This window comes from Absiella sp. AM29-15 (assembly GCF_003434225.1).
GTDB classification, from domain to species: domain Bacteria; phylum Bacillota_I; class Bacilli_A; order Erysipelotrichales; family Erysipelotrichaceae; genus Hoskinsella; species Hoskinsella hominis.
The window spans coordinates 1-57,671 of the sequence record NZ_QVFL01000019.1 but is presented as its reverse complement, the minus strand read 5'-3'; the positions used below and the strand labels follow the sequence as shown (position 1 = coordinate 57,671).

General features: G+C 35.0%; 53 protein-coding genes and 2 tRNA genes (1 of these 55 running past the window's edge). 12 read left to right on the top strand and 43 right to left on the bottom strand.

The window, feature by feature from the left end; all coding sequences use genetic code 11:
- A protein-coding gene (locus DW761_RS17170) for a TldD/PmbA family protein (protein ID WP_117518883.1) crosses the window boundary here: on the bottom strand, window positions 1–710 show its 5' portion. The gene continues 691 nt to the left of window position 1, outside the view; only the first 710 of its 1,401 coding nucleotides appear in the window; the start codon lies at window positions 708–710; the stop codon falls past the left edge of the window.
- Between the two features lie 245 nt (window positions 711–955).
- Between DW761_RS17170 and DW761_RS17165 the strand changes: the two genes are divergently transcribed.
- Window positions 956–1,180 (top strand): hypothetical protein, encoded by a 225-nt coding sequence (locus DW761_RS17165; protein WP_117518882.1) that lies wholly within the window; start codon window positions 956–958, stop codon window positions 1,178–1,180.
- An 87-nt stretch (window positions 1,181–1,267) separates the two neighbouring features.
- Here the strand turns inward: DW761_RS17165 and DW761_RS17160 are convergent, their stop codons facing one another.
- From DW761_RS17160 to priA, 5 genes are all read right to left on the bottom strand, one after another.
- The gene (locus DW761_RS17160) at window positions 1,268–1,954 is read right to left on the bottom strand and encodes a hypothetical protein (RefSeq protein ID WP_117518881.1); all 687 of its coding nucleotides are present in this window, start codon (window positions 1,952–1,954) and stop codon (window positions 1,268–1,270) included.
- Between the two features lie 142 nt (window positions 1,955–2,096).
- On the bottom strand, window positions 2,097–2,486 hold the full coding sequence (locus tag DW761_RS17155) for a hypothetical protein (protein WP_117518880.1): 390 nt from the start codon (window positions 2,484–2,486) through the stop codon (window positions 2,097–2,099).
- A gap of 2 nt (window positions 2,487–2,488) precedes the next feature.
- The gene (gene rsmB / locus DW761_RS17150) at window positions 2,489–3,730 is read right to left on the bottom strand and encodes a 16S rRNA (cytosine(967)-C(5))-methyltransferase RsmB (RefSeq protein ID WP_117518879.1); all 1,242 of its coding nucleotides are present in this window, start codon (window positions 3,728–3,730) and stop codon (window positions 2,489–2,491) included.
- Window positions 3,727–4,503: a phosphatase PAP2 family protein gene (locus DW761_RS17145; protein ID WP_117518878.1), complete on the bottom strand. Its 777-nt coding sequence runs from the start codon at window positions 4,501–4,503 to the stop codon at window positions 3,727–3,729. The genes rsmB and DW761_RS17145 overlap by 4 nt, the downstream gene beginning before the upstream one ends.
- Window positions 4,504–4,506: 3 nt before the next feature.
- Window positions 4,507–6,675 (bottom strand): replication restart helicase PriA, encoded by a 2,169-nt coding sequence (priA, locus tag DW761_RS17140; protein ID WP_117518877.1) that lies wholly within the window; start codon window positions 6,673–6,675, stop codon window positions 4,507–4,509.
- Window positions 6,676–6,789: 114 nt separating this feature from the next.
- Here priA and DW761_RS17135 point away from each other — a divergent pair, with 114 nt between their 5' ends.
- Window positions 6,790–7,572 (top strand): DUF975 family protein, encoded by a 783-nt coding sequence (locus tag DW761_RS17135; protein WP_117518876.1) that lies wholly within the window; start codon window positions 6,790–6,792, stop codon window positions 7,570–7,572.
- A 27-nt stretch (window positions 7,573–7,599) separates the two neighbouring features.
- Here DW761_RS17135 and DW761_RS17130 read toward each other — a convergent pair whose 3' ends face one another.
- The 9 genes from DW761_RS17130 to DW761_RS17090 form a co-directional block, all read right to left on the bottom strand.
- Window positions 7,600–8,823, bottom strand: a complete 1,224-nt coding sequence (locus DW761_RS17130) for an AAA family ATPase (RefSeq protein WP_158553840.1) — start codon at window positions 8,821–8,823, stop codon at window positions 7,600–7,602.
- Window positions 8,824–8,936: 113 nt separating this feature from the next.
- The gene (locus tag DW761_RS17125; RefSeq protein WP_117453888.1) at window positions 8,937–9,140 is read right to left on the bottom strand and encodes a cation transporter; all 204 of its coding nucleotides are present in this window, start codon (window positions 9,138–9,140) and stop codon (window positions 8,937–8,939) included.
- Between the two features lie 46 nt (window positions 9,141–9,186).
- Window positions 9,187–9,462, bottom strand: coding sequence for a DUF1905 domain-containing protein (locus DW761_RS17120; RefSeq protein WP_117518874.1), 276 nt, complete (start codon window positions 9,460–9,462; stop codon window positions 9,187–9,189).
- Between the two features lie 8 nt (window positions 9,463–9,470).
- Window positions 9,471–10,376 carry a phosphocholine cytidylyltransferase family protein gene (locus DW761_RS17115; RefSeq protein WP_117518873.1) on the bottom strand — a complete coding sequence of 302 codons (906 nt, stop codon included), beginning with the start codon at window positions 10,374–10,376 and terminating at the stop codon, window positions 9,471–9,473.
- 76 nt (window positions 10,377–10,452) lie between these two features.
- Complete coding sequence (locus DW761_RS17110) at window positions 10,453–11,526, bottom strand: DNA alkylation repair protein (RefSeq protein ID WP_233513123.1); 1,074 nt, start codon at window positions 11,524–11,526, stop codon at window positions 10,453–10,455.
- Between the two features lie 27 nt (window positions 11,527–11,553).
- Window positions 11,554–11,883 carry a hypothetical protein gene (locus DW761_RS17105; protein ID WP_199485657.1) on the bottom strand — a complete coding sequence of 110 codons (330 nt, stop codon included), beginning with the start codon at window positions 11,881–11,883 and terminating at the stop codon, window positions 11,554–11,556.
- Between the two features lie 225 nt (window positions 11,884–12,108).
- The gene (locus DW761_RS17100; RefSeq protein WP_233513122.1) at window positions 12,109–12,663 is read right to left on the bottom strand and encodes a permease; all 555 of its coding nucleotides are present in this window, start codon (window positions 12,661–12,663) and stop codon (window positions 12,109–12,111) included.
- On the bottom strand, window positions 12,636–13,124 hold the full coding sequence (locus DW761_RS17095; RefSeq protein ID WP_117518869.1) for a permease: 489 nt from the start codon (window positions 13,122–13,124) through the stop codon (window positions 12,636–12,638). The genes DW761_RS17100 and DW761_RS17095 overlap by 28 nt, the downstream gene beginning before the upstream one ends.
- A 4-nt stretch (window positions 13,125–13,128) precedes the next feature.
- A complete protein-coding gene (locus DW761_RS17090; protein WP_117518868.1) occupies window positions 13,129–13,656 on the bottom strand; it encodes an ECF transporter S component in 528 nt (175 codons plus the stop codon).
- Between the two features lie 96 nt (window positions 13,657–13,752).
- Between DW761_RS17090 and DW761_RS17085 the strand changes: the two genes are divergently transcribed.
- Window positions 13,753–14,415 (top strand): Crp/Fnr family transcriptional regulator, encoded by a 663-nt coding sequence (locus DW761_RS17085; protein WP_117518867.1) that lies wholly within the window; start codon window positions 13,753–13,755, stop codon window positions 14,413–14,415.
- Here DW761_RS17085 and DW761_RS17080 read toward each other — a convergent pair whose 3' ends face one another.
- The 7 genes from DW761_RS17080 to DW761_RS17045 all read right to left on the bottom strand — a co-directional run bounded on the left by DW761_RS17080 (window position 14,416) and on the right by DW761_RS17045 (window position 19,796).
- Window positions 14,416–14,727 (bottom strand): hypothetical protein, encoded by a 312-nt coding sequence (locus tag DW761_RS17080; protein ID WP_117518866.1) that lies wholly within the window; start codon window positions 14,725–14,727, stop codon window positions 14,416–14,418.
- A gap of 17 nt (window positions 14,728–14,744) precedes the next feature.
- On the bottom strand, window positions 14,745–15,218 hold the full coding sequence (locus DW761_RS17075) for a hypothetical protein (protein WP_199485655.1): 474 nt from the start codon (window positions 15,216–15,218) through the stop codon (window positions 14,745–14,747).
- A gap of 18 nt (window positions 15,219–15,236) precedes the next feature.
- Complete coding sequence (locus DW761_RS21520; protein WP_233511837.1) at window positions 15,237–15,944, bottom strand: hypothetical protein; 708 nt, start codon at window positions 15,942–15,944, stop codon at window positions 15,237–15,239.
- A 56-nt stretch (window positions 15,945–16,000) separates the two neighbouring features.
- A complete protein-coding gene (locus DW761_RS17060; protein WP_117518902.1) occupies window positions 16,001–16,360 on the bottom strand; it encodes a hypothetical protein in 360 nt (119 codons plus the stop codon).
- 112 nt (window positions 16,361–16,472) lie between these two features.
- Entirely contained in the window at window positions 16,473–18,056 is a 1,584-nt protein-coding gene (locus DW761_RS17055) for an ABC transporter permease subunit (protein ID WP_117518865.1), read from the bottom strand.
- Window positions 18,046–18,831: an ABC transporter ATP-binding protein gene (locus tag DW761_RS17050; RefSeq protein ID WP_117518864.1), complete on the bottom strand. Its 786-nt coding sequence runs from the start codon at window positions 18,829–18,831 to the stop codon at window positions 18,046–18,048. The genes DW761_RS17055 and DW761_RS17050 overlap by 11 nt, the downstream gene beginning before the upstream one ends.
- Window positions 18,819–19,796 (bottom strand): extracellular solute-binding protein, encoded by a 978-nt coding sequence (locus tag DW761_RS17045; protein ID WP_117518863.1) that lies wholly within the window; start codon window positions 19,794–19,796, stop codon window positions 18,819–18,821. The genes DW761_RS17050 and DW761_RS17045 overlap by 13 nt, the downstream gene beginning before the upstream one ends.
- A gap of 189 nt (window positions 19,797–19,985) precedes the next feature.
- On the opposite strand from DW761_RS17045, the gene DW761_RS17040 reads away from it, so the two are divergent.
- A complete protein-coding gene (locus DW761_RS17040; RefSeq protein WP_117518862.1) occupies window positions 19,986–20,528 on the top strand; it encodes a hypothetical protein in 543 nt (180 codons plus the stop codon).
- Here the strand turns inward: DW761_RS17040 and DW761_RS17035 are convergent.
- Window positions 20,517–21,230 (bottom strand): NTP transferase domain-containing protein, encoded by a 714-nt coding sequence (locus DW761_RS17035; RefSeq protein ID WP_117453875.1) that lies wholly within the window; start codon window positions 21,228–21,230, stop codon window positions 20,517–20,519. The genes DW761_RS17040 and DW761_RS17035 overlap by 12 nt on opposite strands.
- The gene (locus DW761_RS17030) at window positions 21,227–22,285 is read right to left on the bottom strand and encodes a pyridoxal-phosphate-dependent aminotransferase family protein (protein ID WP_117518861.1); all 1,059 of its coding nucleotides are present in this window, start codon (window positions 22,283–22,285) and stop codon (window positions 21,227–21,229) included. Before DW761_RS17030 ends, DW761_RS17035 begins: the two co-directional genes overlap by 4 nt.
- 261 nt (window positions 22,286–22,546) lie before the next feature.
- Here DW761_RS17030 and DW761_RS17025 point away from each other — a divergent pair.
- Both DW761_RS17025 and DW761_RS17020 read left to right on the top strand, forming a co-directional pair.
- Window positions 22,547–22,620: transfer RNA gene (locus DW761_RS17025), tRNA-Cys, on the top strand.
- 7 nt (window positions 22,621–22,627) lie between these two features.
- Window positions 22,628–22,715 (top strand) — tRNA-Leu (locus DW761_RS17020).
- Window positions 22,716–22,831: 116 nt separating this feature from the next.
- On the opposite strand, the gene DW761_RS17015 is transcribed toward DW761_RS17020, so the two are convergent.
- Window positions 22,832–28,672, bottom strand: coding sequence for an endo-alpha-N-acetylgalactosaminidase family protein (locus DW761_RS17015; protein WP_199485654.1), 5,841 nt, complete (start codon window positions 28,670–28,672; stop codon window positions 22,832–22,834).
- 563 nt (window positions 28,673–29,235) lie between these two features.
- On the opposite strand from DW761_RS17015, the gene DW761_RS17010 reads away from it, so the two are divergent.
- Complete coding sequence (locus DW761_RS17010) at window positions 29,236–29,805, top strand: DUF6434 domain-containing protein (RefSeq protein ID WP_117518860.1); 570 nt, start codon at window positions 29,236–29,238, stop codon at window positions 29,803–29,805.
- A 36-nt stretch (window positions 29,806–29,841) separates the two neighbouring features.
- On the opposite strand, the gene DW761_RS17005 is transcribed toward DW761_RS17010, so the two are convergent.
- The 5 genes from DW761_RS17005 to DW761_RS16985 all read right to left on the bottom strand — a co-directional run bounded on the left by DW761_RS17005 (window position 29,842) and on the right by DW761_RS16985 (window position 37,032).
- Window positions 29,842–30,819 carry a carbohydrate kinase family protein gene (locus tag DW761_RS17005; RefSeq protein WP_199485653.1) on the bottom strand — a complete coding sequence of 326 codons (978 nt, stop codon included), beginning with the start codon at window positions 30,817–30,819 and terminating at the stop codon, window positions 29,842–29,844.
- Between the two features lie 10 nt (window positions 30,820–30,829).
- The gene (locus DW761_RS17000; RefSeq protein WP_233513121.1) at window positions 30,830–32,311 is read right to left on the bottom strand and encodes a glycoside hydrolase family 32 protein; all 1,482 of its coding nucleotides are present in this window, start codon (window positions 32,309–32,311) and stop codon (window positions 30,830–30,832) included.
- Window positions 32,280–34,223 carry a sucrose-specific PTS transporter subunit IIBC gene (locus DW761_RS16995; RefSeq protein WP_117518858.1) on the bottom strand — a complete coding sequence of 648 codons (1,944 nt, stop codon included), beginning with the start codon at window positions 34,221–34,223 and terminating at the stop codon, window positions 32,280–32,282. The genes DW761_RS17000 and DW761_RS16995 overlap by 32 nt, the downstream gene beginning before the upstream one ends.
- Before the next feature lie 241 nt (window positions 34,224–34,464).
- Window positions 34,465–36,024, bottom strand: coding sequence for a GGDEF domain-containing protein (locus DW761_RS16990; protein ID WP_117453863.1), 1,560 nt, complete (start codon window positions 36,022–36,024; stop codon window positions 34,465–34,467).
- Between the two features lie 18 nt (window positions 36,025–36,042).
- Window positions 36,043–37,032, bottom strand: coding sequence for a LacI family DNA-binding transcriptional regulator (locus tag DW761_RS16985; protein ID WP_117518857.1), 990 nt, complete (start codon window positions 37,030–37,032; stop codon window positions 36,043–36,045).
- Between the two features lie 121 nt (window positions 37,033–37,153).
- On the opposite strand from DW761_RS16985, the gene DW761_RS16980 reads away from it, so the two are divergent.
- Both DW761_RS16980 and DW761_RS16975 read left to right on the top strand, forming a co-directional pair.
- The gene (locus tag DW761_RS16980) at window positions 37,154–37,639 is read left to right on the top strand and encodes a GNAT family N-acetyltransferase (protein WP_158553839.1); all 486 of its coding nucleotides are present in this window, start codon (window positions 37,154–37,156) and stop codon (window positions 37,637–37,639) included.
- A 118-nt stretch (window positions 37,640–37,757) separates the two neighbouring features.
- A complete protein-coding gene (locus tag DW761_RS16975; RefSeq protein WP_117518855.1) occupies window positions 37,758–38,852 on the top strand; it encodes a DUF2974 domain-containing protein in 1,095 nt (364 codons plus the stop codon).
- A 169-nt stretch (window positions 38,853–39,021) separates the two neighbouring features.
- On the opposite strand, the gene DW761_RS16970 is transcribed toward DW761_RS16975, so the two are convergent.
- The 3 genes from DW761_RS16970 to DW761_RS16960 form a co-directional block, all read right to left on the bottom strand.
- Window positions 39,022–39,576, bottom strand: coding sequence for a hypothetical protein (locus tag DW761_RS16970; protein ID WP_117518854.1), 555 nt, complete (start codon window positions 39,574–39,576; stop codon window positions 39,022–39,024).
- A 158-nt stretch (window positions 39,577–39,734) separates the two neighbouring features.
- Window positions 39,735–40,553 carry a CPBP family intramembrane glutamic endopeptidase gene (locus DW761_RS16965; protein WP_117453856.1) on the bottom strand — a complete coding sequence of 273 codons (819 nt, stop codon included), beginning with the start codon at window positions 40,551–40,553 and terminating at the stop codon, window positions 39,735–39,737.
- A gap of 280 nt (window positions 40,554–40,833) precedes the next feature.
- Window positions 40,834–41,898, bottom strand: coding sequence for a metallophosphoesterase (locus DW761_RS16960; RefSeq protein ID WP_117453855.1), 1,065 nt, complete (start codon window positions 41,896–41,898; stop codon window positions 40,834–40,836).
- A gap of 232 nt (window positions 41,899–42,130) precedes the next feature.
- On the opposite strand from DW761_RS16960, the gene DW761_RS16955 reads away from it, so the two are divergent.
- Together DW761_RS16955 and DW761_RS16950 are read left to right on the top strand one after the other, a co-directional pair.
- Window positions 42,131–43,270: an anaerobic ribonucleoside-triphosphate reductase activating protein gene (locus tag DW761_RS16955; RefSeq protein ID WP_117453854.1), complete on the top strand. Its 1,140-nt coding sequence runs from the start codon at window positions 42,131–42,133 to the stop codon at window positions 43,268–43,270.
- A 14-nt stretch (window positions 43,271–43,284) separates the two neighbouring features.
- A complete protein-coding gene (locus DW761_RS16950) occupies window positions 43,285–45,660 on the top strand; it encodes a ribonucleoside triphosphate reductase (protein ID WP_117453853.1) in 2,376 nt (791 codons plus the stop codon).
- Window positions 45,661–45,714: 54 nt separating this feature from the next.
- On the opposite strand, the gene DW761_RS16945 is transcribed toward DW761_RS16950, so the two are convergent.
- The 9 genes from DW761_RS16945 to DW761_RS16905 all read right to left on the bottom strand — a co-directional run bounded on the left by DW761_RS16945 (window position 45,715) and on the right by DW761_RS16905 (window position 56,723).
- Window positions 45,715–46,353, bottom strand: a complete 639-nt coding sequence (locus DW761_RS16945; RefSeq protein WP_117518853.1) for a Crp/Fnr family transcriptional regulator — start codon at window positions 46,351–46,353, stop codon at window positions 45,715–45,717.
- Between the two features lie 21 nt (window positions 46,354–46,374).
- Window positions 46,375–48,186: an aryl-sulfate sulfotransferase gene (locus DW761_RS16940; RefSeq protein WP_117518852.1), complete on the bottom strand. Its 1,812-nt coding sequence runs from the start codon at window positions 48,184–48,186 to the stop codon at window positions 46,375–46,377.
- Between the two features lie 21 nt (window positions 48,187–48,207).
- Window positions 48,208–49,377 carry an NAD(P)/FAD-dependent oxidoreductase gene (locus tag DW761_RS16935; protein ID WP_117453850.1) on the bottom strand — a complete coding sequence of 390 codons (1,170 nt, stop codon included), beginning with the start codon at window positions 49,375–49,377 and terminating at the stop codon, window positions 48,208–48,210.
- Window positions 49,378–49,380: 3 nt separating this feature from the next.
- Complete coding sequence (locus tag DW761_RS16930) at window positions 49,381–50,841, bottom strand: hypothetical protein (RefSeq protein WP_117453849.1); 1,461 nt, start codon at window positions 50,839–50,841, stop codon at window positions 49,381–49,383.
- 106 nt (window positions 50,842–50,947) lie between these two features.
- Window positions 50,948–51,625 carry a sporulation protein YunB gene (gene yunB, locus DW761_RS16925; protein WP_117518851.1) on the bottom strand — a complete coding sequence of 226 codons (678 nt, stop codon included), beginning with the start codon at window positions 51,623–51,625 and terminating at the stop codon, window positions 50,948–50,950.
- 70 nt (window positions 51,626–51,695) lie between these two features.
- Complete coding sequence (locus DW761_RS16920) at window positions 51,696–52,370, bottom strand: potassium channel family protein (protein WP_117453847.1); 675 nt, start codon at window positions 52,368–52,370, stop codon at window positions 51,696–51,698.
- A gap of 18 nt (window positions 52,371–52,388) precedes the next feature.
- Window positions 52,389–53,792 carry a TrkH family potassium uptake protein gene (locus DW761_RS16915; RefSeq protein ID WP_233509448.1) on the bottom strand — a complete coding sequence of 468 codons (1,404 nt, stop codon included), beginning with the start codon at window positions 53,790–53,792 and terminating at the stop codon, window positions 52,389–52,391.
- A 322-nt stretch (window positions 53,793–54,114) separates the two neighbouring features.
- Window positions 54,115–54,717 carry a hypothetical protein gene (locus tag DW761_RS16910; RefSeq protein WP_147323331.1) on the bottom strand — a complete coding sequence of 201 codons (603 nt, stop codon included), beginning with the start codon at window positions 54,715–54,717 and terminating at the stop codon, window positions 54,115–54,117.
- Window positions 54,714–56,723 (bottom strand): hypothetical protein, encoded by a 2,010-nt coding sequence (locus DW761_RS16905; protein ID WP_117518849.1) that lies wholly within the window; start codon window positions 56,721–56,723, stop codon window positions 54,714–54,716. The genes DW761_RS16910 and DW761_RS16905 overlap by 4 nt, the downstream gene beginning before the upstream one ends.
- A 175-nt stretch (window positions 56,724–56,898) precedes the next feature.
- Here DW761_RS16905 and DW761_RS16900 point away from each other — a divergent pair, with 175 nt between their 5' ends.
- Window positions 56,899–57,207, top strand: coding sequence for a hypothetical protein (locus tag DW761_RS16900; RefSeq protein WP_117453844.1), 309 nt, complete (start codon window positions 56,899–56,901; stop codon window positions 57,205–57,207).
- 143 nt (window positions 57,208–57,350) lie between these two features.
- Here DW761_RS16900 and DW761_RS16895 read toward each other — a convergent pair.
- On the bottom strand, window positions 57,351–57,671 hold a 321-nt coding region (locus DW761_RS16895; RefSeq protein ID WP_199485652.1), incomplete at its 5' end, for a PD-(D/E)XK nuclease domain-containing protein.

Here is a 57,671-nt window from a genome sequence, read left to right as displayed (position 1 = left end):
AAGCCATTATCAATAATAACCGGCATCACACCACTTGGACAATCATCTGCATACAGCATCGTCTTGGCAATTCGTGCTGCCTCTGTACCAATTTCTTTTGGCTGATGTGTTTCATAGAATTCCATTCCTTCATGACCACCTGGTGCACAACTTCCTGTTTCTACTAATTCACCATCCTCTGCAATTGCATTCACTGCCATTCTTGTATGAACACGACAGTCTTTGATATAACGCCCTTGGGAATTAGATATTGCGACATGCTGCTCCTTATCTAAATAAGTAACCATAACCTTTTTAATAACTGAATCATATGCCATTGCTGCATCATTTGCTTCCTTCATCAGTGCAATTTTTGTTTCTGCATTTACACTTTTTGGATAAACCTTGATTGGATGTGCATTTTCATATTCCACTTCCTCTAATGGTTTTACATCAATGATCCTTTCTCCATGAATAGCACCTGCCAAATTACTTGCTGTTTTCATCAGATTTTCTTCACTTGTATCGTTGGTATATGCATAAAATGATTCTACATCATGATAGATACGCAGCCCAATACCGTATCGAATACCACTATTTGCACTTTCTACCACTCCATTCAGCATTGAATAAGAGGTATTGTAGTTTGTTTCTTCAAAGATTTCTGCAAAATCCCCACCTGTTTTCAATGCTTCCTGCAAAACTTTCTCTAACAGAGATTTTTCTAACATAAATTTTCACCTCGCTATGAAACATTATACTATGATTTATAGCAGGACACAACCAGCAAACTCTGTGCTTTTCACAAAATCTTGACAGCGTTTCCAATTATACCCTAAACTATATTTCCAATCTCATTCCTCAAAAAATCTATTTATAATAAAGATAAAAGCAGGATGATAACCATGGCAAAAATCATTTGAAAGTTCATCATGGTATTGTTTTGTTTAGTGATTTCATCAGAAAGGAGATAATCATGGCAAAATCTGGTAAACTATTCATTTTCGTTATTTTTTTCTTATTTCTATGCTGTGGATGCAAGGCAGATCTTTATACATTGATCATTTATGAGCAAGAACCTGTCAAGAATACATTACAGAATCAAAAAGTAAAAGAATTTGATCAATTCATGACCACAATTATGGATCACAGTGAAAAAGCCAACATCAACAAAGATAATCTACCAAAAAGCAATCCGTAATTCAAAGGCGATTTTTGAGGTTGAGAAAGGCAAATCTTAAATCTCCTTCATATTTAAAAAGACGAATGTTTCACATTCGTCTTTATCTTATTCATCACTTGGTGTTGTATTTTCTGTTGTTGGCACAATATATTGTACCGTGATATCTTTTTTGCCTTCATTTCCACTGCTGTCTTTAACTTTTAACGTATAAGTAACTGTTTCATTTTTATCAGATAATGCTTTTGGCCATCCTGTAATTTGATCAGATGCAATGACACCATCCACATCATCTTCTGCAGTAGCGTTCACAAAAGTAATCAGCTCTTCTAAGGTACTTGTTGGTTCTAATGTAAATACTACCTGTGCATTTGCCACTGTAATAACGGGTGCTGTTGTATCTTTCACAACGATAGGGATATCAATACTGTCATTTTTATAAGTAAGTTTTGCTGTATATTCTCCAGCTTTTGTCATATCCACATGAGAGAAATCTATTTCAATCTCCTTCATGATATCATCACTTGCTTCCACATAAGTAGAAACCTTTTCACTCAGTTTTTTATTTAAGCCAACCACAAAGGTAGATTTCTTTAATTTAATACCTTTGATATCAGATTCTTTTGGTTCTTCTTTCTTTGATGTTGTTGTCGTTTCTGCACTTTCTGGAACCTTAAATGGTTCTTTTTTATTATCGATCAAGGTCTTTTTCGCAAATCCTAATGCCACAATCAATAAAATAACGATGATGCCGCCAATTAGGACAACTTTTTCTGCTTTACTAAACTTTAACATAAAATCTCCTTCCCTGAAATTTTCACGCTACTTTATTATAGCATATACAAATAGAAAAAATAATCAAAAATATGCCGATTCTAACGGTATTTTTCACTTTTTTTATATTTGTTCCAAAAAGGTTTACAATTGGATACGCCTTTTATGCATAGATGCCTAATGTTACACCATTTGCGATAATACTGCCACTTTCCAACACACGAATCTTGACCATATTTTCCTGTTTCACACTAGCTACATCTTCCACAACAATGAATTCATCTTCTTCTTTTCCACAAAGCCAGTCTTCTTTTCTAATATCAGCTGCTTGTTTCCAGCCTGTTGCTGTTAATATCATCTGTTCATTTGATACTACAAGGGCTTCTCCATCTTCCAGTGTGATTTTCACACCATCTAAACATTCTTTTTTTACTTCTGAAATTGTCACATATGTATTTTCATAACCACGTAATCGATCTATTTCCTGAATTTTATCCGCAACTGCGGGAAACCCCATCATCATGCTTACCTGTGTATCTTTTCCAAATGCCATAATTATTTTCTCCTAAGCTTTGCCATAAAAAAGCCATCGCTTTGATATTCAAATGGGAATATCGTTTTCTGTTCTTCTAAAATAAAATCTTCATGTGTGGATAGAAATGCTTCTATCTGTTTTTCATTTTCTTTTTTATTCAGGGTACAAGTAGAATACACCAGAACACCATCTTGTTTTACCTTTTCACATGCACAGTTTAAAATCTTTTGTTGTAAAGGAATCAGGGTATCCATATCACTGCTTTCCATATGATATTTGATATCACTCTTATTTGCCAAAACGCCATAACCACTGCATGGAACATCACATAAAACACGATCAAAAGTACCTTCTATGTTTTCTAAAGTGGTCGCATCCATAACGACTGCCTTCATACAGGTAATACCCAGACGTTTCGCTCCTTCTTCTATCAAATGCACACGGTGTTCATGAATATCACCACATAAAATTTCTCCTTCATCCTGCATCAGTTGTGCAATATGTGTTGCTTTTGTACCTGGTGCACTGCAGGTATCTAATACACGCATGCCTGGTTTTGGATCTAACAAATAAGCAACCATCTGACTTGCTTCATCCTGAATAGACACAAAACCTTCTTTAAAATAGGAGGTAGCTGCCAGATGACTACCATGATAAATCAAAGCATCTTCACTAACATTTCCCGCCTGAAACAAAGGTTCTTTTTCAAGCAGCTCCTGTTTGCTTATTTTTAATGTATTGACACGTGCAGTTACTGGCTTGATTTCCAGATTACTAAAACAGATTTTTTCAGCGATATCATATCCATATTGTTTGATCCACATATTCACAAGCCATGTTGGATGGCTGGTTTTAATTGCCAGCACTTCTTCTTTTTTTCCTATCACTTCTTTTACTTTCTGCTTGTCTACTTTATGCAGCACTGCATTTACTAGATTTGCATATCGCCCATTGATCTTCTTAGCGATATCTACTGCATCGTTGATGATAGCATAAGATGGTACTTTATCCATGAAAATCATCTGATACACACTCATATCTAGCAACAATGCGATTTCTTCATGATCCATTTTCTTCACGAAGTCTGTCCATTGATAACGACAATAACGATAATTCTGCAGGGTACCATAAACAATTTGTGTAATAAAGCCTTTATCTTTTTCCTGGGCAAATTCTAATTTTTTCTGTAAAACCAGGTTGCTGTAGCCTTTTTGTATACATATTTCTTTTAATATATTAAAGCTGATCATTCGTGCTTTCATAAACTCCTCCTCATATGAAACTGATAACGATAAATCAAATAACAGCTATAGGTTATCATAAAACCTGCGGCTGTATCACTTAAAAAATGGGCGCCCATCATCATACGTGTGACTGGCATAAAGATAATGCATGCGGTTATCACAATATAACGAAATGGGGATACTTTCTGTAAGGGGTGTGTCTTCCATTGAAGGAAACATAAAATAGATGTAAATGCTGTCGTATGTCCACTTGGGAAGGAATGATTGCCATATAATCCACAAGGTTTATACCAGACACAAAATTGTGCAGCATCTTGCATATCCCGATAACGTATTCTTCCCCAGATATTTTTTATGATAAAGGTCACAAGAATTGCGCTCAATAATACGCAGGTATAAAACATAAAGAACCGAAAATGCTGTTTTATGGTATATTCTGAAAATTTCATCACCACATAATTTACAAGAGCTGTGATAAGCACTGCTGCCAACATACATATACACCATACCATCATATCAATATGTACATAATAATGGATGAAATCCTGAATCATATATAAGGAAGCCACCCATCCAAGCAACAGATAGATGCGATTATGATAGATTCGCTTGCACATGCACATCGTAATGACAATCATGAGCTGTACAGGAAGCAATAAAAAACGTTCAAACAAGATACCAATCAGATTTCCTTTATCATAAAAGAAATCTGTAATTTGATAATCATAGAAGGCGCTAATTATCAAAGCAATCAGCACTAATATATAAGGAATCCATTCTTTTTTCTTCATAAGCTACTCCAATATGATCGGTGCCAGATCAATTTCCAGTCTGGCTTTTTGTTTGGATGCGATATGTCGATCATATACATCTTTTACCATTCTGCTTAACTGACGCTGATCTTTACCTTTTAATAAAATCCGTGTTCGTTCTTCATCTTTTATTTTGTGTAAACCTGCCGGTCCTAATACTTTAAATCCTTCTTTTTTCATCAGGTATTCCATCGCATAGGATACACTTTGTGATACCGCTGCTTCTTGTTTATGTTGAAACACCATGGATACCAAATAGGTATAAGGTGGATAATTTGCCATATGACGATACTTCATTTCTCTTTGGAAAAAGTACTGGTATTGATGATTGGCAGCCGCAAGTATCGCATAATGATGAATGTCATATGCCTGGATAATGACTTCTCCTCGTTTATCTCCTCGACCACTTCTTCCACTTGCCTGTTCCAGTAAATCATAGGTTAATTCTGCACTTCGATAATCACTTCTGGCAAGCATGGCATCTCCATTTACGATACCTACCAATGTTACATCTTCAAAATCAAGACCTTTCGCAATCATCTGTGTTCCAAGTAGTATATCTGCCTCATGATTGGCAAATGCCTGTAAGATATCTTCATGGGCATTCTTTTTTCCTGTTGTATCAGCGTCCATACGCAATATTTTTGCCTGTGGAAATTTTACCTGTACCAGCTCTTCTAGTTTTTGTGTACCCATGCCCAGATATCGCCATGTGGAAGAACCACAGCTTGGACAATGTGTTGGTACCGGCATTTGATAGCCACAGGTATGACATTTTAACTGCTTATCCTGTTTATGATAAGACATCGCCACATCACAATGAGGACATTGTATCACATGTCCACAAGAGATACATCTTAAAATAGGTGTATACCCACGACGATTTAATAATAGAATTATCTGTTCTTTTCGTTGTAAACGCTCATAAATTGCATCCAGCATGGTATTGCTTAAAGTCGCATCTTCCCCGTTTTTAATTGCCTGACGCATTTCCACAAGTTTTACCTCAGGAAAGCTTTCATTAATACGCTGTGGCATTTCCACCAAATGATATACCTTTTTTAATGCTCTTGCGTAGGATTCCAAACAAGGTGTTGCACTTGCTAAAACAACCTTTGCATCATGATATTTTCCACGTTCAATCGCAATATCACGACTATGATAGCGTGGCATACGATCCTGTTTATAGCTGGTATCATGTTCCTCATCCATAATAATTAAACCTAAATCATCAAACGGCATAAAGACTGCACTTCGCGTACCTACAACGATTTGTACCTTGTGATGTTTTACCAGCTGATATTGTTCATATTTTTCCTGTGCATTTAAGCCACTATGATAAATTGCCAGTGCATTACCAAAACGTCGTTTTACTCGATTTACCATCAACGGTGTCAATGCTATTTCAGGGACCAGAAATACCACCTGTTTTCCCTGTTTGATTGTATCTGATGCAAGCTGTAGAAACACTTCAGTTTTACCACTGCCAGTCGCCCCATGTAATAAAAAAACTTCATGATGCTTACTTTTTCGTATTTCATGCAATGCCTGTATCTGTTGCGTACTTAATGTAAATTCACTTTCTTGTACTTGTATTTCATTAACAAATGCACTTGCTTCTTTTTCAATGATTTTAGCACATCCCAGCGCGATTAGTTTTTTACCCGGTGTTTTATATTTCTGATAGAATGCAGCTCTAGGCATCGATTTAACGGCTTTTAAATCTTCCAACGCTGTTTTCTGTTTGATCGTTAAATTATTTATATCTTTTACATATTGTACAAAAGCTTCCATTTTAATTGTACCATGCGTACTTTTCGGTTTTAGCTTTGCGGGCAGCATACACTGAATACAGCTGATTTTAGGCGCAACATAGGTATCAGCCATCCAATCCGCTAGCGTAAATAATTCCTCATTGATAAGTGGCTCTTCATCAATGACGCTATCGATAGACTTGATCTCAAAACCATAGCTTTTCTTTTCTTCTTCACTTATTTCTTTCACTTCACTCACAAACCCGATAATATGTGTTCTTCCAAAAGGAACCTCTACACGTACACCACGCTGTAAATCAAAACCATCACATGCGTAGGTAAAAGTATGATCTAAATGATAGATAGGATGTTCCACAAATACATGTGCAATTTTCATATAAAAAGGCTCCTTTCTCATGCATGTTTTATTATACCATATCATATCCTTTAAGTTTTCATTTATTTCCTGCTTTTTTTAAAGTATAATAAAGAAAGAAAGGGAGGAATTATTATGTGGAATCGTCAAGAATTAAAACAACAGGCAAAACAAATCATGAAACGTTCTTATTGGAAAATGTTCTTGGTTAGTCTGGTTGCCACTATATTGATGGGTATATTATCACGTGTAGATAATCATGGAGGATTTCATTTCACACAGAACATTCAAACTTATAACGATGGGTTCTATAATGTGAATGAGGTAACACATGAAGGTGTATCTTTTGTTTCAGGAATCTTAGGAGGAATCTTTCCATTTAATATTGCCATGAATTTATCCATCATCAGTATCATATCGATTATCGTTGTAATTGCATCCATACTATACAACATCTTCATTTCAAATCCGATTGAATGTGGTGAATGTCATTTCTATATTGAGAATACCGATCATGAAGATACTGATTTTATGACATTGTTTTCCGCCTTTAAACAAGGATATATGAATATCGCGAAAATCTTAGTCATTCGTGATATCAAAATCTTCTTGTGGTCATTATTATTTGTCATACCCGGCGTTATTAAATCCTATCAATATCGCATGTTGCCATATATTCTGGCAGAGAATCCAGATATCACTACACAAGATGCATTTGATCGAAGCAAGCAGTTAACAGATGGTCAGAAACTGGATATCTTTGTTTTAGATTTATCCTTTATTGGATGGTATTTTCTAGGTAGTATTTTATTTGGCATTGGCTTGTATTTTGTATATCCATATTTCAAATCAACAAATGCATTATTATATTTGTACTTAAGCGATCAATATCGAGAAAATTCTTATTACCGCTATTAAAAAGGAAACCGCAAGATTTCCTTTTTTTTAAAACATATCCATATCCTCTTCAAAATTCTTAAAATATCCTACAAAAATATTTTGCATTGCCTTACATGGTATCTTTAAAGAAATCCCACTGCCTTCTTTTTCACTAATAGTTAAAAATCCTAGATAAAACATCAGGGAACAAAAATCATCCAAAGAAAAATGTGAATCCATCATAAATTCTTCACTCATAAAAATAGAAGGCTGTTCTCCATTCACAAGACGCTGGATACATTGATTTCTTTGATAATCCTTTGAAATCTGTAAGAGGCGATGTAATTCTTGATATTCCTTGACAATTGATTTTTCCAGTTCTTCACTTGATTCAGAATCATGATAATGCGTTTCATCAAGATATCGCAAAATTAATTCTGGAGGATATAAATGATGTTTTCCATCTTTTGAAAACAAATATCCATCAAATTTTTCTTTGATATGATCCATGAAAGTATGCTGAGGCTGTACACTGCTCATACATTGTAAGATTTCATTTTCATTGAGTCCCATCATTTCGTGAAAATCAGAATATAGCGAAATATTTACGCCAATTTGATTATCCAAGCTCATGGTATCTAATATAATAGGCGTGACGCCTGTCACCATCACTCTTTGTATAATGCCCTTTTCTTTTCCTATTTTTAAGGTTTCATAAAATTTACGAATGAATCCATTCTTTCCTATCATATTCTGAAAATCATGGAAATGAGTTGACATCAATTCATCAGAAAAATGATCACATTCATCCACCATAATATATAATGGACAATCAATGAACTGTGTCACTACATCAAGAAAATCAGACAAAATCGCATAGGGATTTTGATCAATATCTAAATCTATCGATGCCTTTATCTTTCGCATAAACTTCTCACAAGTATTTTTGATTTCTTCACAATACGCTTTTTTCAATTCTTTACAATCTTTCATATCCAGTTTTGAAAAATCAAATGTTAATACATGATATTTATTTTTTTCTCTAGTTGGATGATCATGGATATATGTATCATAGAAAAGCTGATTAAAATCCTGTTCATATGATATATCGTAATAATAAGAGAGCATGGATAAAAACAATGATTTCCCAAAATGTTTTGGCCGTAAAAACTGAACAAAGCGATCTTCGCAATGCTCAAGTTTTTCTATAAACATGGTCTTATCTATATATAAGCAATGCTCAGTTCTGACATCCTTGTAATCCGAAATCCCAATCGGTAATTTTTTCATGACAGTTCCCCATTTCCCTATGTTCTTATTTCTATAATTATATCGCATATACATCTTATGTGGAATTAATATGACAATATTTTGATATATAAATTCATATAAAAAATACGATGTTATTTCACATCGTATCCTATTTCTTCGATTGCCTCTTTAATTTGATCTTCGCTTACTTTACTAGAATCAAAGATTACTGTCGCATTGTTTTCCTGTGCATTTGCTTTACATTCACTAACACCATCCAATGCGGTTACTGCATTGTTGACACGTTTTTCACAATTGCCACACATCATGCCTTCTACCATAAATACTTTTTCCATTATGATCACCTCGATTTCTATTATAACGCAAACCTTGATTGTTTGCTTAAGATTTGCTTCTTTCTTTAATCGTCACATGAATTTTGTCGCCTGGCTGTTTTTGTATTACCTGTCGAATATCCTTTCGAATACCGATGATATGGTTCACTGTTTTCATTTTTACCAGACTTCCATCATAAGGATAGCCATCAAATGTCGCATGCACCATTACTCTGCCTTTGCCAAATTCCGTTTTTACATCATATGGAAACTCAATATACGCTCCATCTATGCCTTCTACTTTTTGAATAATTGCGTCAAACTCATATGTTTTATTGTTCATTTTTTCTCCTATACGTTATAGATTGGATCAATCTGTTTCAGCTCTTTAAAGGTATCAATCTCTACAATATCTTCTTTATGTACCGGTTTTACCATGACTTTATGATGATCTAAACATTCCCTTAAAGCAACTTCATCCCAATATTTTTCTTTTCCTCCCGGCATGCGGAAAACTTTATCAATATCTTCAGACATCTTTTTCCCATCTTCTTTATTCCAGTAAGATATACCAACCATTTGATGACAATCCTGTCCACCAACTGCCAGCTTGCTGATATAACCTTTCTTGGTATAGAAGCACCAATCATCTGTGACATCCATTTTAATACCACAGTAATTGGTAGTATACTCATATTTACGGATGATATCCGGATTAAACAGTAATAAATCACTTTCTAAAACATAAGCATTTTCCATCATATCCTTAATCAGATATGCACTAGAAATGTTGTTTGTTTCATTATATAGTGGATTTTCAATAAATTTAATCTTTGGATATTTATGTAATAATACGTCAAACTGTTCTCCTAAATATCCACGTACGATCGTGATATCCTCAATACCAGCCGCAATGACTGCATCTAACAGCGTTTCGATAATACGTTTTCCATGTACCAAAACCAATGGCTTTGGTGTATTTAGTGTAATTGGCACCATTCTTGAGCCAAATCCAGCTGCTAAGAAAATTGCTTTTTTTACACGATATGGTTCCAGCCATTCATATCCTTTTAAAGTCACATCATAAATAGAACCATCTGCCTTGATTAATTCCATCTCTGTTAATTCTGCCAGTGTTTTATTAATAACACCCAAAGATAAGTCCAATTGTTTACTTAAATGACGCTGTGTTAATTTATGATCCTGATGACGTTCGATATATACAAGTGTTTCAAATTGATTTAATGTTAAATTCATAGTTTGTTCTCCTCTTTTATTACATGCCATTTTATTATAGCATATTTTTTCAATATCTTCGTTCCTAACGAAGGATTTATGTTTTTATCACATCAAAGGCAAGGCTTTGACATGCTGTACCATTGATGATCAATGTGAGGGTATGCTTACCTGTATAATGCTTTCTTACACTTGTATCCTTGAAGGATTGTTTTCTTACATAAGATAACTGTTTACCAGCTTTCAGGCTTACTTCTGATAACTTGAATATCTTTTGATTTGTTTTTCCATTTGCCTTTATGTAATCAATACCATATTCTATCCTTATTTTTATATCCTGATCTGATACAATATCAAACATAAAAACTAATTCTTCTCCAATCGCTATCGTATCCTTTTCCAAATGAAATTCTTTTATATGCACTTGATCGAATGCCTGATATCCAAAAAGCTGCATAATCTCTAGATTACCTTTTTTCAATAGACTTCGACAACCATGTTTGATGATCCAATCCGTTCTTTCATCTTTTCCAATCCATGTTTTCATCAGATCAATCACAAGTTGTGGATGCGTTTTCGATATATCATTTAAATTATTAGCGACACTTTTTCTTACATACAATGCATCATCTTTTTTTAATGCTTCTGATATAGGTAAGATTGGTGATGGATCTTTCTTAAACTGTGGAATGGATTGACCCCAAGGAAGCATTGGACGACATCCCTCACTAGCAAGCCTTCTGACATGTTCACTTTCATGTGTTGTCCACACTAACATTTGCTTCATCATCCGCTTTTCATCTTTTAAAATAAATGCTCTTACCGCAAATTCCGACGACCAGTATTGGGTATTTCGCTCTAACACTTTGATAGATATATCCCAATCATCTAAGCCAAATACTTCCACAAAATCAGGAAAGAAAATCGCAAAAGAATAACCAGAAACCGCTTTTTCAAGGATATCTATCGCCATTTGATAGTTCGATGGCAGGCATTTTCCTAAACTTATACTTATCTTACGACATCTGGCTTTTAATTCTAATGTTTCCCATTCTTCATCAAAAACTAGTTTCAAAAATCTTTCTACTTGAAAATCTTCATCATAGGAATGCAGGGTATACGCAAATTTGCGCATGGTTTCTTCTTGAAACATATTCTTTAGTGGTTCCATCATGGTTCTCCTTTCCACAGTTTCTATTTACTGTGAAACAATGAATTCCTCCAAATAACTTATAACTTCCTCTATATTCTCAAACATCTGGTATTTGGGGAATCCTTTTTCATTTTGCTTTGTATATGTTAAATGCACAATACAAAACATATCCACACCTTCCATTTGCATTACATATAATACATCATCATTTGCATCACATTTCGCTAACGCATAGATGTCTTTCCCAAATAAGAAATGATCTTTTTGAATTTCTTTTTTTAATTCTGCATCAAATGAATTTTCAATTGGAAGAATATGCCAATTGAAATCCTCCCCATATTTCTGAATCAAACCATCAAATATTTTTTCATACATAATATTTCACCATATCCTATCATCCACATTGCAATATCAACTTTATTTTATCAAAGTTTTTATTCATCAAATCATGTTTTCAATATTGCAGTATGTTTTTCTTTTTCAAATGCACGCATACACTATCTCCTCATATATATCATTCATAAACTCATTATGACATCTTTCTTATGAATGCACAAGAAAAAAAAGTGTTCTACATGAACACCTGATATCATCTAAAACTTACAATTCCTCTATCCTTGTATACATTTCTTTTTTGTCTTTTTCCGTTAAAAGGAACTCTGTAAAGAATGCTATCGCTATGACGACAATGATATTCAATAACAATCGAATTAGTGTAAATTTCATTCCTAATGAAGATATCTCAAACAACAATAATGGAATACGAATAGTTGTACTTGAGCATATAAAGAGAATAACATTGGATATCCTGCTTCCTTTTTTAAGTAAAACGCCTGTGACAGGCAACAACGCATATAAAGGAACTGCTGTCACCATTCCCAATAATAATGAAGTGATCATCCCTAATAAACCAGATTGTTTTCCCATTATTTTTACCATTGTTTCCTGTTTAATCCAAATATCCATAAGGCCTATACATATAAAAACAGGAACAATCATAAATATAAAATTCAGAAAATTTTTACCTGTAAAATATAATATCGTATATTCTTTTTGTGGCTGATAAATCCATATACCAATATTGATAATCACTAATAGAATAAGCATCCCATACTTCTTTAAAAATTTCATGATAAACATAGCCCCATAATCCATGCGGTTAGAAAAGCAAACAAAAAGGATAATGTATTTCTAAGTATCGCTGTTTTTCTACCCAGATATTTGATTTCCATAGGCAAGCTTACGATTCCTACCATCGTTAACGTGGAAATAAACACTGCGATTTGCATGATACCTGCCCCATTTTGTAATAATTGGGCAGTGATTGGAAATGCCACCAATACAGGAACTAAAGTAATCGCTCCTAATAATGCAGCCATAAGCATCCCCATAAAACCACTTTCTGACCCAATGATAGAGCGTATCGTTTCTGTAGTAATCATCGCCAGCAGTAAGCCAACCACAAGTATGATGGATATAAACTGTGGAAGTACCTTCATGAACATTTTCCATGCTTTATGTATGGCTTGTTTTGTTTTTTTACGATCCTTTTGAAAAGATATCACAAGTAACATGGCACTTATCACATACATCAAAATCACAAATATCGTATTCATATCATCAATCGCCCCCCATCTTTGCTTTTTTCAATCTTGGATATACTATAAGCGCTAGAATACCGCCAAGTAATGCCGTTATCAATTGAGATATAGAAAACATATTGGAAATGATAGATGCTTGTTTTTCAGGTAGTTGTAATAGCACAGGAACCGCAAATTTTACTATACTGATATATAAAACCAGATATTTTGCAAGTGCCCCACTAAGTAATGCATACATGTCATGTTTTTTCTGATTTCCTAGGAAATACCAAATCAAAACCAATATAAGATTTCCCAACGCAATCAATGGAATTAAACTGATGAGTGGGCCAATGCCAAAAAATTTAGCTGCCACAGGAGAAAGCATCGCCACACATACACCTGATGACAATCCACAAACCATTACGGATATAATCAATAACATATTAACGATGGAACCTGTAATGAGGGGATTTCCTAAAGGCGTAGTGGCTGCCTGTAATACGATCAGTAAAGCTATAAAAACAGCTGTATTGCTAATCCAAAGAACACGATTGTTTGATTTCATAATTCTCACCTTATCCTTGCTTTTTATGTATCTACTATACTATAATTTAGCCAAATCTCTTGTTGCGTACGCAACAAATGAAAGGCAAGGTGGCATATGAAAGACTATCTACATGATTTATCCAAGATGAAATTGTTCTCAGGTATGAAAACAAATGAAATAGAAAAACTGCTTGATTGCCTTGAAGCCAAACTTGTTCATTATGCAAGTGGTGAATTTATAATAGAAGAAGGCGACAATATCCATACATTTGGTATTATGTTATCGGGGCATGCACGTTCCATTAAATGGGATTCCTCTGATCGCATCATTATTTTAACATTGCTTGAAAAAGGTAGTGAAATTGGTATTATGCTTGCTGCACAACCTGAAAAAGAAAGTCCTGTATATGTTCAGGCACAAGAGGATGTCATAGTTTTACAGATTTCCTATGATTTGATGTTCACAAATCCTGTGAAAGTCTGTTTAAAATATGAAACATTCCTACGAAACTATATTGCGATCGTCGCAGAAAAAGGCATTCTTTTACATGAGCGCATTACTTGTCTTACAAAAACAACCGTTCGTGAAAAGATTTTAACTTATTTGCATGATATATCACATAAACAAAAAAGTTCTGTCATCCAACTGCCACTCAATAGAAACGCACTATCTGAATATCTTAATATTGAACGCAGTGCACTTTCAAGAGAATTATCCAATATGAAAAAAGATGGTCTGATCGACTATCATTTGAACACATTCAAATTAATGAAATGATCATCCTTTCCATGTAATATGATCTATAAAATCTTTTTCGTAACAATCCAGCTCATCTATATTTTGAAATGTGATACCCGATCTTTGAAACATAACATCATAATCATAATTTCCACCTTCAAAATCAACCCAGTAATATCCATTGCTTTCATATAAAACAATATTTCCCAAGCCTTGATCCGAATGCATTTTAATCCAATATTGATGTCCAAATTCACTTAATCCAGCTTTATCCACTTGTATTCCTAGTGTATCCCATTTTGCTTTTTTACTAAGAAACCATGTCTGGAATTGTTGAAACACTTCATCCATAAAAATCCCTCACTCCTTTACCTTTGGTTATACTTAACAAGATCTTCACTTAATGGAAAATACGCTTTAAAGTTTTCCACCAATGCTTGTTGATCACTTATAAACAATGTCAAACAACTATCCCAGCAGACAATCTCTATACATGCTAATGGATGCTGGATAGAAACAGGATTCTTCCAAAAACCTCTATAGCCATCGGCATATGGATGTGGATATTTTAAAACTTCTGATAGTGGGATACTTTTATCAAAACCAGATAGGACTGCCCAATCCCATTGCCAATCATCTTCTTGAACGATTTTAGTTAATTCATCTCCTGATATCCAACAGTAATGTTTCTGATCATAAAGTGCTTCGATTTTCGAAGGAACATGATCCACATCGCTAATTAGCCAGTTATACGCACATTGTTTTTGATGGATTGCTTCAAATACTTTACTCATTCTTGTATAATAACGCTCACCTTTCTCATTAATTGCACCATATATCATAATCGTACCTCCCATCACCTACACCCTGATAAATCCATCACGCCATTTTAATTCCCCAATTTTCCATCTGGATACTGCCCATTCTGTTCGCTTATTCACCATTTTCATTTTTTCTAATTCTTGATTTGCTTTATCTTCTGTGAGAAAAAAAGAACTTTCTATGATATCTATCTCATCTAGATTATCATTCGTATTCCAGCCTTGTATGATCCAAACTGTATCTGGCTTATGATCAATACAATCAGATATTTCTTTGTATTCAATACGATATGTACAAGGATAGTCACAGAATCCCTGAACATTCGCAAGATAATATTTAGCTGTTTCTATCGCTTGTTTTTCCATTTCAAATACACCGATATCAAATTCTTCTTTATAATCATCATAAGATAATTCTGAATCTGTCATGATCAATCGATATAGCCAATATGGAAACGTATATCCATCTTCTGGTTCTCCAATCGGATAACCTAATACGGCTGTGGATTTATCCTTAAATAACTGTAGCCATGTGTCCCATTCTGATTGAGGCATTTCTGCATATAATTGTAAACCACTGGGTTCTAAAGAACCTTCAATGATTTTTCCACCATCTCCATACCACTTTGGGCATCCATTTTCAAAACCAGTCCAACCTGGCATTTGCGTAAAGATTTCTTTTACTTTTACCCATAATTCCTGTGGTATTGTATAGTGAATATTTAAGTTAACGCAAAAAGTTTCCATATTTTTCTCCTCACATAGATTTCTTACTTAGTTACCCGACTCATTAATATCAGGAATTATTCATCGTTTGCTTCAAAATCTTCATAGTATGCGATAAAAGAAGCGATGATATCCTTTCTTGAACGAACATACTCCCCTTCTATACCACCATTTTTTAAGCTGTCAATCCATTCTATATCAATCATACAGCCAACATCCATATGGATATTGTATTTGGCTTTTTCAATAAGATCAATATCACTTTGATCTCCTATACAATATAAATAACCGCACAACACACGAATATATTCTGAACTGCCTTCTTGATAATGAGTAATCTCTTTTTCTATCAAGGCGCGTATTTCTTCTTTAGGTATTCTGTCAAAATCAAATCCATATGTACGTAAAAGTACTTGTGTCCTTTGTTCATTATTCATATAAACACCACTTTCCATCTATCATCTTCATTATACTATTTCCTGTACCATTTAAATATAAAAAATATAAAAAAGTGTCCATCCTTAATACTAGGACAGACACTAGATGAAATTACATTTCTTTTGGCAGTACATATCGTTTTACTAAATAGATACCAAGTTTTAATAAGATATTAACAGCCAATATCGCAATAGAGATAAAAGCAGTTGCTTCAATCAATGATTGAGAGTCAAATTGTGGAATCAATAAGGATAATGGCATGGTTTTGAAGTTAGATAAGAAGCTGACTGCGGATATTGTTACCATACTGTTCACAAACATATAAGAGAACATTTCCACAATGGTTGCTTTCGTACAAGGGATATATACATCCTTTAACATATTTAGTTTAGATATTCCTAAAGTAATGGAAACATCTTCAAGATTTGAATTAAACTGCTGTAAAGAATTATATGCCATCAAGTATGGTGAAGCAAAGAAGTGCGTCATATTGACCAATACCAAGATTGCAATGCCACCATATAGGATGCTTCCTTTGAAAAACAAGACATAACTTAAACCAAGTACAACACCTGGTATTGCTAAAGATACCATAGATATCAAATGTAATGCCATGGTAGAAAAACTGTTTTTACTGCGAGCTGTGATAAACGCTGTAAAATAAGTAACACAGATACCAATCAGACTTGTAAATAAGGCAATCGCCAAAGAGTTTAACAGATACATCCGCACACCTAAATCAAATGCCTGCTTGATATTATCTAATGAGAAACTCATATCACTTGGATAATGCTTCACAAATGATAAAAACGCAAAAGTCAATATAGGTAAAGAAATCATAATCACAACGGCAATACATACGATATATGCAATGCGATCACGTCTTTTGTTTTCCTGAATCACAAAGGCTTTTGTGACAGTAGATGAATTGCCTTTGTTTTCATTTTTCATATCCATGATGAATGCGATAAATGCAGGAATCAATAAGATGATACCAATGATTGCACCTTTACTGAAATCTAACAGACCAATAACTTCACGATACATATATACAGGTAAAGTCATAGATTTTCCACCAACAACCAAAGGAACGCCATAGTCTGTAAAAATCATTGTAAAGGTCGCAAAGATTACAGAAATCAATGGTCCCTTGATATTAGGCAGCGTAATGGTCATAAACTGTTGACGTTTGGATAATCCCAAAACCGTGGCTACTTCATATGTTGTGTAATCTTCATAAGCAAAGATATCTGTCAACATTAGGAATGCTGCCGGGAATGAATACAGGATACTTCCCAGAATGATTCCGTTATATCCATATAAATACATATTCACATGAAATAAATTGGTCAAAATACCATTATCTCCAAATAATAGTACCAATCCCATACCATGAGAAATACTTGGAATCAGCATTGGCAATGTAAATGCCAACGTAAATACAGAACGATAGCGAATCTTGGTACGATTCATAAACCATGCCAGCATGAGCGCTAAAGATACTGATAATATGGTGGCGATACTTGTACATACAAATGAATTTATCAGCATTGGCACAAACTGTGGTGATGCGATAATTTTACTGATATCCGCAACATCAATGTTGATGAGCAATGCCACAAGCGGACAAAGCACAGATACGATCAGAAATACCGCAATCAGCAGCTTAGCTCCACGAAATCCTCTATTCTTCATAGACTTTCTTCCCTGTGCATACACAAAGACTTGCCAGCTTGCTGTCTAAATGCGCAATCACAAAATCTTTAATATACTGATTTGCTGGATGTTCATATATATTTCTTGGGGTATCAATCTGTTCAATATTTCCTTCACTCATAACCATAATACGATCAGATAAATAAAATGCTTCTTCTTGTTCATGGGTAATAAAAATCATGGTAGAATTAAATTTTTTCTGAATTTCTTTTAATTCTTTTTTCATAACTTCACGCATACTAACATCTAATGCAGAAATTGGTTCATCTAATAACACGATTTTAGGATTCAATGCCAATGTTCTTGCGATGGCTACACGCTGTTGTTGTCCACCAGATAACTGATTAGGACGCTTATTGATCTGATCATGCATACCAATGGCTTCTAATGTAGATAGTGCAATCTTTCTACTTTCTTTTTTCGTCTGTTCATGTAGTTTTAAAGCATATTCTACATTTTCAAGTACTGTCATATTCGGGAATAATGCATAGTTTTGAAAGATGATTCCCATCCCTCGTTCATCTGGTTTTAAATGTGAAATATCTTCCCCATCCATTAAAATCGTTCCACTTGTCTGTGTTTCAAGTCCAATCAGAATACGCAGTAAGGTTGTTTTTCCACAACCACTTGGACCCAGCACACTTAGAAACTCTCCTTCTTTTACATCAAAGGAAATCGTTTTTAATATATCTTTGTTGTCGAATTTTTTATATAGATCTTTTACAATCAATTTTGATTTATTTAATACTTCCACAAGTCCAGCAACCTTTCTTTTTCATTGATATCTTCGATTCCATGCATATCCGCATATGGAATTTCATCAGGATAATTTGGTATCGTGATCTTTTGATTTTTCAATATAATTTCTGGTGAGAAATGTTCTTTATCATATACCAGGAAATCATTGATGATAAAATCAAATACTTTGTTTACATCCTCCTTATCTGCACTATGTTTCATTAAAGCAGTTCCGGTCAGAGAATAAGGAGAACCTTCTGGTGGATAGATGATTTCAAATGGAGAGCCTTCATTGATTTGTTTCACAGCCTGAAATGTCAGTCCCAAACCAATACCGACTTCTCCCTGAATCAATAGTTTAATTGGTCCACTGCCAGATTCTGTGAATTGTTTTACATAATATTCCAGCTGATCAATATAATCCAATGCTTTTTCTTCTCCCATGGTATTCACCAGACTCTTATAGAAGAAGTATCCGGTACCACTAGATTTTGGATCTGGCATAGCGATCAGATTATAATATTCCTGTTTCAATAAATCCTGATACGTATGTGGAATCGGCAGATTATGTTTTTTCATAACATCTGTATTGATGATAAACGCTCCCGCCTGACGTTCCCATGTAACGTATTTATTTCCATGATCTTCTGGACGCAATCCATCTAAATAATCTAACGTGCTTCTGCCTTTGATATCTGCCAGCTGATCTTTGATTTTTTCCATATAGCTGCTTTCTAATCCAACAATGATATCCGCATCACTTTGATCTTTCTCCACAGATATCTTTGCGGCAGATTTTGCTGTAGGCACATACATAACCATGACATGCAAATCCGGAAATTTTTCATTCAATTGCTTCTGTAATTCTTCTCCACGAAACTGTTCCATAGAAGAATATATAATGATGGCATTTCCCTCTGAGCGTATCCCAACAAGTAATGCTATTGCCGCAACTATCAGTCCTATGACGATTTTCTTCATAGACTCACCCTCACAATCTTGTTCACTTGTTTTCCATTATAGCATTACTTGTGAACAAATAAAACCACTAATTTGATTTTTTTACTTACATTTTTGAAATATATATCCAAAATATGAACAAGTTTTATATTTTTGTATAAGAACATGAACACGCGTTATACTAAAAGCGATTAAGAAAAGGAGAAGCATATGAAAAAATATTGTATGATTATTTTATGTTGTCTGATGTTATTTCTGACACCCGTTCATGCCCGTATGAAAAAAGATTTGATTTATATCACTAGTAAGGATCTTCCTTATATATACTTGATTGAAAAGGCTAATTCTAACCACCTGAATGTTTTTATTCTTCCTTCCAACCTTTATTTGAATACATCCTTGAAACAAAGTGATGTTGCCTCTGCTCGTAAATTAATAGAAGAAACTTTCCACCTGTCTACCTCAAAATACGTTTCTATTGATATGGATGCGATCGATCAAGACTTTCATATCAAGAAGAAAGATTATAACTTATCCATCATGGATGGCATTACTGCTTATTTTATGGACGCAAAAAAAGAAATCACCATATCTGATATCCTGAATTATCAGCGTTATATCGATAGTGATCTCTCTTTTTCAGATGATTATGAATTTTATAAAATGTTCTCGCATAAAGTAACGATTGATTATATTTATCTTCCTTATATGCAAGTTGATGGTATTAGTATTCCTTTGACCTTAGATATCTAAAGGATGTTTCTTTACATATGACAAAATACTTTCATAATCTTGTAAAACATCAATTTCGCTCCAATAATGACCTGCGATATCCTGAACATAAATATCACGTTCGCAAATCATAGAATATAATGTATTTTCCCACCAAAGCTGGTAATCCCCATCATGTACCAGCTTTTTTAAACGCTCATTCACCACTGGCAGCAGTTCTTTTCTAACCTTTGCTAATCCAACATATTCACTATCTCGCTCATCCTCGTGTAATTCTTTTCCATATGCCTGTAGACATTCATTTTCACATCGAAAGAAATAATCACCGCTTAACTTTCTAGAGCTGTCTGCCAATAAAACCACATCTCTTGTTTCCTGAATGAGTATATCCAGAATATCCTGTTGCCAGAACACATCCGCATTGGCAAGAATGAGATCTTCTCCCTTCAAAAGTTCTTCTCGTGCAAACCATAAAGACGCAATACTGTTTGTGACTTTATAAAATGGATTTTCATAAAAAGTAACTGGATAATCCTTTAAAGCTTCTTTGATGAGATATCCTTTAAATCCAAGACAAATGACAACATCTATATGATTTTTCAACAGTAATTCTACGGTATGTTTGATCAGTGGACCATTTCCAATATTCAGTAAACTCTTTGGTTCATTGGTTTTTGTGGATATTCTGGTGCCCATACCCGCTGCCATTAAGATTGCCTTCATGCAAGTGCCTCCTTTAGATATCGTAGTAAGATATCATAATCTTCTAAACAAAGATTTCCTAAATGCCCGATACGAAGCATTTTATGTTTTAATTCTCCACCATTTGGCGTTACATAGATATTTGCCTTATCTTTTAGATATTGATAAACTTCTTCCGCATTATGATCTGGCAATATGATAGGCGTCAAGGTATGACTGAGTGGATATTTAGGAATATTCACAGGAAGTGCTTGGACTTGTTCTCGAAAATACATTGCTTTTTTCTTTGTTTCCAATATCACTTGATCCACACCACATATATTTATTTGATGAATCCGTTGAGCCAGTTCCAATAATATGCCAACCGCAGGTGTATTGGGTGTCTGCCCGCGTTTCATATTTTCCACATGTGTTTTGATACTAAGATACATACATGTATCATCTTTGGGTTCTATCATTTTTTCATAAAATGTATCTGTGAATGCAAGCATAGAAATTCCAGGGCTACATGCCAGAGCTTTTTGTGAAGATAGTATGGCACAGTCAATACCATAACACTCCATATCAAAAGGATCACTTAAGAAGGAAGATATCGCATCTACGATGAAGTATAGCCCATGTTTCTTCGCAAAAGCACTTAAGACATCTATAGGATATAACTGCCCTGTACTGGTTTCATGTATATTCACAAGCAGAGCATCATATTGTGTACCATCTATGTTTTTCAACATATCTTCAGAAAACGCTTGAGGAAATGGTACTTTGATTTCATCATATGGAATATGATAACACGCACAAAGCTTCACAAAGCGATCCCCAAAGGAGCCTCCATTGATGATCAATACTTTATGATGTGATTGAAAGCAGCATGCCACTACACTTTCCATTGCAGCACTGCCACTGCCTGTCAAAAAGACAACCTTTCCCTGTTTCAGATGCAAAAGCATTTTTAACTCTTTTTCCATTTGTAACATCATATCTGAAAATTCTTGATCTCTAAAATATGGCAATTGTTTTGATGCAATATCTAAGGTTTCATCAAACATTTGAACTGGTCCAACCGTAAAAAGTTTCATAATAATCTCCTTTTTGTTCATTTTTAGTCATTATATACCTGTTTTTGATACAATTCAACTATTATTTTTATAATTTAATGTTCATTATTATAAAATTAAAAATAATTTTTGAACGATATATACACACATCAAAAAAATTTTTGCAAAAAAAATAAAAAAAATTTAAAAAATAGCTTGCATTTTTTTCAAAATGTAATATAATATCAGAGCAACAAGTTAGTGAGGACACTTGCTGGTGATGTTGGAATTAGTACTCTATATGGTTCCGTAGCCAAGTGGTAAGGCAATAGACTGCAACTCTGTGATCATCGGTTCAAGTCCGATCGGAACCTCCAAAAATGTGGGGTCGTGGCGAAATAGGCAGACGCAACGGACTTAAAATCCGTTGGGAGTTAATCCCGTGTGGGTTCAAGTCCCACCGTCCCCACCATTGACAAATGAAAGTCTTTGAAAAAAGACTTTTTTTGTATGTTCTCTTGAACCCAAACAAAGGCATTCCCAATACATAAGGAATGCCTTTTACTTTATCGATTCATCTTTCTAATATTATTTCTTTTCTGCTTTTCTTTTTCTATTCACCATGATAACGATAGCACCACCTGATAATATTGCAAGTGTAAACAACATACCAGCTTGAGTATGATCTCCTGTTTCTACATTTTCTGTTTTGTTTCCAGAAGTACCATTTGTACCGTTTTGACCATTTGTGCCGTTTTGTCCATTCTGTCCATTTGCACCATTTTGTCCATTAGATCCATTCTGACCATTATTATCTGGTTTTTTATTTACTGTCACAAGTTGACGAATTGCCTGATCAAGTTTTGTATATGCTTCATCAATTTCTTTTTGTGTTGCATCTTTTTGATCCATAATCGTCTGTGCGTTTTCAATGGCATTTGCCAGAGCCTTCCAGCTTTCTGCTGTATATGCATTCTTATCTTTGGCGATTGCTTCATTTAATTTTTCAATAAGGGCATCTTTATCAACAGAAACTTCTTCTTTCATGGATAACTTATTCATTGCATCTTGTAATGTTTTTAATGCTTCATCTACTTCAACCTGGGTAGCATCTTCATTGTTTAATACAGCTTGTGCTGCAGCAAGTGCTTTTTCAAATGTTTCTACACTTTCTTTTGTATAAATAGAAGTGTCTAATACTTTTGCGTCCAGGATTGCTAAATGTAATGCTGTTTTATTTTCAGCTTTTAATGTTAAGGAAGCTATTGCATCCTGTAAATTTGCAAGTGCTAAATCTACATCATATTGTGTAGCATCTTTATCATCTAATACTGCATTTGCTTTTTCAAGTTTCTTCATCACATTTGCATAGCTTTCAGATGTATAAATATCTTTATTTAAATCTTTTGCGATTGTAACTTCTTTTTCAAGTGAAGCCTTGATTACAGTTACTTCTTCAGGTGCGATTTCTCTTGGTGTTGTTAAACAAAGTTCTGCCGCAGAAGCAAATTGATTTGGTTGACCTCCACCAGATGATTCTACCTTCAAACGTACACTGGTTACATTTTTGATTGCATCAAATGAGAACTTCTGCCATCCTTCTTTTGTTTCAAATACACCAGATTTTTCCACAACATTCTTTGTGCCATCTTCTTGTGTAATGATTAATTTAAAGTCTTTGATTGCGCCGTTGCCAGTTCCACCAGGTCTTGCCATATAGCGTAATCCATCAATTGTTGTTGGTTCTTTAAAGTCAAACTGCATCCATGCATTATCCAGATTTGTTTCACCCCAATTGGTATGCCAGTAAGTACTTGGATCATTATCACTTGCGTATTCTTTTGGTCCTTCACTGCCTTGATCTGGCTGTTCACTACCAACACTCACCTCATATGCATTTGTGTCAATATCATAAGCATCTGTGAATTCATTTCCAGGTGCACTTTGCATATAATTGTCTAATGCACGAAGCATCATATATGCTTTCGCATAATCTTCTTCTGTCACAACGTCTTTATTTAACAGTACTTTTGCCTGTGTTAATGTTGTTTGATAAATCTTCCATGCTTCATTGCTGAAATCTTTTTGTTGATATTTATGTTCAACTTCATCAAGCTTATTTTGTGCTTCTTCTTTGGTAAACGTTTCTTTTACTTTTTCTACGCTCAGATTATCCAGAATAAAGTCTTTATATCCACCGAAATTCTCTTCTGCACTAGAGCTTACATTTTGTGTATCTGCTGCTTTATCAGTAGAATAGATACCAAACCATGAAGTTCCATCTAATGCTCCTGTTAATTCAAATTCATAAGTAGAAGTTGTTCCTAATGCTTTCTTTAATGGCTGTAAATCAATATTTCCAGTGCCAAATTCTCCATGACCGATTGCGACAGCATATGTACCATCACTACCTGCCTGATAATCAAAGCTAATCTTATAGGTAACACCTGGTTCAAAACGTACGTTTTGTGGAATTGTCTGATAAATCAAAGTATTATATTCAGATAACCCATTGATTTTTACAGACCAGTTGCCATCTAATACATCATCAATCTTCTTTACATCCCAGCCAGCTTGTGTATATGGTGCATTTTTTTCAGATAAGTGAATATGATTGTCCTCTACATTTTCACTACCGCCAATTACAAATGGATAAATACCCTGTGCGTTGTTTTCAAAATCATTTGTAAAGGATACAAGTTTTCCATTTTCATCTACTTTAATATTCTTTGAAGAATTTTCTACGACACGAATATCATCAAAATATGTATCGCCTTCACTGCCTGCATGTTGAAGTGTCAATTCTACCTTACTGCCATCTTTTGGTGCTGTAAAGAATACATACATGTTCTGGAAATAGCTGTTTCCATCAACAGTTGAAGAATTCGTATTATGCGTATATGCTTTTACATAGTTTTTCGCAATACTTTCTTCTGTATAGTTGCTGGTTAGTACTTTGCCGTTTGCGGTAATCGTTGCACTTGCTTTTCCTGCGCTACGATTATCTACACCAACATATAATGCGTAATCTTTGCCAGGTTCTAAATCTGTTAATGTCTGTGTAGTAGAAACTTCACCAGATAGCTTTAGCATTGGATTGCTGTGCTGGCTTTTTGCGATTGTTGCTTCTCCATCACCTGCAATCTTCCAGTTTTCTTTCAAACTTTCTAAGCCACCATTGAAGCTAGCATCTACGATATGCATGCCTTCACTCCACTTCACATTGATTTGGCTTTCTTCACCTTTACATACAACATAAGGTGTCTGTGCTTGGGCTTCAAGTGTAATTTTGCCATCAATGACATCAACTTGTTTTTCTTCCTGTTTACCTTGATCAGTTAATTTATAAACTGTTACATTGCTTAAAGATTTCCAGTTTTCTGGTAATTCCCAGCTTGTTGTACCGCCTTTGGTATTCCAGTGATATAGTTTTTCATTATTGCTTTCCACAAATTCACCGCTTTGTGCATCCCATAGCCATGGTAATAAATAGCTTTCATTTCCACTATTCTGATTTCTACCATCACCTGGTGTTACACTTCCCTGTGCTACAACTTTACCATTGAATGTCATAGTACGATAACGATAATCTGCACTGCTTTGATCATTTGATTTTCTAGCTAATACAAGTGTATTTCCTTTATCATCCTGTAAGGTGATTTGTTCATTCCCATTATTGATATTCTGATCTTGTACGGATGTATGATCTAATGGATTATTCACCCAGCTGGATACTTTAAAGTGCTGGATAAATTTTGTGGATAAATCATGGGTATATAGATTTTTGATATATGCATCATAATCATTTCTTCCCTGCCATCCTTCAAAATCTTTCATATTGTAGCCACCAAGAAGTGGAGCATTTGCGGCACCGCCATAACTTGGGAAATCGCCAACCCAGCTATCCTTTTGATGGTTTCTTAAGAAACGCATTACCTGAGAGTTTTCACCTTTTGATGTAGAATCACCATATGTTAAATCGGCAGCCCAGTGCTGGAATGTAGAATCATATTCATTTCCTGATCCCCATTCAGTTGTCATACGCCATCCATTATCATTGATCATTTTTGACATCTTACGTGTTTCCCATGAATCTTCAACATCACCTGATGTCAGGTTTCCCCATACATCCAGATAGATAAAGTCCATGTTATCGCCGACTTTTGATTTAAGATCCGCAAAACGTTTTTCTCTTGAACCACTTGCTAAATCGTAAATACCATCAATACCGATACCCTGATCTAACCAGTTCCAGCCATATCTTAAACTGCCATCGCTCTTTCTTCTTACTAGATTTTCATTAAAGGCTTTTGCTTCCGGATACATTTCTGAAGCATTCACATGAACACCAAAACGTGCACCATATGCTTTTCCTTTTTCCATCAGGGTGTTCATATCTTGAGCACCACCTATACGTTTTCCAATATCGCCATAATCAGGATGTCCAGAATCATGTCCTTCATTACCATAACCTTTTAATAAGACAGACTGTCCTAATCCATCAGTATGTAAAGCAACACGTTTTACATTATCCAATGTTGTAAGGAATGGGTTTTGTGCCTGTCCACCAAAGTTCATCGCAATACGCCATGCCACAAGTTCTGGTACTTCTTCACTCTTGTATGGATTATTCATGATTTCTCTGAATGCAATGGCACCATCCTGCCAGTTTACTTTTTGATCATTATTTGAATCACCAGTAATGGTAATTGCCATCTTTGGCATTTCTGTTTCATTTACCTGATAATTGTTTCCTTTAGAATCAGATACAACACGATGATAATACCAAGGTGCACTAGCTAGTCCCAATGATTTATATGTGCCTTCATCACTTGTTGTTGCTAAGATTCTTGTATTCTGACTGCCACCATATACTGGTGCTGCCACAGCACGGCCTTCATGTTCTGAATTACTCCACATGCCAGCACTTAATTCATTATTTGATATGAATGCATACATATAATCACGATTTTTGATATCCTCCATATCACTTGTGATATTAAAGTTTTCATCTCCCGTTTTATTAGTATTACTAGACATAACTGCGCCAGTAAAGTTTGCGCCCTCCTGATTGCTGCGCATAGATACTAAGCTGTGATTTGGAATTGCGATTGTTTGTATAGGATAATCTGCTTCACTTAAATTGTTTTGAATATCTGTGATTTCAAAGAATAATTTATTAGCTTCTACACGTATTTTTGCGCTCACAACTGCATCGATATGTTTTTCTTCATTTTTTACATTCATTGTATATGTAGCGGAAACATCACCTTTTACCAGCGTAACATCTTTATCTGATAATGCCACATCCACACCATTGATTGTAACAGTATTGATTCTTTGTGTCTGTCCATACATCACTTTATCCTTCATGGATCCTGAAGTCATGGTATATTTACGAACAGCTGGGAAGTTTTCATACAATTCTACAGCCATATCTCCAGTTTCTAACTGGAATGTTTTAGCGGCTACTTCTTTTGCGACCTGAATAGGGGCGCTGAATGTATAATTTTCATCTTTGATTTCAATTGTTCTGATTTCTTTCTGATAATCTTCTTTAGTGACAACCACATCATATTTTCCATTGATAAATTTATCTTCAAATACAAATTCACCATTTTCGTTGGTTGTTTGTTTTTCTTTACCAATTGTAACACTTGCATTTTCAATTGGCTGATTATCTTCATCTACAACTTTTCCTGAAATCGCATAAGTATTAATCACTACACTTTGTCCAGTATATTCCATATTCTGCATATAGATATCACTTACGTCATTGCCAAAAGAACCAGCTTTGATTCCAATTTTCCCTGACAAGTCCATGTCAGAATAATCTACTGCTTCAGGAAATACTTCATTGTTATTTACAATTAAATTCACTTTTTTATCAGCTGTCCATTCCATTTTCACAGTAACTTCTTCACCTTTATTAGGTGCAGCAACACGTCCACCTGTATACCAGGCGCCATCGCCATCTTTATATTTTTGCCAGAACCATCCACCAGCATCATACCCTAAGAATAAGCCATTGCCTGGATCTTTGTATCCAAGATAAAAACCAAAACGAGTACTTCCTGCATCACTGCCAGCTTTTAACTTTGTGCTAAAATAGCCTGGTTTTGAAAAATCAAAAGTTTCCCCATTTACAAATACAGCTGGATAACCATTTTTATTGCCTGCATCGTTTCCATTCTTTTCAGATGAAACCATGTGCAGCCAACCATCATTTATTTCACATGTTTCTCCACCTTTTTGAGTCGCCTCATCAATTTTCCAATTTGCGTAAATCCCGTCTTTTTCCTCCGCAGTCAGATTTCCCTGCGCTTTTGTTTCCTGTAAACCTTCTGCCATAATGTTGACCAATGAATTTGGCACAACAGATGTCATGGTAACACCCAGCGAAACAATCACTTTCATTCCTTTTTTCACTACGAAATATCCTCCTTGTTTCTTAACTTATGAAAAACATGGATATCATAAGTTCACTACGTTCATAATTTTCATGTTTCTCATGCATACGTTTCGTACGCCAACCATGATACATTGAAAGCGCTTAATCTGTACATATTGATTATTGCTTTCGTTTTTATACATATTGTTATAAAAGTTGCGTCATACACATAGCAAGATATATAAAAAATAAATAAACATTTCACTAAAACCGCAATATATGTGATATTTTATTTTACTTTCTTTTCTTCGATGATAATTAGCATATAAGCCTTTAATATAGACTTAACCAATTCATTATCATAGTGAAGCAAACACATAAAAAAACGATGATATATCATCATCGCAAGATATAAATAATTTTACTTTAGATATCTAAAAAACAGTAATATATAAAATATATTAATAATACAAGATACTATAAAATATTCACAATATTTATAAAACCATTTAAAGGACTTTTTTATTTTTTTTGATAAATATGACACAGGGTGTCAGTAAAACTATGATATCGTAAAGTCAAAAGAAAGGATAACTTACCTATGAAACGTCCAAAACTAACAAAAGATATGGATAGCACTGTATTTTTAAACTATTATTACCTAAAAGATGAGCTGGTTGCTTTTTGTCGTAGTCAAAAGCTATCCATATCAGGAAATAAAACAGAACTAACAAATCGCATTGTATACTATCTTCATACTGGAAAAAATCTATCTTCACAAAGTGAGAAAAAAAGGAAAACATCAAATGACCCCATCTCCTTGGATACCCTAATTGAAACAGATTTTGTTTGTTCACAGAAACACAGAACATTTTTTAAACGATATATTCCCTCATTTTCTTTCTATGTACCTTTTCAAAAATGGTTAAAAATAAATGCCGGTAAAACGTATCAAGAAGCTATTCTTGCTTATGATGCGATTCTCTATGATAAGAAACATCATAAAAGCAAGATTGATTCCCAATTTGAATATAACACCTATATCCGCGATTTCTTTGCGAATCAAAATGATAAAACATTAAAAGATGCTATCACATGTTGGAACTATAAGAAATCATTACCTGGACATCACCGCTATGAAGCTGATGATTTAAAGGCTTTAAATGATTAAAAAACTGCACTTTACATGCAGTTTTTTCATTGAATATTATTGATTGATAACTTCATTCTTGAAGGCTGTTAATTCTTCCATGGTTGCCATGGCATCAATTGCGCCTTCTTTCGTTGTGGTATGTGCAGCGTAGAGATTCGCAAACATTAAGAAACTTTCTAACTGATTGGCAGATACTTTTGTTAAATCCATACAGTCATTGGCTAACAGTTGATATAAGAATGCCCCAATAAAGGAATCTCCGGCCCCTGTTGTATCAAATACATTGACCTTATATCCACCAGCCATTACCTTAGATCCATCTTTACGATACATTGCGGCACCATCTTTTCCCATTGTATAAATTAAGTACTGACAACGATCCTTAAAGAAGAAATCCAAAGCATCTTCTATGTTGGTATAGCCACTGATAAATTCTAATTCCTCATCAGATATCTTGATGATATCCGCATATGGCAGAAATTCTAATATAGCGTTTCTACAGTTTTCTTCACTGTCCCAAAGATTCAAACGAACATTTGGATCAAAGCTTACCAGTACATTCTGGGATAATGCCATATTGATTAATTTTTTATGACTTTCCTTCATTGGGCTTTCCACAAGATCCACACTACAGAAATGCAAGATTCCACAATCTTTTAATGCATCTTCTTTCACATCTTCCGGCTTTAAGTTCTTATCTGCACAATCTCTACGATAGAATAAGAAATCACGATTACCATCAGATGCAAGCGATACAAAGGCAAGTGCTGTATCCGCATCATTTGTATGCATGATATCACTTGTATCTAATCCAACATTCTGAAATACCTCCATAATATGATCACCAAAGGCATCATTACCAAGCTGTGTTATAAATTTTGCTTTTCCACCAAGTCTGGCGACACTTGCGGCTACATTTGCCGGTGCACCACCAGCTACCCTTTTAAAACGTACGACGTCTTTTAAACGCTGGCCTTTTTTTTCAGGAATAAAATCAATCAATGCTTCTCCGATTGCACATAACTTTTTCATCTTCATACCCTCATTTCGTTTCGATTTGAATTTTGCCTAATTCATAGAAATGTACATTTCCATCCATGGCAGTTTCCATAAAGCGGATCTGATTATCCTCATGTGTGGTATAAACACGGGAAGTAAAGACAATTGCTCCATCATTCACAAAGATTTCAAGTGAAGATGTATCTGCATATACCAATATATTTTTGATATCCTCCACTTCCACATATCGTTTATCTCTGCCATATCCACAGGCATCAAATGATAAACATAACAGGTGTTTTTCTATATCGTAGGATAAACAGGCTCCTTTTCTTAATTGTAGCACAAAGTTATCCTGCTTCTCAATATCGATTGCCATTTCATAGCAATCAGCTAATAATTCTAAATCATTAAATGCTTTTACAGTAGATGTATAAGAAGAAGTGCGTAACTGATGCAGTTCTTCAACTGGTGTTTGATAGATTACACCAGTTTTGCTTGTAAGTACACGTGGCAGTGTTAAGGCATGCTGCCAGCCGTTTTCTGTTGTTGGATTGGTATAATCAATATCTGGTAAACCCATCCAGCCAATCAGTATTCTTCTCCCTTTTTCATCCTCAAAACTTTGAGGCGCATAGAAATCAAATCCATAATCTAATTCACAGAAATCTTTCATGGTATATGTTTCATTATCAAAATCAACATGCATTGGAAAATATCCACACTGATATACATTTTGATAATGATAGCCCTTTTGTGACAGTCCCTGTGGACAGGTGATCATAAACTGTTCTCCATCTAAATCAAATAAATCCGGACATTCCCACATATAACCAAAATTTTCTTTTTCAAAACGCATTTTATAAGACCAGTCTTTTAAATTACTGCTTTCAAATACAAGGACGCATCCATGAGATGTAAGATCTCTTGCGCCTAATACCATATAATATGTATCCTTTTGTTTATAGATTTTAGGATCACGTACATGGCAGCTCATATCTTGAGGATAATCGCTGTTTGTCATCAGCCATTCTTTATCTGATAAATGAATGCCATCTTTACTTTCCACATGAATCAGATTCTGTTCTCTTCCTGCATTTATAAAATCATAATCCTGATCCATTAATTTTACATTACCGGTATAAAAATAGTGAATGGTATCATCTTCGATGAAAGCAGAGCCGGAATAGACTCCACGTTCATCACATCTGCTGTCTGGAAATAGAACTGGCTCTTCCTGTTTAAAGTGCAACAGATCTTTGCTTGTCATATGTCCCCAAAGCTTTGTTTTTCCTTCCACATCAAAGGGGGAGTATTGATAATAGATATGATAGATACCATGATATTGGCATAAACCATTAGGATCATTTACCCATCCACTGTCTGGCATGATATGATAACCCAGATGCCATGGATCATTTGCGACCTTATTTCTTAATGCTTCATGTTGTTTATATAACGCTTCATATTCAGCTTTATTCATTGCTAAATCTTTATTTAACAATTCTGAATGCTTCCTCTCCATGTTCTACATTTCCTTTCGCATTAATTTCTATATGCTGCCCTTCGCTTAGATTAGTCACAACCACTGGTGTTTCTACAGAGAAACCTTCATTCTTTACTGCTTCAATATCAAAGGATAACATCAATGTACCTTTTGTAATTTCACTACCTTGTTCTACATAAGTTGTAAAATGTTTACCATCTAATTGTACAGTATCAATACCACAGTGAATCAATAGAGATACACCAGATGTTGTTGTAATACCGATTGCATGTTTTGTTGGGAATACGAATTCTACTTTACAATCTTCAGGTGCGTATACTTTTCCATCTTTTGGTGTCACAACAATACCATTACCCATGGTTTTCTGAGCAAATACAGGATCACTGCTTTCACTCACTGGTTTTACATCACCATCTAATGGTAAAGCAACACTTACATTTTCCATAGATACTTCTTTTACTTCTTCTTTTGTTTCTTCTTCAGGCAAGCTGATCTGTTCATTTGTTCCTGCGATTGCTGCCTGTTTTGCGGCATCACGTTTTCCTAATACCAATGTTAATACAAATGCAATGACCATAGAAATAATCAAACCGATGGCAAAATCTAACCAGTGACTTGGATGTACGGAAATAAAGCCTGGAATACCAGCAGCACCTAATGCAATTGCCAACGTTTTTGTAAATGCAATCCATGCACTACCGCATGCACTACCGATACATGCTGCGATAAATGGATAACGAAGTTTTAAGTTTACACCGAACATAGCAGGTTCTGTAATACCTAATAATGCAGAGATACCAGATGCAGAACATAATGATTTAATTTTTTCGTTCTTAGTAATCAATAATACGGCAAGTACTGCAGCACCCTGTGCAACATTACTCATAGATGCTGTTACGAAGATAAAGCTTCCACCAGTTGTAGCAGCGTCAGCAATCAACTGTGTTTCTATTGCGATAAAGCTGTGGTGCATACCTGTAATAACGATAGGTGCATAGAAGCCACCAAAGATGGCACCACCAACAAAGCCCAATGTATTATATACCCATGTAATACCAGCAGAGATTCCATCACCTAAACTACGCATTGCAGGACCTACAAATAAGAATGTTAAGAAGCCTGTGATAATAATAGCAAGTAATGGTGTTGTTAAGTTATCTAACCAGCTTGGTGTAATCTTGTGTAATTTCTTTTCAATTGTAGCTAAAATCCAAGATACCAATAATACTGGAAGTACTGTTCCCTGATAACCAATTGCCGGAATACTTAATCCAAACAGATCCCATACAGGCGCTGTAAATTCAGGTTTACCTAAGTTATAAGCATTTAACAGATCAGGATGAACCATGATCATACCCATAGCAGCACCTAGGAATGGATTCCCTCCAAATTTCTTTGTAGCACTAAATCCAATCAATACTGGCAAGAATGTAAATGGTGCATTAGAGAATGTATTTAACATAGTAGCTAATCCACTAAATTGAGGATACATCTGAATCAAAGATGTTTCTCCGCCATTAAAGAATGGAGCACTTAATACATTGTATAATCCCATCAATAAACCACCGGCAACAATTGCTGGAATAATTGGTACGAAAATATCACTTAACAGTTTTACAGCACGCTGTACATAGTGTCCGCTTTGTTTTGGTTCTTCTTTCGCTGGACCCTCCTGTCCACTGTTTCCAAGTACGTTGTTAACTTCATCGCATACCTGATTTACAGTTCCTGCGCCAATAATGATTTGATACTGTCCATTAGTTGAGAATGTTCCCTTTACAATATCCATAGCATCTAAAGCTTTTTCATCGACTTTAGATTCATCCTGTAATACGAAACGTAGACGAGTAGCACAGTGTGCAACAGAGTTGATGTTAGATTTCCCTCCAACCGCTTGAACGATTGCTTTGGCATCATTTGTGTAATTCATAAGAAATTCCTCCTTTTTTCTTTGTGGTACCGGTTCCTTACAATTAGAGTATAAAGCGGTTACAGTCATTTGTCAATACTTTGTTTAAAATATTTTAATAAAAGGTTTATTCGTTATGATATACATTGTGGTATCGGTATTACAAATTGTTTCATATTTGTTTAAAACATAAAAAAAACTGATGGTATGCATCAGCCATACTTTATCCAGTGCTTCTCTATAATAATCATAAAAAGCATCCTTAAGATGCTTTCTTTCTTGCTTTCTTTACTTTATACAACTGATAATCTGCTTCTTTCAATAAGGCTTCAACATCCTTTTGTGGCGTAGCCTGATAGGCATGCCCATAAGAAACGCTGAGAATATCTTCGATTGGAGAAGCGTGGTGTGCAATTTGTTTACCTCTGAAATCTGTTTTGACATGATTCAAGAAGTCTAGTACAGTATCTTCACTTACATTGATAAAGATTACCACAAATTCATCTCCACCATAGCGAAATGGCAAGATATCTTCTTGCGCATATCGAATCAAAGTCTTGCCAAATTCAATCAGTGCCTGATCTCCCATCTGATGACCATAGCGATCATTATATTCTTTAAAATAATCGATATCCAACATCGCAAATGCTAAAGATTTTGCTTTTTGCACTCTTTCATTCTTTAACATATGATTGAAACTTCGTCGATTGGCAGTACTTGTTAAATCATCGATATTCATCATATATTCTAACTGTTCGTTTTCTTTCTTTAGATCATTTTGTTTTTCCTTTGCACGATGTAATTCAATTTTCGTATATAAACCTGCACTGTATGTTGCCTGCTCCATATCTTCTATCGCCATGGTGATATGATAAAAACGCTCATAGGCCTCAATCAGTTCATCATGCAAATCAAATATTTTACAATACTTGATCATCAGCTTATGTATTTCCCTTAATGCCTTTACATCCTCATCTTCATTTACTTCTAAGAGAATTTCCAGACATCTTGCAGCATAGTCTTTATTTTTCAATACAAGGAAATCCATACAGATATTTATAAAAAGTTGATATACCAGCAACAGATCTTCCATTTCTTTTTCCATTTCAAATAAAGCATCACTTTTCTGATAGAATATATCCAACTGATGATCAGAAAGCGCACCAACAGCTTCACTGTATAAACGCATAAACTGCATACCTGGTGTGTAATACTGTTGATCAATTTCATCAAATGCTTTTAAATAATTATGTAGATCATCTATGCGATGACTTCGATGACAACAATGGCACAGATTGGTTAATGCGACTGCTTTGGAATATCCATTCTTATCACTGCCTTTTAAAACAGCGTAACTCTTTTTATAATAATGCAGCGCTTTTTCAAAATCTTTCTTTCCTTCAAAACAATCCGCAATATTATTATAGGCGGCTGCCATAAATGCTATATTTTGTTGTTCCTCTGCCATCGTTAAAGATTTCAGATAGTCATCCATTGCGCTAAATTCATCATTGATAGAACAATAAAACATTCCCAGGTAATTATATATTCTGACAAGCAGGTCCTGATAATTCATCGTTTCACCCAAGGTTTTGGCACGATTCAGATATAAGATACAGGAATCATTATTACGCATTGCCAGATAATAATCGCCTAAAAAGGTATAAGAAAACGCCAGCGCATAGCTGTCATTTTCTAATTTGGCTTTCTCTGTCAAGGTATAGCATAACTCCTTTTCAAGTTTTAAATCATACATGCGCACCTTTAGAATCATTTGCTCGATTTCTTCTATGCTTTTTTGTTCATATTGTACATCTGCCATGTTATCCCCCCTATCCTTTTACATTTCTTTAATACTATCTCCCTGTAATAGCTCATAACCAACAATTTGTACCTTTGGTACAGGTTCTTCTTTTAAAAGCTTACTCATGGTTTCTGCTGCGATATAACCGGCTGTATCACTGTCATAACGTATTGTGGTAAGTTTTGGTGTTAATAATGAACTGATTTCATATCCACCAAATCCCACTAGTGATATATCTTCGGGTATTCGTAAACCTTTTTCCTGTATTGCTTTATATGCGCCAAATGCCAGACGATCTGTCGCCGCAATGATCATATCTGGAATGCGTTTCATCAATAATTTTTTTACTTTTTCATATGCAACATCAAAACTGAAATCTGCATGCAGCAATTCTATCTTTGTGACACCTTTATGCTTTAATCCATCTAAAATGCCCTTTTTTCTTTCTACACCAACTGCCTGATCACTTTCCATCACACCGATATACACAATATCTCGATGCCCTTTTTCTGCTGCTAATTCACCAACTTTAATCCCAGCATGATAATCATCATATAGAATAGAGATACCATCTTTAAATTTTTGTCCAACAAACACAACAGGCAGATCCATTTTTTTCACTAGCGCACAATGTGCTTCACTTACCTGTGTCGCAATCAAAATGATACCATCTACATTCATACGCCATAGACTTTCCATATATTTCAGTTCCAGCTTTTCATCATGATCCGTATTGATCACCAGGGACATATAATTTTCTTTGCGTAGATAATCGTCAATTGCCATCATTGTACGGGAAGTAACTGTTGAATCAAGACATGGTGCTATCACACCGATGATACGGCTTTGTTTCGCTTTTAAACTTTGCGCAAAAGCATTAGGTTCATAATTATATTTTTCAATAATGCTTTTTATTTTTTCTCTTGTTTCATCCTTTACATATCCGCCGTTAAAATAACGGGAAACGGTGCTTTTTGTAACACCGCTCATATCAGCGATATCCTGCATCGTCATTTTTTTCTTCATACTAAAACCATCCTTCTCACGTAAGTTCATTATAAGACAACTCTGCAACTTTTACAAACCTATTTTTGTAGCATATCCTACAAAATCGTGTTACACTATGAATCATATGGAGGTCATATCTATGTATACTTTTGAATTTCTTAAAGAACATGAATTATCTAATGTTATTAATATTATCAGCCAGCGTATTCAATGGATGGATGAAAAAGGCATGAAACAGTGGAATCAGGGAGATTATCTGTCTTTTTATTCTTCAGACTATTTCTTGAAGCATCTTCAGAAGCAAGAAATACTGGGTATGAAAGAGGATGGACAAATTATTGGCATCGTTGGCTTTTTTCATGATGATGAGCGCTGGGATCATGATGATGCCTATATGTATTTACATCATCTTGCGACTTTACCATCTTATCATGGTGTCGGTGCCTTATTTGTGAAAGCTTGTGAAGATATCGCAAAGCAGATGGGAAAAAGAGGTATACGCTTAGATTGTCAGAAAGGTAATGATGCTATTCATCGCTTTTATGATGATATGGGATATATTAGCAAAGGTGAATTCACCTCGGGTGAATATATCGGTATTCGTAAAGAAAAATTATTAAGATAATTAAATTTTTTTATACTGCATCAGTTCACTGATGCTTTTTTCATATCGAAGACTATGTGTTTTTTCTTGCTTTTCCTTATAGAAACACTTATCATAAAAGAAATGAGGTGGAAAACATATGGAAAATATTCATACTTATATCAAATGGCGCGGGGATCTGCCATTTTCTAAAGCCCCTTTGAATGAAGCAGATAATCTTGCTTTCTGCTGTTTATCCTATATACGCTTTCAAGGTGTTTTTGCATTAACGCATAAAAAATCAATAACGATCAGGGAAGCATATGAAAAATTTATGACATTAGAAAATCAGGTGTATCGAACAGAAGATGATTTGGTTTTATTTGAGTTAATGGCACATAGTGTTCGTTACCAAAATGTAAAAATACATGCCTATGTTGATCATATTGATGAACAACTGCAAAAGCAGTTCTCTGCATTGACTTTACAATTCTATGGACCACATTGCTATGTGGCATTTCGAGGTACGGATAATACATTAGTTGGATGGAAAGAAGATTTCAATATGACCTTTATGGAAACTGTTCCCAGTCAAAAAGAAGCTGTGGAATATTTAAATATGGTCGCTAGTAAACATAAAGGTAAGCTTTATATCGGCGGTCATAGTAAGGGTGGAAATCTTGCGGTATTTGCCAGTGCATTCTGTGAGCCTGAGATACAGGAGCGTATCGTTTCGGTTTATAATAATGATGGTCCAGGTTTTAGTGAACAAGTGCTCAAAAGTGATGGATATCGTCATATGAAAGAACGTGTACAAACATATGTGCCACAATCCAGCATAGTGGGTATGTTGTTGAATCATGAAGAAATGATTCATGTTGTAAAAAGTACACAGATTTCTTTGTGGCAGCATGATCCCTACTCATGGCAGATTATGGGACCTGATTTTCAATACTTGGAAACCATTGATACCTCTAGTCAATTGATGGATAAAACAATGAAAAACTGGTTATCTGGATTAACTTTTGAACAACGTGCTGCTTTTGTGGATACGATGTATGATATCTTTCATTCTACCAATGCGAAAAGTTTAAAAGAACTAAAAGAAAATAAGATCAAGAATATCGCTATATTATTAAAAGCCTTCTCTAATACAGACGCAAATACACGTAAAATGATGAATGATACCCTTTCTGCTTTCTTTTCCAGCATGAAAGATGCGGTGGAGGAAATGTTACCAAAAGAAGATAAATAGATATTTAAAACAAAAATGGACAGAATTCTGCCCATTTTTTACTCTAATATTCCTCCATGAAAATAACATTCATACGTTTTCTCATCTTCATATAGTATGACTTCTTTCCCCTGGAAATAATTAATCGCCCTTGGCTTGAACATTATTAAATTTAACAAACTTGAATTTATTACTTGTCCTTAATTTTAAAATTTTCATAAAGAAATTTTATATATTTATCTCTTTCTTCTGTAGTTAATTCTCTGCTAAAGGAATTTATCCCATTTTCTTTTCTTTTTTCTCCATCTGTATAAACAGTTATCCACGCTAATAATTTTTGATCATTAAGTGCTTCTAACTCTTCCATTGTAACTTTTATATCATTTCTTTTTTTCTTATGTTCTTTTATATAGTATAAGTCACCATCTACGAAACCATAAGATATTTCTTTTAAGTTATTTAATTTATTGTGATTTTCTAAATAAAATTTCTCTAATCTTGTTTTGAACGATTCAAGGATAATAGTGTAATTTATATCGTTATAAGCAATGAAGTATGGTTTTTCTCTTCCAATTATAAAAGCATCATCATCAAATACTGCTTCTACAGTATAACAATCTTCATCCTCATATAAGTTAAAAAGTAATGTAGAAAATTTTGATGAATTGTTTTCAAGAATTTGATTATACAAATCCTCTAATGTTTCTTTTCTTTCTTTACCTTTAAGCATATTCAATAATCCCATTTTCATCTCTCCATTCTTAATCACTAATTCTAATTTTTTCGATTTTTATTATACCCTGCGAAACCCTTATCTTCCATATATTTTTTTCAAACAATCTGCCGGTAAAATCACCATACTTCTAAACTATCTTCCACATGAATTCAACAAACTGGAAGTTGTCACTTACACTTAATAGTAAACAAACTATATCCACTTAATACAATATACATGGGAACCACTATATATAATGTTATGTCTGCATATCCATTGAAACTTGAAAAACAGTATGGTAACGCACAAACATTTATAAAAAAATGAATGATAATAGGAATCCATATGTTATTCGACTTCTTATAAACCGTACCAAGAAAAATCCCCATTCCAATCATCCAAATAACTTTACTTACTATTATAATCATTGGTTGATTCATAACTTCTAAAATATGCCCCAATCCAAAAATAACGGACGATAGAACAACAGCAATCAATGTTTGATTTTTGTTATTATAAAATATCTTTTCAATCAGATTTAATAACAGACCTCGTATATATAATTCTTCAACTATCGCCACACCAATATAATATATCACTCCTTCTACAAGAACCTTTATTATTGAAGGATGTTTATCAAATGGTCTTAGACCTACATAAAATGCAACAAATCCAATAAAAGCCACTACAATACCAATAACTCCATATTTCTTCAAGCCATTAACTAATCCCACTTTTGTAAATCCTAATTTCCATTGCGGACATAACTTTTTTAAATATACAAAACTTATGATACCAATAATAATGAAATTCATCATCATTGTAAAGTAATAGGGTTCAATATCTGCAATTTCAACATGAACAAAAAATACACTTGGAATTCCTGTAATTTCCATCAACGCAATTAATATCGTCAATATTGCAATCAACACATTTTGTTTTGCTTTCATAAATCTATCATATCCCCCTACAACTTTTAATTTGTTCTTGACTTCATTATACTTCATTCACCCATGAAAATATAGCACAAATTTTTGAAATATCTCGTCTATAACAACTTTGAAATCGTATAATAGCAGCATTTTGAGGGTAGCTTAAATATCTCTGCAATATATAAGAAACATTCCCATTATATTATTGGACGTTCTGATGCACATGGGAACAGCAGACGAAAAACGGGCATTTACGACCTAACGGATACTCGGTATCTTTCGCTTATGTATATTCTTTTTTTTCTTCGCCATAACAAGTTATTTTCAAGCAAGTAACTCTCGTTTATAAGTCTTGCTACTTTTGGGTTTTTAAATGCAAGAGTACCACTTCACTTTGACTGCCAATACGCATAGGAAATCCCCATGTGCCATAGCCTGAGGAAACAATCATCGGATAAGGTGATGAATACCTTCCATAGATATGTGGAAATGCGATACTGGTAAAAAGATTGTTGGGGAAAATTTGTCCATTATGGGTATGTCCACTAAACTGGATATCCACTAGATGTTCCTCATCGGTTAAAGGACGATGATCCATTAACAAAACAGGTAAGGTGGTTTGCGGTATAATTTGCGATAAAGGTTTTCTTCCGACTTTTTTATCATTACGACCTGTAATGATCAGCTGTTGATCAAAGACAACACTTAGATCCTGTAAGAGTATTACACCGCTTTCTTTCATTTGATTTAAAAAGAATGCCTTTTTGGAAGATAGCTGTTCATGATTTCCTTCAATGTAATATATTGGTATTTGATAAGTTTTTACCAGTTGATAAAGTGCCTCCATATCTTGTACTCTGGTAGATTCATCAAATAAATCACCTCCAATCAGGATGGCGTCCACATGTTTTTCTTTCGCGATATCAAACAACGCTTTTAGTTCTGGCTGTTTCACACTGGTAGATATATGTAAATCACTCACTGCTAGAAAATCAACATCTTTTTGTAAAGCGGGGATCATCTGGATATATTCTTTTATAGAAATCGTTTTTCCTTGATAGATGCCATAACTGCCAGTGATTATAGCTAAGATTAAGGCTATGATAAAGCTTGTTTTATAGGCGAAGCGCTTATGAAAATGTATGTACAAACGTTCAATCAGTGAGGTAATGAATAAGAAGATAACACCTAAAAAAAAGTAGGTACAAAGATATAATATCCCATCAAATAAAAAGGTATTGGTAATTTGATAAAAATGAAAAGAAAAACGAAGGATCATGAGTAGCGATATGATTGTTGCGCATATTAAAAAGATTGCCTTTTTATGTGCATGAGAAAAGCAACGCATACAGAATGTATATAATATATAAAAAATCAACATCATCAAACAAAGACACATGATGAGAAACAAAACCATCATAAAACGACCCCCTTTAGCCTTATCATCATATCATAAAACAAGTAAGTTTCAGCTTACAAATTTGTCATTTCTGGTTAAGAAACACTTTGGAAATCGACATATTTAAATGTATGTAAAATATACAAAAATGAAAATCATGAAAGTGCACGTCATTGGTTGAATTGTATGTCAATGCGTGATATTATACTAATAGTTGAAAATTCAACTAATTGAATAACGAGGAACAAAAACTATGGAAAGTAGCAATTATTTATTGATGAACAATTCAATTCTGTATCGTTGTGCCCAGAAGTTTTATGATAAACAACTGGAGCATTATCAGATAGGTGCAGGACAGATTCTGTTTCTGATCATGATCTATGAAAATGAAGGTATCACAATGCAAAATCTTGCATGTAAAGGTGCATTTGATAAAGGAACGATCACAAAAGGGATACAGAAGCTTGAAGAATTAGGCTATGTAAAAAGTGTTCCCGGCAAAGATGATAAACGTGTTCGCCAGTTATATACAAGCGATAAAACGAAGAATATCATCTCTGAATTATACCTGATCAGAAGACAATGGTGGGAACGTTTAACAAAAAATCTGAGCCAGGAAGAAATTGATTTATTTGAAGAAGTTCAAGCAAAAATCACACAGAACGCAATGCAATATGATGTTGAAGAAGATGAAAACAGTTTAAAAATCTTTGGTATGCAGAAGTTAACACTACTTGATTATCCAGGAAAAATGGCATGTACGATTTTTACAGGGGGATGCAATTTCCGATGCCCATTCTGTCATAATGGCGATCTGGTATTTTTACCAGAAAATATGGCAGAAATGAATGTCGAGGATATTCTATCATTCTTAAAACGTCGTGTTTCTATATTAGAAGGTGTTTGTATCAGTGGTGGAGAACCGCTTCTTCAGGCACAGTTAACGCCGTTTCTAAGAAAAGTGAAAGCACTTGGATATCAGATCAAGCTTGATAGCAATGGCACCAATCCTGATAAGCTGAAAGAGCTTGTGGATGAAGGATTGATTGACTATGTGGCCATGGATATTAAAAACGATCCTGAGCATTATGCAGAAACAGCCGGTATTCATTCTATTGACATGACTCAAATTGAAAAGAGTGTGCAATATTTGATGCAGGGAAACATCCCTTATGAGTTTAGAACGACAATCGTAAAGGAGTACCACACAAAGGAAACAATGGAAGCGATTGGAAAATGGTTAAAGGGAGCAAACGCATATTATCTTCAAAATTTTGAAGATGGCGAATGTGTGATCAAGAAAGGGCTGCATGCCTGTGAAAAAGAAGAATTAGAAACTTTTGCACAGATTGTGAGAGCCTATATACCAAATACAGCGATACGCGGGATATGAAAGGAAGCATGACTATGTACAATGTAATTAAAAGAGATGGAAAAGTTGCAGACTTCAATATTACGAAGATTGCAAGTGCAATCACGAAAGCATTTGAAGCACAGGGAAAACAGTTTCATCCAAGTGTGATCGATATGATGGCACTACGTGTCACAAGTGATTTTGAGCCAAAAATTAAAAATGATAAAATCGCAGTCGAAGATATTCAGGACAGTGTAGAATCTGTATTGATTCAATCTGGATACAGCGATGTTGCGAAAGCATATATTTTATATCGTAAACAGCGTGAAAAAATCCGTAATATGAAGTCTACGATTTTAGATTATAAAGATTTAGTGGACAGCTATGTAAAAGCTACAGACTGGCGTGTAAAAGAAAACTCCACAGTTACTTATTCTGTTGGCGGTTTGATTTTAAATAACTCTGGTGCAATTACCGCAAACTACTGGTTATCTGAAATCTATGATGATGAAGTTGCACAGGCACACAAAAACGGCGATATGCATATCCATGATTTAAGCATGTTAACTGGATATTGTGCAGGCTGGAGTTTAAAACAGCTGATTCAGGAAGGCTTAGGCGGTGTTGTTGGCAAGATTACCAGCAAACCAGCAAGTCATTTGGCTACTTTATGTAATCAGATGGTAAACTTTTTAGGTATCATGCAGAATGAATGGGCTGGTGCACAGGCGTTCTCATCTTTTGATACATATCTTGCGCCATTTGTGAAAGTAGATAATCTAAGTTATGATCAGGTCAAAAAATGCATAGAGTCTTTTGTCTATGGTGTTAATACACCAAGTCGCTGGGGTACACAGGCACCTTTCTCAAATATTACATTAGATTGGACCGTACCTAATGATTTAGCTGAATTAAACTGTATCGTTGGTGGAAAAGAAGTTGACTTTAAATATAAAGATTGTAAAAAAGAAATGGATATGATCAACAAAGCATTCATCGAAATTATGATTGAAGGCGATGCACATGGACGTGGTTTCCAATATCCAATTCCAACATATTCTATTACCAGTGATTTTGACTGGTCAGAAACAGAAAACAACAAACTGTTGTTTGAGATGACTGCAAAATATGGTACTCCTTATTTTTCAAACTATGTAAACAGTGATATGGAGCCAAGTGATGTTCGTAGTATGTGCTGTCGTTTACGTTTAGATCTTCGTGAATTAAGAAGAAAATCTGGTGGTTTCTTTGGTAGTGGTGAAAGCACAGGCAGCGTTGGTGTTGTAACTATCAATATGCCAAGAATTGCCTACTTGTCAGAAAGCAAAGAAGATTTCTATAAACGTTTAGATCATTTGATGGATGTTGCTGCACGTTCCTTGAAGGTAAAACGTAGTGTAATTACAAAACTGTTAGATGAAGGTTTATATCCTTATACAAAACGTTATTTGGGAACCTTTAACAATCACTTCTCTACTTTAGGGTTAATTGGTATGAATGAAGTTGGTTTAAATGCGAAATGGCTGCGTAAAGATCTGACACATACAGAAACACAGGAATTCGCAAAAGAAGTCTTAAATCACATGCGTGAGCGCCTAGTGATTTATCAGGAAGAATACGGTGATTTATATAACCTGGAGGCAACACCTGCAGAATCTACAACATATCGTTTAGCAAAACATGATAAAGAACGTTATCCGGATATTATTACAGCTACAGAAGAAGGCAATACCCCATACTATACCAATAGTTCTCACTTGCCAGTTGGTTATACAGAAGATATCTTTGACGCTTTAGATGTTCAGGATGAGTTACAGACACTTTATACATCAGGTACGGTATTCCATGCCTTCTTAGGTGAAAAGCTTCCAGACTGGAAAGCAGCAGCTTCTTTAGTTCGTAAGATTGCACAGAATTATAAACTGCCTTATTATACATTATCCCCAACATACTCTATTTGTAAGAGCCATGGATATATCAATGGTGAACAATATACCTGCCCAATCTGTGGAGGTAAAACGGAAGTATGGAGCCGTATTACAGGATACTATCGTCCAGTACAGAACTGGAATGAAGGTAAATCCCAGGAATATAAAGAACGTAAAGTATATGATATCGGACATTCTGTATTAAAAGGCAGAGATGCATTAGCTGGAGAACCACAGGTAGAAGATACAAATAAACCAGCAATCAAGGATGGTAAAATTCTGTTATTTACTACCAAGACATGTCCAAACTGCAAGATTGCCACAACATGGTTATCCAATGCCAATATCGCTTATGAAAAGATTGACGCAGAAGAAAATCGTGAATTAACACAAAAGTTTGCTGTCATGCAGGCACCTACACTTGTCGTTGTTAACAATGAAGATTATGAAGTGTATGCCAATGCAAGTAATATTCGTAAATTCATCGATCAGCAAATGTAATCAAAACATAATAAAACCGTGTATCTAATGTGGGATGCACGGTTTTTTTCATCTCTATAACAACTGTTCTAGTCCTTCTTTATTCAATAAGATCAGTGTATGTCCTTCAATACGGAAATAACCTTCCTTTTCCATACGTTTGATTTCCTGATTCAAAGAAGATCGGGATACATGCAATGTATTGGCCCATATCGTTTGTGATTTAGGCAATGGAATACGTTCATTTTGTCCCAGATTATTCATACTGACCAACCAGAAAGCAACACGCTGGGCAATGGTTTGATAATACAAACAGTTCAATAATGCTTGATTCTTCATTCCCCGTTTGGATATATAAAGCATAAACGCATACATCATATCATGATCTTCTTCCAGCATACGCTCAAAAACAGAAGTTGAAATCCAAGCAACTTCTGTTTTTTTCACAGCCACTAAAGAGTAGGTATATAATTTTTTTCCAGTAAAATAAAGGAACTCAGGAAATACATCATTGTTTTCAAAGTATGCACAGCATACCTCATTTCCATTTACAGTATATTTCTCCGCCTTTAAACACCCATCCACAACAATTCCAAATTCATCTATGGTTGAGCCAATGGGATGAATTACATGTGCTGTTTTATAGGTTTCAAAGCGCAGATATTTTGCATAGGTCTTATGATGCAGACATTGATAAGCAAATGTTGTTTTCAATAGAGTTCCTCCTTACGTTTATTAAGCTAGCGTCTGATCTAAGAAATCACAGACATCATCGTAATCCCGTTCTCCATTGAAACGCTGTACTTCTTTACCACCTTTATATACTGCCACAACAGGAATACCCTGTACATGACAAGCTTCTACGATATCTTTATTTTCATCTACATTGACATAACAGATATGGAAGGCATCATCAAATTCTTCTTTCAATGCTTCTTCCAATACCGGGTGAAGAGCTTTACAGTGAACACAGCGTTCTGCGCCAAATAATACCAATACTGGTTTATCTGTTGCTTTCAATACCTTTTCATTCCAGTCAGAAATAGAATTTACTGGTTTAAATACATCTGTATCTACGGTAAATACTTTTTCACGTTTGCTCATATCTTCTTCATCATCTGTCGCAACACATAATGCAACATCTGCATAATATGGAAGTGTGCCTTCTACATCAATGACTTTCTTCGCACCAAATGCGCCAGCACCTGGTACACGATATGTCGTATTATCAATGCGTTCAATTGCTACTTCTGTAGGTTTTGGTTCTTGTGGTACATAGTCGTATGGATAACGGTATGCACGATAGATCATATTATTCTTTGGTCCGGTTTCATTGTGAGTATAATATGGTGAAATCCATTCCCAGACGATTTCATGATCTTTCGTTACTTCTATTATACGACCATCGCTTCCCTCTGTCACTAGGGTATTTCCATTTGGCAAACGCTGAGCGCTTGATACATATGGACTATAGAACTTGCTGGCATCTGTTGGAATGGCATTGCCTAGTTCTTTTGGTGTTAATTTCCATACGATTTCTAATGTAACCGGATTGAATTCCAATACACGGCTGTAGTCACGAAGTGCATTCTTTGAACCATTTTTTGATCCAGGGTTTGGCGTACCATAGCCTCCCCATCCACCATTATCAAATACCAATAAGTTTCCTTCACCAGGCAAGCCTTTTGGAATCATGTGGAAGTGGTGCTGTCCAATAATCCATCCAAGTTTCTTCAATTCTGGAGTTGCGTTGAAATCTGGACCGATTTTCCATACGATCTTACCTGTTTCTTTATCCAAAATTGCTAAGATGTTTGCCTCACGGCAGTCAAAGATGATATTGTCTGGTTTAAAACGAAGATCGCCTTGATCATACCATTTATTTGGTCCTAAATAGCTCATACAGTTTACATGCAGATAATCACCGACACCACCATCAGATGAACGCATATTTGGATCACGTGATAAAATATTCAATGCGGCTTCGTCAAATCCTAATTCATCAAAGTGATCTGTAATAGACCATTTCCATAAGATATTGCCTTCCCAGTCAACTTCAATCATGCAGTCATCCAATAATTTTTTATCTGAAATTTTTGGATTATGCAATGTCTGATGTACCAGAATTAATGTATTGCCTTCCAATGGTTTCGCGTCCATACCAGGTACATAATATCCAACAGGATTGCCTTCACGCTGATAATCGTGGTGCTGACGAGCCATCCAGCGATGATCTCTGCCTGGGTCATTGATTTCTTCAAATTTATCGAATTCCCATACGATGTTTCCATCATAATCAATTTCAATCAGATTGACACCATCCTGCATACCATAGTCTGGATGACGATATCCACTTAATCCCATGACATATCCACCAGGTAATAATTTTGGTGGCATTGCATGCATATTCCATCTTCTGATTTCATTTCCATTCATGTCAAACAACAATACACCATCATTGATCAATGGTACGATTGTGTACCCATTCCAGCATTTTTCTGGATTATAAACTGTAACTCCGTGTGGGAAAACTGTAGGCTGTCCCATAATTCATTCCTCCATTCTTTCCTATTTTTCAATCTTTATTAATTTACCGTTTTCATAATATGCATAAGCAGGTGATGTCGTTAAGCCAATGCGATCAAACAACAATGTCTGGCGTGTAACATCCTGACGAATGATGCGGTATTCATCTTTTAACTGTTCTTCCATCTTGCTAAGTGCATCAATTTGTGCTGATTCATATGGATTGTAGAACATGAATACAACTTTACCACTGTCTGGTGTTAAAATCGCATCGATCTGTTTCTTTTCTTTTACATATCGCTCACTTGCTGTTGCGGCGATGGCTCCATCTGCTGCAGATGTAACGACCTGACGTAAGAAGGTCTGTGTACAATCTCCGATTGCATAAATGCCTGCTACATTGGTTTCTTTCTTTTCATTGACTTCGATATAGCCTTTTTTATCACATGCTACAAGGTCTTTGACAAAATCTGTTTGTGGTACCATTCCTACAAAGAAGAAGATACCATCTGCTTTAACTTCTTCACTTGTATTGGTCACAACGTTTTTAATAACCAATGATTCCACTTCATCTTTACCTTTGATTTCCTGTAACGTGGAGTTCCATACAAATTCGATCTTCGGATTATGGAATGCTGTTTCTGCAGCTACTTCGTTACAATCTAGATGACCTTCTTCATGTAAAACGATAATTGTTACTTTATTCGCAAAGTTGGTCAGATAATCAGCTTCTTCAATCGCCTGATCACCTGCACCTAAGACGTAAATATTTTTACCTTTGAAGAACTCAGCATCACATGTTGCACAATAAGCAACACCATGTCCTGCAAATTCTATTTCTCCTGGAATACCTAAGATTCTAGGCTTTGTGCCCATATCCAGTAATACACAGTTTGCTTCAAAATCGCCACGACGTTTTGTATGAATCAGAAAGTTTCCGTTTTCCATTTTTTCAATACTCGTTACCGTTGTACGTTTAAATTCATTGGTTGCATAGCTTTGCGCATGTGCTCTGAATTTCTCCATCAACCCAGCTCCACTATCAGATATCGTACCGGGATAGTTACGGATTTCTCTTGTATCATTGATACGTCCACCATAACTTCCTTTTTCAATTAACAGCGTTTTTCGCTGTGCTCTGCCTGCATAGATTGCTGCTGCTAAACCAGCAGGGCCTCCACCAATAATAATAACATCATACATCTCGTTCATTTTTCACCACTCCTTTGCATGCGCTAAATGTTTCAGATGTCTTGACTTTTCCTTTTTTCTGCCCAGACCACATACCCAGGCAATACATATTACTGTTAAAATCAAACAGTAAGATGAGGAAATAAAGATTTGAAATGGTGTTACAAGCGGCAATATGCTGTTTTTCGCGGCCATTTCCTGTATTACTGTAACAGCACCCATCACGAATGCGGAATTGATCGGAATAATCGCAGTCACATTGGTTGCCATAGCAGTCAAAAGAATACTTCGTCTACTGGCTGGTATATCTGCTTTCTGTCCTACTTCATCCGCTACATCTTTAAACATCAGGATAGAAGGTAGTACACAGCCTGCCAAAAGAATATTTACGATACCAACACCAGCTGCAATGATAGCTTCTGCACCAGTTGCACTTTGAATCAGTTTCCTTGATGATAAGAAATCACAGCATTTCCGCATCATACCGCCTTCTACTGCAATCTGAATCAGACCATACAGCAGAATCGTCGACAGAATGATATCTGTCATACTGGATACCCCATCAAAGAATACCCCATGTACCTGTTGTGCCTGGCTATCAATCATAATCAAATCCTGTAACTGGAATACACCAGTCACAAGTCCAATAACGATACCAGTTAAAATCCCACCAGATACACCAACAAACAGATCACTTGTTTTAAAGCAGATAATCAGCATAACAAGAATCGGTATTAGCATAAACAAACCTTTTACATTGGATAATGCCTGTGCCTGTGCGATATCACCATTGCCTCCACCATTTCCTCCAGTTAACAGGAAGATCACAGCTGACAAAATACCTGCTGCCGCAATATAAGGAAGACGTTCTTTCATCGTTTCAAGCAGATCAGCACTTTTATGTGTTTTCGCATCATGCTGGGAAGCAATCGTGGTATGAATGACCTGAGAACTTGGAGATAATGCATCCCCAAAGAAGATACCACTCATCATACTACCGATTAGAATTGCTGGATTTGCGCCCATCATAATTCCTGCGGGATAAAAGATAGGAATGACTGCAAGTAATGCCGCAATCGGTGCACCAGCTCCCATGGATATAATGGAACAGCCAATAAAGCAGAATACTACAAAGCTGCCGCCATGTAATCCAAGATTGGTACTCAGCCAAATAAATCCACCACCGATTCCCCCGGTAACTAAAAGCTTGGAAAAGATTCCAATAACCATGAATATCAGAATCAGTCGCGCATTTCCATACTGGCCAAGTCCTCTAACAACAGAGCACCAGAACTCACGTTTATTTTTACAAAAGATAAACCCTGTAAAAATAGATAAAACTGCCGCAAGTATTAAAACTTTCATGGAATAACAATGCGTGATAATCATGATGGCACCGCCTAAAATGACGTACAAAACAATCGGCAGGATTGCGAATTCCTGTCTGCCATAAAACTTTAAAATATCTTCATGATCTGTTTTCATTTATTGCACCAGCTCTCTTTTTGACACTCTAATGATAGCACCACTGTTTTTATAAAACTTGTTGGATATCCAACACTTTTGCACATTTTGTGAATAAAATATCAAGTTATTGTGAAAGCGCATACGGACTCATATCAGGAACTGTCCCATTGACCACTTGAACGATTAAAGGAAGCTCCATGGATGTCTTATATTCATTAGAACTCATGAACGTAATCACCTGTGCATCCACATGAACGACTAAAGAAATACGTATCATTGTATTATTGATACCATAGGCCTTTGCCTCAGTTTTTATTTCCCCAGTAACATCGTTCAACATCTTCATACGTACCTTGATCCTTGGTCCATGATCATATAAAAAATACGATTTTGTGAAGTATCCTAAAGGAATTTCATATAGAATACCATCCTCATAAAACACCTCTTTGGTCTTAGGATCCTTTTTGCCATCCTGTGCTGCCAATAAAGATTCATCAATGGTATTTAACGCTGAATACAATATCTGATTCAATCGTTTGGAATCATATTCAATACTAGTCACCTCTTGTGCTTCATTGCGTTCTACCTTTAATAATTCATCACTTTCATATTCCATATCTGCCAATACCTCCTTTACAATATTATTAATCGCAAAGCCTGTATGCTGTTTAGCGATTGCCTGAAGCTGTGGCTCCACAAAAGCATTAAAGGAATGTACCAGATACCATATTGTAAGGATAATGACCATAATCAAAAGTACCAGCTTGGTTTTTTTCGCTTTTATTTTCTTAATTTTTTTCAAGCTATCCTCTTCTTTCTGTATATGCATATCCCTACAGTATATGAAAAAAGGAGATACAAATGTGCATCTCCTAATCAATCATATTATCAAATTTATTAATAGCATCTCCATCGGCAATCAACACGATGTGATCATCTTTTTCAATGGTACATTCAGGTTCTGGACAGACATTTAAGTCCCCAGTCACATGATTTCTGATACCAATGACATTGATACCATATTTTCTTCTTAAATTCAAATCAATCAGTGTTTTTCCTGTCCATTCTTTTGGCGCAGGTATTTCCACAACACTGTATTCACTGTCCAGATCGATGATATCAATGATATTTTTACCAAGAATACCTTTTGCGACCTGTTCGCCCATTTCTTTTTCCGGACGTACAACTTTATTCGCACCAATCTTTGAAAAGATCTGCATATATCGCTTATTTTTTGCTTTCGCCACTATATAAGGAATACCCAGCTCTTTTAAGTTGATGATTGCCATCACACTTTGTTCTAGATGATTTCCCATGCTGACGACTGCCACATCACAATCCTGAATACCAGCAGCTCTTAACTGGTCGATATCTGTGATATCACACTGCATTGCCTGCGTTACCACATCTGCCATACGATTGACACATTTCTGGTCAATATCCACAGCAATTACTTCTGCGTTATATTTACTCAGTGTTTTCGCTACTGTGGAACCAAAAATTCCTAATCCTAACACCGCATACTGACGATTCTGATATTTTTTCATACAAACCTTCCTCTTTTCCTATCCTACGATAATTGTGCCATCCGGATAATTGATCTTATCCTTTGCATCCCCATGATGCCTTGATTTTACCAGCGAAATAATCAACGTAGAAATACCAATTCTACCTACATACATCAACAATATAATAATCACTTTTCCACCAAAATTCAACAAAGATGTTAAACCTAAGGAACTTCCAACAGTTGCCATCGCACTGACTGCCTCAAAACTTATCATATTAAAGGCTTCCGGCTGTACAATACTTAATAGAAAAATACCCGTTAATAAAGTAACAATATTTATAAAGAATATCCCCATTGCACGAATAATTGTACTATTGGCAATATGCCTTCTCAATACAACGATGTTATCTCTGCCTTTCAGCATATTGATCATATAAATAACTAGCATAGCAAATGTGGTTGTCTTAATACCACCAGCAGTACCACCAGGTGACCCTCCGATAAACATAACAACCATCATCAGCATCTGTGTTCCTGCGGTAATATTCGCATAATTAATGGTTGTAAAGCCCGCTGTACGAAGAGCAATAGACTCAAATGTAGAGGACATTACCTTTTCAGGAAATGTAAATCCTGCCATTGTTTGAGGATTGTTGTATTCTAAAATCAAAATCAATGCTGATGGAATCGTAATCAACAGCGCAGTAACAACCAAAACAATTTTGGTGTGCAGCGTTAATGACTTATAGAACTTCTTAAATGTAATCGTACGATGGAATAACGTATCCAGTTTATCCCTGACATCAAACCATACCGCAAAACCAAGACCACCTAACACTATCAAAGACATAATCGTGATACAAATCAAAGGATCATGTACATAGCCTTGCAGGCTGGTAGAGCCTAATGTATCAAAACCAGCATTACAGAATGCAGAAACGGATAAAAAAGCCGCTTTCATGATTCCGTCAATTGGTCCATAATCATCAATCATACGAAAACTTAAAATAATCGTACCGATTGCTTCAAAAAATAAAGTATAACGAAGAATGTCCAGCAAAAACTTCTTCATATCAAATACTTTATCCTGATTCAGCATCTCTTTCATAACAATTTTTTCATTTAATGACAAACGATTCTTTAGTATCAGAATCAAAACCGCCATAAATGTCATTAATCCAAGTCCGCCGATCTGAATCAATAATACAATAACCAAATGTCCAAACCAGTTATACTGATCTGCTATCGTTACTGTAGATAAACCGGTCACACAGGTTGCACTGGTTGCTGTAAACAATGCATCAATTGGAGAAAAAAACTGTCCATCACGATTACTGATAGGAAGCATCAATAAAATCGTACCTGCAAGAATTACAAATAAAAAGCTTGTCGCAATCTTTTGTGCCGGTGAAAGTTTTTTAAAATCCAATACTGTATGAACAAAATTCACCATTTTCATCCTATACCTTCTTACCTTTCATCTATACCCATAATTTATACGCTTTCGAATACATCTTCACGATGTATATACATTTTACACACTTGCTTTGGAATTTACAACCGCTATTATTAAAATAGAGCTCATTTTTGTTAAGATACTGTTAAAATCGTATATAGAATGTATCATCTATATCACAAATTTGTTAGTTACATGTTATTTACATATTTTATATTCTATCATAAAACTTGTCACAAATGAAAAGAGTACCCATAGTCACATGTTACACGGGTACTCAAAATCTTTTGCATAATATAATAACGATATAACATATCCTACACTTTTATAGCTTATTAGAATTATGCCGGCTGTGCTTCATAAAGGAAAGATAAGTTTTCACCTGTTGTTGACTTAATCCTTTATGGTAAGAAAATACCTGATGGTTTCTTTGTCGGATAGAAAACATTTCAAGTAATAATCCAATACTGCATAAAATAAGCAACAGGATACGATCACTGTCTTTAATATCATATACAGGAATGGTGATCCATATAGATAACAGAGATGGCAGAATATGCCATATCATAATATATAAAAGGATAAAAAGCTTGATATAATCCACAAGGATCATTCCTGTATCTTGAAAATGGATATTCCATTTTTTTGATATCCAAAGCCATATACCAAATATCACAATACATACAATGCCAATACATAAAGCAAATCCAAATGCCTGTAGCGAACGCCAAACATCATTTTGAGGAAGAATCGCCTGAATCAAAAACATCATGCTGGCAAAGAAAATCAACGCATAGGCACCATCCATCAAAATCAATGATAAAGAAGATGCCACAAGTTTTCTTTTTGCCAACAGTTTAAACAACCCAATTGTCACAAGGGCGGTAACGATAACACTCATGATATTATAAATCAAGGCATCCATCATGCTTCCTCCCGCATGCTTTTTTGATAAGCATATGCTTCATTTTGTTTCAACCAGATAACCAGTTTGGTTTTCATAAGATAAACATTTGCATTTCCCATTTCTTCAAGACCTGTTTCTTTACGTAGTATCTGTAAGGTATCATTGGTTATATAATCCAGATAGCCACAATGTTGAAGGAACAATACACAATCCCGCATATCTTTTCCATCTTCTTTCAAATAGGTATGTAACACCTCTTCTTCACATATCATCGCATACCCTTTTGACTGTAAATATGGAGCCAATGTAAAATTAGATAAAAGAGCATCCATCTTTTGATAAGCGATGATTGGATCATCTGATATCTGCATCATCAAATCAGACAGGATATCTTCTTCTTCAAAACGCAAATCTTTACGTTTATTCGCATATAAAATCGTCTTCTTTGTTTTATTCATGAAGAATGGCATCAAAACAGTTGTCCCATCAACAAAGATTGCCAACAGTAATAGGAACAGCGCTGTAGGAAAGTCCTTGTGAGAAGGATGTAAACGTGCCAATGCGACTAAGTTGATATCTTCAAAATGAAGTGCTTCTTCACTGCGTTTCATGGCAGGTGCATAATACTGTGATTCTGAAGCAATTGTTTCATCAGATAAATCAGTATTTATAAATTTATCTGTTATTTCCCTGGTAATTAATGATTGCATTGCTAAAATATCGGATACATTTGTCATATCTGTTTTGCGTGTTGTGACTTGCGCACGCAAACTGTCATAATCTAAACATTTTTCACTTTGCAGTTTTTTCTGTAAGGCAAAGCTTCGATAATAGTTACCTAATGTTTCTGGCAGTGCCTTGATATTTAAGGATGAATCAATGGATTTCATATATTGTGCCAGCTGATCGAATGCTTGTTTTACTTCCGCATACCCTGTAGAAGGATCATTTAACAGTTTCATTTTTTCTTCCAAAGCTTTTTGTTCAAAAGCTTTATCACGCAACGCATCTAGTTTGATCTGCCCTGGTTTTAACTGTTTGTTTAATTCTGATAATCGATTAATTTGCTGAGTTTCCTTATCAATCATTGTGAGTAAGTTTCCATCTTTCTGTGTAGTATCATAAACAGGATACCCGTTTTCATCATAAGAAATCTTTACAGAAGAATCTAATTGTGATTGATGAGCAGCAAGGCTTTGTTCAATGGAAGAACGCATACTTTCTGCATTGTTTTTAAGGCTTTTGATATCAGAATCAATAGAAGTAATAGAAAACGTATCTCCACTTTGTGTAGATTTGGATAATACATCATTTCTAAGGTTTTCATAGTCTTTATAGAAAGCACTATAATTTTTCCGAATATCAATTTCCGGCGATATTTCCTGATTTACGATACCAGTAAATGAAAAAAACATAGAAGTAAACATAAAATACAACATCATTAATGTACGCCCTGCCGTAAAACGCTGTCGATGTACAATTGCATTTGCTAATACTAACAAGGAGCATTGAATGACCAGCGTGATAAAAACAGCAGCTCCAGGTGCCATTTCCTGAAAATAAAAACTAATACCACGATAGGTTGTCGCAAAGGATACATATTGAAGAAAGATCGTACCAAGTAAAACCACAGTCTGAATAGAAAGATTCACAAAGCTTTGTTTATCCTTCATAAGCGCTTCCTTATATAATTGAATGCCTTCCTTTATACGTTTTGCGGCACTCTCCTGTTTCATTTTTTCCTTTAAACCTTCATCAAATCGTTCATCGATATGCGTAATCAACGTATTACAAGATTTAAATGGCAATAAAAGCAGAGAAAGTAGTTTCAATAAAAAGTTTGTTGCAACTTTTATAAAGTCAAAGCAGAATTGTATAATGGCCAGAAATGGTGCTGATAAGATATATGCAATCTTTTTCATGTATTCCTGTGTTGTTTCTAGAGTTTGTCTGCGTGTTTTCTGATTCCATACAAAATAGGCAAATAGTAAAATCATCAACACGCCAAAAGTCCATAGATATTCCATAAAATATCCCCCTTTCCATGTTCATTATAGTAGAAATATTTTAGGATTCATGAAAGAAATTCTAAAGTATTTCTAAAGGTCGCTTTAAAATTATTAAGATTTCTTCACTATTTTACAATTGCATTATTTATAAAGGATATGTTACGATTAAGATATAAAAAAAGGGAGTGATTTTATGCGTTTCATTATTGAAATCGTATGCATTGCGGCAAGCGTCTTCATTCCAATCAGTGGAATTATCTTCAAAAAACTGGATTATAAATTACTAATAATTGCCAGTCTTCTCTTCTGCACAATTGCAATCATCGCAGATATTCATCTAATTCAACACTTCATTACCAACATGGATACAGCTGCTTTAGAGGATGTAAATCCTGTTTCCAGTATTCCTACATCCATATTTGCGCTTTGCCTATTCTCTAATGCTGCTTTGATCATTTCTAAAATCATCAGGCATTATCGTCCCCGCCTGTTAAATGCATAACATATGAAAAACCTGCAATATCATGATCCTTGCATTGATATCGCAGGTTTTTTTATTCTGATTCTATTTCTTTTACATTTTTTTCTTCTTTTACTATGAAAAAAGCACTATCTATTGTTTTCATTAGACAATGCTTATCATTCCTATTTATATTTTTCAATAATGCAATCATGATGCTTATGCTCATCTGCATCTGTAGAATAATTAATACCAACCAACAATATCTCATCAAAATCTTTTACTCGTTCCACATAGTTTTTCTTCTTGATTTGATCAATTGCTTCTTCTACACTTTTATTATATTTCAGTTCCAAGATGATTGCTGGATATCCCTTTTTCTTCGGAGTGAAAAGATAATCTACAAAACCTTTACCTGACTTATCTTCTCTTGTGACTTCATAACTATTTCTCGCATATAGATAACATAAAGTGATTACACATGATAGACTGTTTTCATTATTATA

Coding starts and splice junctions, on each gene's coding strand:
- DW761_RS17165 (WP_117518882.1), top strand. CDS start 956: ATGGCAAAATCTGGTAAACTATTCATTTTCGTTATTTTTTTCTTATTT.
- DW761_RS17160 (WP_117518881.1), bottom strand. CDS start 1,954: ATGTTAAAGTTTAGTAAAGCAGAAAAAGTTGTCCTAATTGGCGGCATC.
- DW761_RS17155 (WP_117518880.1), bottom strand. CDS start 2,486: ATGGCATTTGGAAAAGATACACAGGTAAGCATGATGATGGGGTTTCCC.
- rsmB (WP_117518879.1), bottom strand. CDS start 3,730: ATGAAAGCACGAATGATCAGCTTTAATATATTAAAAGAAATATGTATA.
- DW761_RS17145 (WP_117518878.1), bottom strand. CDS start 4,503: ATGAAGAAAAAAGAATGGATTCCTTATATATTAGTGCTGATTGCTTTG.
- priA (WP_117518877.1), bottom strand. CDS start 6,675: ATGAAAATTGCACATGTATTTGTGGAACATCCTATCTATCATTTAGAT.
- DW761_RS17135 (WP_117518876.1), top strand. CDS start 6,790: ATGTGGAATCGTCAAGAATTAAAACAACAGGCAAAACAAATCATGAAA.
- DW761_RS17130 (WP_158553840.1), bottom strand. CDS start 8,823: ATGAAAAAATTACCGATTGGGATTTCGGATTACAAGGATGTCAGAACT.
- DW761_RS17125 (WP_117453888.1), bottom strand. CDS start 9,140: ATGGAAAAAGTATTTATGGTAGAAGGCATGATGTGTGGCAATTGTGAA.
- DW761_RS17120 (WP_117518874.1), bottom strand. CDS start 9,462: ATGAACAATAAAACATATGAGTTTGACGCAATTATTCAAAAAGTAGAA.
- DW761_RS17115 (WP_117518873.1), bottom strand. CDS start 10,376: ATGAATTTAACATTAAATCAATTTGAAACACTTGTATATATCGAACGT.
- DW761_RS17110 (WP_233513123.1), bottom strand. CDS start 11,526: ATGGAACCACTAAAGAATATGTTTCAAGAAGAAACCATGCGCAAATTT.
- DW761_RS17105 (WP_199485657.1), bottom strand. CDS start 11,883: ATGTATGAAAAAATATTTGATGGTTTGATTCAGAAATATGGGGAGGAT.
- DW761_RS17100 (WP_233513122.1), bottom strand. CDS start 12,663: ATGGATTATGGGGCTATGTTTATCATGAAATTTTTAAAGAAGTATGGG.
- DW761_RS17095 (WP_117518869.1), bottom strand. CDS start 13,124: ATGAATACGATATTTGTGATTTTGATGTATGTGATAAGTGCCATGTTA.
- DW761_RS17090 (WP_117518868.1), bottom strand. CDS start 13,656: ATGAAATCAAACAATCGTGTTCTTTGGATTAGCAATACAGCTGTTTTT.
- DW761_RS17085 (WP_117518867.1), top strand. CDS start 13,753: ATGAAAGACTATCTACATGATTTATCCAAGATGAAATTGTTCTCAGGT.
- DW761_RS17080 (WP_117518866.1), bottom strand. CDS start 14,727: ATGGATGAAGTGTTTCAACAATTCCAGACATGGTTTCTTAGTAAAAAA.
- DW761_RS17075 (WP_199485655.1), bottom strand. CDS start 15,218: ATGATATATGGTGCAATTAATGAGAAAGGTGAGCGTTATTATACAAGA.
- DW761_RS21520 (WP_233511837.1), bottom strand. CDS start 15,944: ATGGAAACTTTTTGCGTTAACTTAAATATTCACTATACAATACCACAG.
- DW761_RS17060 (WP_117518902.1), bottom strand. CDS start 16,360: ATGAATAATGAACAAAGGACACAAGTACTTTTACGTACATATGGATTT.
- DW761_RS17055 (WP_117518865.1), bottom strand. CDS start 18,056: ATGAAGAATAGAGGATTTCGTGGAGCTAAGCTGCTGATTGCGGTATTT.
- DW761_RS17045 (WP_117518863.1), bottom strand. CDS start 19,796: ATGAAGAAAATCGTCATAGGACTGATAGTTGCGGCAATAGCATTACTT.
- DW761_RS17040 (WP_117518862.1), top strand. CDS start 19,986: ATGAAAAAATATTGTATGATTATTTTATGTTGTCTGATGTTATTTCTG.
- DW761_RS17035 (WP_117453875.1), bottom strand. CDS start 21,230: ATGAAGGCAATCTTAATGGCAGCGGGTATGGGCACCAGAATATCCACA.
- DW761_RS17030 (WP_117518861.1), bottom strand. CDS start 22,285: ATGAAACTTTTTACGGTTGGACCAGTTCAAATGTTTGATGAAACCTTA.
- DW761_RS17010 (WP_117518860.1), top strand. CDS start 29,236: ATGAAACGTCCAAAACTAACAAAAGATATGGATAGCACTGTATTTTTA.
- DW761_RS17005 (WP_199485653.1), bottom strand. CDS start 30,819: ATGAAAAAGTTATGTGCAATCGGAGAAGCATTGATTGATTTTATTCCT.
- DW761_RS17000 (WP_233513121.1), bottom strand. CDS start 32,311: ATGGAGAGGAAGCATTCAGAATTGTTAAATAAAGATTTAGCAATGAAT.
- DW761_RS16995 (WP_117518858.1), bottom strand. CDS start 34,223: ATGAATTACACAAATGATGCCAAAGCAATCGTTCAAGCGGTTGGAGGG.
- DW761_RS16990 (WP_117453863.1), bottom strand. CDS start 36,024: ATGGCAGATGTACAATATGAACAAAAAAGCATAGAAGAAATCGAGCAA.
- DW761_RS16985 (WP_117518857.1), bottom strand. CDS start 37,032: ATGAAGAAAAAAATGACGATGCAGGATATCGCTGATATGAGCGGTGTT.
- DW761_RS16980 (WP_158553839.1), top strand. CDS start 37,154: ATGTATACTTTTGAATTTCTTAAAGAACATGAATTATCTAATGTTATT.
- DW761_RS16975 (WP_117518855.1), top strand. CDS start 37,758: ATGGAAAATATTCATACTTATATCAAATGGCGCGGGGATCTGCCATTT.
- DW761_RS16970 (WP_117518854.1), bottom strand. CDS start 39,576: ATGGGATTATTGAATATGCTTAAAGGTAAAGAAAGAAAAGAAACATTA.
- DW761_RS16965 (WP_117453856.1), bottom strand. CDS start 40,553: ATGAAGTATAATGAAGTCAAGAACAAATTAAAAGTTGTAGGGGGATAT.
- DW761_RS16960 (WP_117453855.1), bottom strand. CDS start 41,898: ATGATGGTTTTGTTTCTCATCATGTGTCTTTGTTTGATGATGTTGATT.
- DW761_RS16955 (WP_117453854.1), top strand. CDS start 42,131: ATGGAAAGTAGCAATTATTTATTGATGAACAATTCAATTCTGTATCGT.
- DW761_RS16950 (WP_117453853.1), top strand. CDS start 43,285: ATGTACAATGTAATTAAAAGAGATGGAAAAGTTGCAGACTTCAATATT.
- DW761_RS16940 (WP_117518852.1), bottom strand. CDS start 48,186: ATGGGACAGCCTACAGTTTTCCCACACGGAGTTACAGTTTATAATCCA.
- DW761_RS16935 (WP_117453850.1), bottom strand. CDS start 49,377: ATGAACGAGATGTATGATGTTATTATTATTGGTGGAGGCCCTGCTGGT.
- DW761_RS16930 (WP_117453849.1), bottom strand. CDS start 50,841: ATGAAAACAGATCATGAAGATATTTTAAAGTTTTATGGCAGACAGGAA.
- DW761_RS16920 (WP_117453847.1), bottom strand. CDS start 52,370: ATGAAAAAATATCAGAATCGTCAGTATGCGGTGTTAGGATTAGGAATT.
- DW761_RS16915 (WP_233509448.1), bottom strand. CDS start 53,792: ATGAAAATGGTGAATTTTGTTCATACAGTATTGGATTTTAAAAAACTT.
- DW761_RS16910 (WP_147323331.1), bottom strand. CDS start 54,717: ATGATGGATGCCTTGATTTATAATATCATGAGTGTTATCGTTACCGCC.
- DW761_RS16905 (WP_117518849.1), bottom strand. CDS start 56,723: ATGGAATATCTATGGACTTTTGGCGTGTTGATGATTTTACTATTTGCC.
- DW761_RS16900 (WP_117453844.1), top strand. CDS start 56,899: ATGCGTTTCATTATTGAAATCGTATGCATTGCGGCAAGCGTCTTCATT.